Origin of the sequence: Streptomyces sp. ME19-01-6, from assembly GCF_033793745.1 — a bacterium.
Taxonomy (GTDB): Bacteria; Actinomycetota; Actinomycetes; order Streptomycetales; family Streptomycetaceae; genus Streptomyces.
Window position 1 is genome coordinate 57,672 of sequence record NZ_JARAXF010000018.1, and the last position, 57,671, is coordinate 115,342.

Below are 57,671 nucleotides of genomic sequence, written 5' to 3' on the forward strand. Positions count from 1 at the left end.
GGCAACCAGATGACTTCCGTCCCGGCTGGCATCGAGGAAGTTTTTCAGATCGCTGACCTGCGGGGCTTCCTGAGTCAGGAACCTTCCCCGCTTCAGCTGAGAATCCATCGCAATCATCTGACGATTCAAGGAGACGAGAATGCCAATCGCCCGGCGAATAGCGGCGGCTGCCGCGTCCGCTGCCGTCATCCTCGGCGGCGCCGTGCTCACGGCCCCGACCGCGTCGGCGGCATCCCTGCCGAAAGCGTGCAACCTGATCGGCACGCAGACCAAGGAAGTTACGGATGCCGTGCACCTGCGCAGCGGCCCCGGGACGAGCTACTCCTCCCTTGGCCTCCTGCAGGATGGCAACGACTTCACCGAGTACTGCACCAAGGACTACAAGTGGAGCTACGGCAAGGTCACCAGCGGGGCCAACAAGGGGAAGAAGGGCTGGGTCAAGTACTCCCTCCTCAGCCCCGTCGAGAAGCGCTGACCCGCGCCGCGATTCTTTGACGCTTTCTGAAGCCGTGGCAGAGCCAAACCGAATCCCAATGCCGCTTCCCGTTGAGTGACCTTGGCGGGGTAGGGGCCGGGGACTGCCCCGGCCCCTACCCATAGGTGCGGCTGATCGCATTGGCCGATTGCGGTACACGCGCGTCGCTCGGGGCGGCCGGGCTCCGCTCGCCTACGGCGAGGGGGCCCGGCCGTCCGCCGACCTCTCAAGCACCGGCCCTGGGTGGCGTCATGCGCCCACTGTGGCCTGCGGATTCCCCTGCACACCAGGACGTTGCCGCGTACGCTGAGTTAGCGTACGCACACGGATGGTGGACGGTACGCGGGGCCATCTGTGAGCGTAGGAGCGGCCAAGAGGCGTCACGCGGGGGCGGGGTGCGACAGGAGGGGGCCAGCGATGGCCGAGCACAGTGTCAGTACGGATGGTGAGGCGGATGCGGCGGGCGGGGTGTCGGCGCCGCCCCCGCCGCCGTGCGGCGGGGAACCGGAGCCTTCGGACAGTCTGCGGACGTTCGGGGCCGTAGTCCAGGCGTTGCGCGAACACGCGGGGCTGAGCAGGGAGGAGTTCGCGGCCCTGGTTCAGTTCTCGAAACATACGGTCGCGTCGATCGAGCTGGGTCGGCGCATGCCGGACGCGTCCTTCGTGGAACGGGCGGAGGAGGCGACGGGCAACACGGGGGCGCTGCGGAGGGCGGCCCGGCACCTGTCCCGGCAGCCGGGGCTGGCGGCGTGGTTCCGACAGTGGGCGCGGCTGGAGGGGGTGGCGATTGCGCTGTACACGTATGAGTGCCGGTTGATTCCGGGGTTGTTGCAGACGGAGGCGTATGCGCGGACGCTCTTCGTTGACCAGTTGCCGCCGCTGGACAGCCATCAGATCGAGGCTCAGTGGGCGGCACGGGCCGACCGGCAACAGCTGCTATACGAGCGGCCCAACACGACGTACAGCTTCATCCTTGAGGAGCACCTGTTCCTGCGCCGCACAGGAGGGGCGGAGGTCACACGGCAGCTCATCGACCATGTACTGGAGATCGCCGAGAGGCGGAACATCGAGTTGCAGGTCATGCCGTTGGTGAGGGAACGGCATGCCGGGTTGGACGGACCGATGCAGCTGTTGGAGACGCCAGAAAACCAGTGGTTCGCTTACAACGAAGGGCAGCGCGGCGGCCTGTTCATCACCGACCCAAAAGAGGTCAGCGTACTTCAGAGGCGGTATGCCAGGATGCGCTCACAGGCTCTCCCCTTCGAAGACTCGGTGAGCCTGTTGCAGCGGATGCGAGGAGACGTATGAGCACATCCGAACTGGCCTGGTTCAAGAGCAGCTACAGCAGCGGCGGAGATGGTGACTGCGTGGAGGCGGCCACCTGCCCTGACACGGTCCACGTGCGCGACTCGAAGGACAAGGAGGGTCCGCAGCTCGCCTTCTCCCGCACCGCGTGGGCCAGCTTTGTCGCCTACGCGACCGAGCGCTGACCTTCACGGCCTGCCCCGTATCGATCAGCTCGGTACGAGGCAGGCCGCTCACTTCGCGTTCTTGAGCCGGGCTTCGAAGTACGCGTGCGCGGTGCGCATCTCCTTCTCCCGGTTGGCCTTGTAGAACGGCTCCGCATAACCCTCAGGTGGCTCGGACCGCTCGCCCGCGTTGAAGGCGAGGAACTGCTCATAGTGCTCTTTGGCCTGGCCGTGGCCGTAGGTGTGATGGCTCGCGGCGAGCTTCCGGCCCTTGCCATCGAAGTACATGGCCGAGTCCCGCTGAGCGAGAATGTGGTAGCGCGATCGGTACGTGGCAATGAGCTGATCAGCGGTGATCCCGAGCCACACGGCGACGAGCGCATCAATCTCGACCAGGGCAGCACGCCGCTCGTACTCGGTCCGGAGCGGAGTGCTGTACTCCCAGGTCGGCTTGAGGTGCCCGGCAAGCGGCGTCAACTCGGGCCAGTCCACCGCCCAGCCCTCGTAGCCAGGCCAGGTCATGTCGTATAGCTCGGCCCAGAGAGGCGCGTACGCCTCGGTGAGGCAATTGAGGCGGAGGGTGAGGAGGAGGAGCGGACCAGCGAGAGGGTGGGCGGGATCGGCAAACGGCATTTTGTTGGCCTCGGAGACCCTGAGGTCCGAGCGGCCGGTGATACGCAGCAGATAATCCAGAGGAAGAGCAGCCCAGAAACCCGCGTTGAGGGCAGTGGCACGATTGTCCTTCAGCGCCATGCTGTTCACGGCATCGACGTGAGCCGGTCCCGGTGGAACGATGGCCGCGAACAGACTTCGCTCCGTATCAAAGGGGATCATCCGCCGCCACGCCAGCCGGTAGAACTCCGTGTACGGCCGGAAGAGCCACAGCCTCCGTCGCAGCAACTCCCGCTGCTCATCGGTCGGCAGATTTAGCTCATCCTCGCTCAGCACATCACCGCGATTCGCCCACTCCTCGGCGGATGGCTCCCAGTTGGCATCCAGGCGGGCGTTGTCCAGCCAACGGTCCTGGACGCCACGGTAGCGCTGCTCCGTGCACGACTCGGGCCGAATGTAGCTGGTACGCGGAACGGCAGCGACCGGAAGGGTTTCGAGATTCCAGTCCGCGTAGTCGTTCCGGTTCCGTAGCGGCACGTTGGGCTGCTTCTCGAACGGCGTCGCAATGCCGAAGTGCGGACCTTGCAGAACGACATCAGCCAGGGCTTCTGGAGCGGTGGCGTGCCACTGAATGAAGCCCTGTTCCTTACCAATTTTCTCATGGTATCCGGGGCTGATACGCGGCTTGTGCGTCGTCAACCGCTTCTTCGTGCCAGCCAGAGCCGCGATCGCACCCTGCTCGGCCGTCGTCACCGGATACAACAGTGCCGCTTGGCGGACCGAATGTCCCTCGTCACCAGACAGTCGGTGCCACTGCGTCAAGAGTTCTTCGGTGACCTGTACCAGCCGCGCACTGTGCGGGCGTTTCTCCCAGACGCCATCCTGTTTTATGCCTGGCAGTTCACCCTCACCGTCGTGCGTCAGCGATCCACTGAGCGTATCCGGCGCGAACAGCCAGCTCACGTGCGGAAAGTCGATGGGCCCCGGACGACCGTACACGTTGATCGAGAACTGTCGCGTCTCCTTGATTTCAGGGAATATGTGCAGCTGATTCCAGAAGTGAGCGTGGAATCGGAGCCGTTCGTACGACGCTTCCCGCAGCCTGCCCTCTCGCGCACCGCCAAAGTGTGAGTCCGGGTGGATCAATCCAGCGATACCCGGACCACCCAGGTTGCCCCATGCGCGACACATAAATGCCCGGTATAGGTCCGGCTGAGTACCCGTAAGCAAGGGATACATAACCGGCGAACCAAGCACTTCAGCCAGGCCAATATTGGCGGACAGCTCACGGAGGAAGTAGCCAAGCGCTCCAGATCGCTCCAGCACCTCAGCCTTGCGTTCCCTCCACAAGGCCACTCCGGGCTTGTCCGCAAGCATGAACCACGGCTCCAACTCAGCCAGGACCGTGTCCTCTTCCCACCGAGGCCGCACCCACGGTGGATTCCCCACCTGAAGGTCGAACCCGCCACTCTCCCCCCGGAAGACATGCGCGAAGTGCAGCTCCCAGTGGAAGAACCCGTGGCCGTCCTCCGGCCGTATGTCCCGCTCGGTCGTGCCCGCGATGTCCTCGACGGTATGAAGCCACGGGAACCGGGTCGGAAGGTTGAACGCGCTGTCCATGCCCAGGATGCCGTCGAGATCCCTCTCGTACGCCTCCAAAACCGGCAGCGCTTCATCCACCGGCAGGTCGTCCAATCCATCCAGGAACGAACCGTCCGGCACATCCTCCGTGCCGAGCGTCGCTTCCAAGAAGTCCAGCCAGTCACCGAAAGTCTTCAGCGGAATGATCGGTCGCCACTTGTCGTCGGCGATCTCATGCTTGCGGCCACCACCACCGCCCGCCAGGGCCGCCTTGGTCCGCAGACCTGCCCCGCTGTCGGCGTCGACAGCCAACTCGCCCTGTTCGCCGTCCGGATCGTCGAAGAGCCCGGCCGCCTGCCAAGCAAGGTCACCCGGGGCGGGCCCACTCGGCCCAGGGGCAGCCGTAGCGGGAACGGAAGCAGCAGGCGACGCGCCCGAAAGCCGCCCGGCGATGTCCGTCCCACGGATCACCCCGCGACCCGCCTCGTACATCCACCCGGAGCCGTCCAGCTCTTCCGCCTTGTCCAGCGGCCAGAACCACAGCGCGCACCACGTGTCCATGACGGTCTTCAACCGCCAGTACGGGGTACCGGCCACCGTCAGGTCGTCGAGGATCTTCTGCTTGTCCGCCGCCTCCTCCGACGGTGTCAGCCAGTCCGCACCCCAGACCTCGATCCGGCGGGACACCTTCCGCTCCGACAGCTCAAGGCGCTTGGCGACCAGGGACCACAGGAACTCCACCCGACGGGCAACCCTTTGGAGCCGCCACAGCTCGGTCTTCGCCGCCGCCTTGGCCCACCGCTCGTACCGCTTCTGCCGCTTGTCTTTCGGCTCGCCGTCCTTCTCCTCAAACGGCTTCGGCCCCTTGGGCGCCTTCTGGATGCCCTTGCGCCACTGCCCCAGTGCCTTCGCCTGCTCCTCCGCGAGCTTCTTGGCCTCCCTCTCCCCCGCCACCGCGCCCCACCCCACCGCAGGCAGCAGGAACTGGTGCACCGCGCCCTCCGGCAGGTCACCGTCCCGGAACGGAAGTTCGGTCGGCGGCAGAGCGTTGTTCCTCGCCAGCCACCCCCCATGCGGCAGGGCATCCGCCCCGTACACCTTGCGCCCCGCGCCGATCAACGAATTGCCGCGCCGCAGGTGCAGGCCGAACCAGGGAGCGCGCATCCCCGGGTGCATGGAGTTGAGCCACAGCGACACCTCGGCCAGCTCCACGGCGGTGGCGTTGAGGTCCACCCCGTACGCGTTGTGGAGCGCGACGTACGCCTTGACCTTCTGGAGTTCGATCTGGCGCTGCTCGGGGTCGACGCGGCGGCCCAGCTCCGTCTCCCGCCGCCGCAGATACTCGGCTGCCACCTGGTCGATGGCCTCGTTGAGGAACGCGCCCGAGCCGAGAGCCGGCTCGCAGATCTTCCACTCCAGAAGATCTTTCGCCAGAGTTGTCTCGCCGTTCTGGTCCAGGCGGTGCTTGAGGGCCAGTTCGACGGTGACCTCGGTGAGGGACTTCGGGGTGTAGTACGAGGCGGAGGTCTGGCGGTCACGGCCCGCCAGGCGGTAGACGAACGAGCCCTTGGGGTGGACCACGCGTTCCGGCCGGCCGGTCTCCTCGTGGGGGCGCTCGACGAACACCTCGTTCGGGTAGTCCTGCACACGGGAGGCCGGGATCATCCAGCTGCCGCCGGAGGCGTCGCCGCCCTTGGCGACCTCGTACAGGTCCTCCTCGGCGATGAAGCCGGTGTACGACATCAAGCCCTCGTACACCGCGCCGAGCTGGTTGATGCCGAGCTGGGCGTACGAGATGAAGCCGCCGCGCTCGCGGCCCTTGCCCTTGGTGAGCATCAGGCGGCGCAGCACCTTGTGCAGCGTCTCGTTGCGCAGCCGGGTGTCCAGGAGCTCCCGGCGCACTGTTCCGTCGTCCTCAGCGCTCTCGGAGCCCTCCGCACCCTCGTACGCCGGGTTCTCGATCTGGTCGGCCGAGATCAGGCGGACCGCGTCCTTCTTGAACAGATGGGAACGCAGGGGCTCGAAGCGCAGGCCGACATCGGCGCTGCGGGCGGCGGCGCGGCGCGACCGCTCGGCCTCGCGGATCCGCTCGGTGTGCTCGGCCTGGGTGATGGCGCCGGAGGCGAGGAGGTCGGCGGCCTCGCGCTCGGCTTCGGTGGCCGCGCGGTCGGCGGCCTCGGCGATGAGGTCCTCGGGCTCGCTGCCGTACTCGCGGTGGCCCTCCTCGACCTTGCGGAAGAGCAGGTCGAGGGATTCGTACAGGTGGAAGCCGCGCCGGGACCGCTCGCCGACCAGGTCGCGCACGACGAGGTCGCCGAGGCGCTGGAGGCCGTAGCCGCGCGCGTATTCGGGGTAGTCGGCGGGCAGGATGCCGAGCGCGGGCTGGGCCTCGGCGTACAGCAGGAACAGGATGCGGTAGAGGTACCGCAGCGCTTCGCGGCTGAGTTCCTTGGCGAGGCGGGCCGGGTCGTCGAGCTGTTGCGGGGTGACGCCGTTCTCGGGCTCGCGGAGCCGGGCCAGGACCTCGTTGGCGATCCACTCGACGCTCAGCCGCAGGCCCTCGCGCAGCTCGGTGGAGACGCCGACGGCGTGCTTGCCGGACTTCTCGACGAAGCCGGCGAGCGGTGCTGTGCCGCCCTCTTCCGGGGCGCGCAGCGAGTCCGCGCCGAACAGCGCGGCCAGCGTGTCCAGTTCGCCGCCGTTGCGGTCGTCGCGGCGGTGGAGGGCGGCGTCGAGGTCGGCGGCGAGATAGCGGCCCTCGTGCCAGGCGAGGCGGTCCGCGAGGACGATGACGCCACCGACGACGAGCATGACGTAGCGGGGCGGCTCCTCGCACTCGAAGAGGAAGTCGGCGAGGGCCTTGGCGTCGGTGATCCGGCCGGATGCCTCCAGGGCCACGGGGTGCAGCAGGCCGCCGGCGCCCTCGGGGTCGAGGGCCGCGTCGGGCTGGGCGGTCCAGCCGCAGGAGACGGCGATCAGGCCGGGCTCGGCGTGCGCGGCCTGGACGGTGTGGTCGTGTCCTGCGCGGTGGACGGTGACGGGCTGCTCGTGGGCGGCGTCGTAGCCGAGGGCGCGCAGGGTGGCGAGGTGGAGGTCGGTGAGCCGCTTGCCCCAGTCGGCGGGGACGGGCGCGTCCGGTTCGGCGAGGGCCTCCGCGTCCTGGGCGAAGTCGGCGCGGCTCGCGAAGTAGGGGCCGTGCAGGGCGCGCAGGCCCTCGCGGGGGGTGCGGGGGCGCGCCGGGACGTCGGCCGGGTCGGCGCCGGTGCGCTTGGCCTCGGCGACGGCGGTGGCGTGGGCGCGCCGCGCCTCCTCCTCGGCCTCGGCCCAGCGGGCGAGGAGGCCGTCCTTGGCCTTGAGGTCCTTCGGCAGGACTTCGGCGAGGTAGTGCGCCGAGAGGTAGTCGCCGTGGTTGACCAGCGAGTCGTACGTCACGTCAGTTCTCCGCCGGGTCATCGAAGTCGTTGCCGGAGGCGTCGTCCGGAGCGGGTTGGTCGAGGACGGCCAGCACCCGCAGCAGAGGAAGGCCGGAGGTGGTCAGCTGGTCCAGGAGGTGGGCCTGTTCGTCCGCGGTCTCCTCGATCTGCCGCTCGCGCCGGGCGCTCGCGCCGGGGAGGGAGTCCTGGCGCCAGTCCTTGAGACGGTCGCGGTACTCGGCGAGCGGCCCGCTGATCTCGTCCGCCCACTGGTCCTTGTACTTCTCCAGGTGGGCACGGGCCTTGGCCACCGCTGCCGGAACCAGCGACTGGAGGTGGGTGAGGTCACGCGGGCCCGCGATGCGGGCGAGGTCCGGGCCGACCTTCGCCGCGCGCAGCGCGTCCGTCATCGATTCGACGGGGGCGCCGGGCTCGGTGCTGACGGCCATCCACCGGACCACGGTGGGGCGGCCCAGCGCATTGGAGTAGATGCCCTGGATGAGGAAGGTGGGGCGGGTGACGTGCGGCGAGGTGATGATGGGGGCTTCCTGCCGCCCGAACTGGACGAGGACCTTGTCGGTGAGCCATTCCACCACGGGGTGGATGTCGGAGAGGAAGGAGACGCCGGGCCACAGGGTGTCCGAGCTCTCGCGGGCCTGGTCGAGCTGGGCTTGGGCGAGGTCGCGGTCGAAGGTCATGATCATGCGCTCGGCCACGCCCTGTTCCTTGAGGTAGGAGGGCGGCAGGGCCTTGAGCCGGCGCAGCAGGTCGGGGGCCTTGGCCGGGGAGAGGGAGAAGTAGGCGCGCTTGTTGGCGTCCTCGCCCCGCGACAGGCCGATACGGTCCGCGGCCTGCTCCTCGTACACCTCGGCCAGCGCGGTGTCCACGAAGGCCACGGTGTCCCCGTCGAAGAGCGAGGGAATCTCGGCCCGCTGCGGCGGCTCCTCGTCAGTGATGGTGTCGACCTGGCCGAAGAGGTCGGCGAGGTCGTCGTCGGCCGCGGCGGGCGCGGCCTCGAGGAAGCCCTCCACGGTGCCGCCCTCGACCAGCTCGCGGATGAGGCGCCGCTCCTCCTCGTCGGCCCGGTAGTAGCCGGTCTCCGCCTCCGCCGTGCCGTTGAGCTTGTGGGCCTCCTCCTCACGGGCGAGGAGCTTCTCGGCGACGGTGCGGTCGTCCTTCGTACCCGGCTGGGCGGAGGTGAGGATCAGGGCCCGGAACTGCGGCTCGTGTGCCTGCCCGTACCGGTCGATACGGCCGTTTCGCTGCTCGATGCGGATCAGGGACCAGGGGATGTCGTAGTGGATGAGGTGGTGGCACTGGCGGTGCAGGTTGACGCCCTCGGAGGCGACGTCGCCGGTGAACAGGAGGCGGACCGGGTTGTCGGCGAGGGCGAAGTCCTTCACGCACGCGCGCTGTTCCTCGTCGCTGAGGCCGCCGTGCATGATCCGCACGGCCTTGACGTTCCCGTCCTTGTCGGCCGGGAAGCCGAGGCGGGCGGGGACCACCTTGGCCAGCCAGGTGAGGGTGCGGACTCGTTCGGAGAAGATGACGACACGGGTGGCGCTGTGCGGGCCTGCGTTGATCTCCTTCGACCGCAGCTGCTCCACGAGCTTGTCCAGCTTGGCGGAGTCCCCGGGCTCGCTGCCGTCGCCCATGGAGTCGGTGAGCGCGCGCAGCCGGGCCAGGGCCGCCTGCTCCGTGTCGATCGCGGGGTCCGGTCGCTTGCCTTCGTTCTCGGCGTCGCGTGCCTTCTTGTCGAGTGCGGCGATGCGGCGGGAGACCGTCTCGGCGAGGGCCAGGTGGGACGACAGGAACGTCTTGAGGAGGTTGTAAGGGAACAGCCGGTCCGTGCTCACCGAGGTCCGGTCCTGGTGGGCGGTGCCGAACTCGGTGCTGCTCGGCGGCGCTGGCAGCCAGTGCTCGGTCAGCTCCGCGAAGACGCGCTCCTCGGCCTCGGTGGCCGGGCAGTGCAGGGACAGCGTGGGCCCCCGGTCCGCCCACTCGGTTCCGATGCCGTTGCGGACCTCGGGGCTGATCTTGGTGCGGCGTATGAAGAGGTGCCCGAGGTCGTCGGCCGGGTCGTAGTGATCGCGGTCGGCGATGGCCGCCGGGTCGAGAAGCGAGATGAGGTCGGCGAAGGACCGCTTGTCGCCATTGTGCGGAGTGGCGCTGGCGAGCAGCAGGGCGTCGGTGCGCGGAGCGAGGGTCTCGGCGAGGGCGCGGCGCTGGCTGCCGTGGTTGATCAGGTTGTGGGACTCGTCGATGACGACCGCGTCCCACTGAATGCGTTCCAGGTGGTGCCGGTACTGGCCGATGTTCTTGAGCGTGTCGACGGAAATGATGACGCGCTTGTAGTGGGTGAAGGGGTTGCGCCCGGCGGGGATCTCCCGCTGGATGCGCTGGATGCCCAGGGAGTCGAGTCGCACCAGCGGGATCGCGAAACGGGTCCACAGCTCGTGCTGGAATTGTTCGAGGATGCTCTGCGGGGTGACGACCAGGATGCGCTCGCCCCGGCCGCGGCGGATCAGCTCGGCGAGGGTGAGGCCGATCTCCAGCGTCTTGCCGAGGCCGACGACGTCGGCGATCAGGATGCGCGGGCGGAGGTTGCGCATCGACAGCGCGAGTTCCGCGGGGCGCTGCTGGTAGGCGAGCGGGTCGAGGAGGAAGCGGTCGGCCAGGGCGAGACCGCGCTCGGACTGCGGGAGGGGGGTCTTGCGCAGGACCGCTTCGAGAAAGAGCCGGCCGCGGCGGAAGTACGAGGAGGTGTCGGGCACCAGGCGCGTCTTCTCCGGCTCCAGCAGTTCGACCTTGTCGATCCCGGTGAAGAAGACGGCCTCTTCGTCACGGACGAACTCCGAGACGCCGGTGGCCTCGATCCTGTCGCCGTCGTAGTCGGTCCGGGTCGAGGTCCGCACCAGCCATTCCTCGTCCCGTACGAGGATCTGTGCGCCTGGCGGGTACCGGGTCTCCCCCTGCTGTGCCACCCGTCGTTCCCCTCCGTCGGTCATGCCAAAGTGCGTCGCGTCCAGTGCGCGGCAAGTGTTTCACGGGGTGTGGGCGGGTTGTGTCGGAATGGCCAGGTCACACTCGCGGGCGGCCGGGACGGACCGCGCCGCTCAGAAGCGGGCCTCGCGTGCGTACGCCGCCCGCAACCGCTCCGCGATCCGCAGCGGCGCGGGGAGACGGACGCCCGACCCCGCTGAGTGCGCCTCCTGGGGCGTCGGCCGGTCCGGGCCTGTGGCAGGCGCCTCGGGCACGGATTCGTCCTGGTCGTCATCGGGCTCGGCATCCGGCCGCCGGCCCTGTGGCGCGTCGTCGTCCTCGTGCGCGGCCACGTCTACAACGGTCGGCGTGTAGCCGGTCCATCCCTCGGGATGTGCGGTCGTCGCGTGTGTGACCAAAGCGGGCGCCTCGGGCACCGTGACGACCGGAATGCGGTCCGTGAGCCGGCTCTTGCCCTGGCGGGCGGTCAGCCCTCGGTCGGCCATGACCTGGACAAGCTGTGCCCTGACCTGCGCGAGCGTCGGGCGGGCGGCGGGGTCCAGGGCGAGCATCGCGGAAATCAGCGGCTGAAGTTCGGGCGGCAGACCGCTGAGGTCGGGCGGGGTGTCCGGGTCCTCGATCTTGAGCGCGACCGCCTGCCAGCTGGGGCCCGAGTACGGGTAGTGGCCCGTGGCGGCGTAGAGCAGGACGGCGCCCAGCGCGTAGACATCGGCGGGCCGGTCGAGCTCGTGCTCACCCCTGGCCTGCTCCGGCGGCATGCACAGCACGGAGCCGACCACCACACCGGTCGCGGTCAGGGTGGAGCGCCGCTCGGCGAGCACGGCCAGACCGAAGTCGATCACCTTGGGACCGGAGGGGGCGAGCAGGATGTTCTGCGGTTTGAGGTCACGGTGCAGCAGCCCCGCCTCGTGCACCGTGCCGAGCCCTTCGGCGAGCAGGGCGCCAAGACTGGCGCTCTCCACGAGCGACAGCGGCCCCTGCCCGGTGACGAACGTCAACAGGTCCGGCCCGGCCACGAACTCGACCGCCAGCCAAGGCCGTTCCGCGTGGGCGTCCGCCGCGACGAAGGAGGCGATGAACGACCCGTAGACCGTCTTGAGGCTGTCCACTTCGAGCAGAAACCGCGCCCGGCTGTCCTCGTCGAGCACCGACGGTCTGATCACCTTGACGGCGACCTGCTGCCCCGCCGGCGACTCGCCGAGATAGACCTGGCCCATGCCGCCGGCACCGAGGCGGCACACCAGGGTGAATCCGCCGATGGTCTGCGGGTCGTCATCCCTCAGTGGCTCCACGGGTGCGGGCCTCCCCCTGCGTGGTCTCGGATACCGATCCCGGCATGTGCCGTGGCTCCGGGTACGGACCAGCAGTTTATTCGAGGGGACGGGGCGTGACCGCCGCCACGCCCCGCCCGTTCAGCGCAGCCGGTCCTTGGCCTTGTAGTACGCCCCGCCGAACGGCAGGAACCAGGCGGTGCCGTTGTAGAACGGGACGGGGACCTTGGGGAAGCCGAGGCCGCGCAGGGGGTTGGCGTCCGGCTTGCCGTCCATCATCTCGGCGATCGCGCGGCCCATGTAGGTGGCCATCTGAACGCCGTGGCCGCAGTAGCCCATGGAGTAGTACAGGCCGTCGACCTCGCCCGCGTGCGGCAGGCGGTCCCAGGAGAAACCGACCATGCCGCCCCAGACGTAGTCGATCCGCACGTTGGCCAGCTGCGGGAAGATCTCGGCCATCTCCCGCTTCAGGACGTCTCCGCTCTTGAGGTCGGAGGCGGGGTTGGAGGGCGCGAAGCGGGCCCGGCCGCCGAAGGCGAGGCGGTGGTCGGGGGTGAGGCGGATGTAGTGGCCGATGTTCTTGGAGTCGACCACCAGGCGGGCGCCCGGGATGAGTTCCCGGGCGCGTTCCTCCCCCAGCGGCTCGGTCACCGTGATGAAGCTGCCGACGTTGATCAGCCGCTTGCGGAACCAGGGCAGCGCCTTGTCGGTGTAGGCGTCGGTGGCGGCCATGACCTGCTTGGCGCGGATGGTGCCGTGCAGGGTCTCGACCAGGAAGCCGCCGTCGGGGAGGCGGGTGAGGCCGGTGGCCGCGTTGCGTTCGTGGATCTCGGCGCCGGCGCGTTCGGTGGCCTCGGCGAGGCCGTGGACGTACTTGCCGACGTGCAGGGCGGCGCTGAGCGGGTCGAGCAGGGCGCCGTGGTAGTAGTCCGAACCCAGTTCAGCGCGCAGTTCGCGCTTGGTCAGCAGCGTGGTGTGGTGGTCGAAGTTCTCGGCCAGGTCGCGCTGGGTGGCCCTCATCCCCTCGAAGTGCTGGGGCTTGTAGGCGACCCCCAGGCGGCCGGAGCGGTTGAAGTCGCAGTCGATCTGCTCCTTCTGCGTCAGCTCCTCGACGACGTCGACCGCCTCGCGGAAGGAGTCGTACAGCTCGCGGGCGCGCTCCTGACCGAAGCGCTTGCGGGCCTCGGCGACGCCGATGGTGATGCCCTGGGTGCACATGCTGCCGTTGCGGCCGGAGGCGCCCGAGCCGACCTTGTCCTTCTCGACGAGGACGACCCTGGCTCCCCTGCGGGCGGCGTGGTAGGCGGTGGACAGGCCGGTGAGGCCGCCGCCGATGACCACCACGTCCGCCTCGTCGGGGAGGTCCTTGCCGGAACGGTCGGGCAGGGCGGGAGCGGTGTCGAGCCAGTAGGGGATCTGCTTCATGGGGTGCGTCCTCTTCTGCGTTCTCTGTCCTGTGTCGCCTTGGCGGGCCGGGTCAGCAGCCGAGCAGCGCCGGCAGGCCCGTCATGTCGGTCAGCTCGTCGTACGGCTGGTAGTCGGCGCTGCCGGGGCGGCCGTAGCGGTTGATCCACACCCGGCGCTTCAGGCCGAGGTCGCGGGTCGGGATCTGGTCGTACTCCCAGCCCTGGGCCGTGTGGATGACCTGCGACGGCTCGACGCCCATGGTCAGATACGCGTGCTCGAAGGTCTGCCGGTCCGGCTTGTAGGCCCCTGCCTGCTGGGCGGTGATGACGTAGTCGAACTCCACGCCGATGTTGGCGACGTTCCGCGCGATCAGGTTGTCGTCGGTGTTGGAGATGATGGCGATCTCGTACCGGGACTTTAGCGCCCGCAGGGCGTCCGGCACCTCCGGGAAGGGGCCGAAGGTGGGGACGGCCTCGACGAGGGCGTCGCCGTCGGAGGTGCGGTACTCCAGGCCGTGCAGGCGCATGGCCATCTCCAGGCTGGAGTGCAGGACCTCGTGGTAGGGGCGGTAGGCCTCCAGAACGGCCTGGAAGCGCATGACGCGGAAGTCGTCGAGGAACTCGTCCACGTCCAGACCGTCCAGGTCCAGCCGGTCGGAGAGGACCTTCAGGGTGGTGGGGCCGAGCTGGAAGTCGACCAGGGTGCCGTAGGCGTCGAAGGTGACGATCTCTCGCATGGTGTGCTGCCTCGCTTCAGGGGATTTCACAGGGCTTCAGACGACGCGTTCGCCAGGCGAGACGATCGCGTCGAGTGCGGCCAGATCGGCCGGGTCGGGAATCCAGTCGGCCGCCGCCGCGTTGGCGGTGACCTGTGCGGCGGACATGGCGCCGCAGATGACGGAGCCGACGGCGGGCAGGGCGGCGAGTCCGCCGACGGCGACCTGGAGGAGGGTCAGGCCGCGTTCAGCGCCGTACGCCGTGAGTGCCTCGACACGGTCGAGGGCCTCGTCGGTGAGCCAGCCCTGCCGCCAGGACAGGCGGCTGCCGGGCGGGGGCTGTTCGCCGCTCCGGTACTTGCCGCTGAGCAGGCCGTTGGCCAGCGGGTAGTACGGGAGCAGGCCGACGCCGGCCCGCAGGCAGGCGGGGGTCAGGTCGGTCTCCACACTGCGGTCGAGCAGGTGGTAGCGGGCCTGGGTGGACACGAAGGCGTCGGTGAGCTGCTCGGCGGGGAGGTTGGAGCAGCCGAGGTACCCGATCTTGCCCTCGTCCACCAGCTCGTGGAGGGCGGCGACGGTCTCCTCCAGCGGGGTGACGCCGTCCGGCTCGTGGTACTGGAACAGGTCGATCCGGTCGGTGCCGAGCCGGTGGAGCGACGCCTCGACGGCGTACCGGACGTAGCGGCGGGAGCCGCGCGGGCCGTACAGGTCGGCCTCTCCTCCTTCCCCAGGGGGAGACATCTCCATGCCGAACTTGGTGGCAAGGACCACATCGTCGCGGCGGCCCTTGAGGGCGGCGCCGAGCAGCCGTTCGCCGTCGCCGCGCGAGCCGCCGCGCTCGCCGAACCCGCCGTACATGTCGGCGGTGTCGAACAGGGTGATCCCGGCGTCGAGCGCGGCGTGGACGACGGCCTTCGTGCCGTCCTCGTCGAGTCGGGAGCCGAAGTTGTTGCCGCCGAGGCCGACCACCGAGACGGTCGGCCCCCGTTCGCCGAGGGTGCGGTACCTCATGTCCGGTCCCCGAATCCGATGCAGACGTTCTTGGTCTGCGTGTAGCTCGCCAGCGCCTCCAGGCCCTTCTCCCGGCCCCAGCCGCTGTGCTTGTAGCCGCCGAAGGGGAGTTCGACGCCGGTGCCGACGCCGGTGGCGTTGACGTAGACCTGGCCGGCCCGGATGCCCTCGGCCATGCGCATCGCCTTGTCGATGTCTCGGGTCCAGACGTAGGAGGAAAGGCCGTACGGGCTGTCGTTGGCGAGTTCCAGGGCCTCGGCCGCGTCGCCGAACTCGATGACCGTGACGACGGGCCCGAAGATCTCCTCGCGGGCGCACCGGGACTGGTTCGTCAGGCCGGTGAGGACGGTCGGCTCGATGTAGTAGCCGTCGGCCAGTTCGGGGGCGGACGGCGCGCCGCCCCCTGCCCGGACCGTCGCCCCCTCCTGCCGCGCCAGGTCCAGATAGCCCAGCACCCGGTCGCGCTGCCGGGCGGCGACCAGCGGGCCGATGTCGGGGTCCGTCAGGCCGGGGCCGACGCGCAGGGTGGCGATCTTCTCGACCAGCCGGTCCAGGAAGTCCTCGGCGCCGCGCTGGAGCAGCAGCCGGGTCCCGGCCGAGCACATCTGTCCGGCATTGCTGAACGACCAGCCGAGCATGGCGGTCAGCGCCAGCTCGAAGTCGGCGTCGGCGAAGACGACGAACGGCGACTTGCCGCCCAGCTCCGTCACCGACGGCACCACGTTGGCGGCGGCCGCCTGCGCGACCTTGACGCCGGTGGGCACCGAGCCGGTGAAGGTGACCTGGTCGATGTCCGGGTGGCCGGCGAGGGCCGCGCCGGTCTCGGCGTCGCCGGGTACGACGTTCAGCACGCCCGGCGGGAGGCCGCACTCCAGGGCGATCCGGGCGATCGCCAGCGGGGTGAGCGGCGCCTCTGGCGAGGGCTTGAGCACCACCGTGCATCCTGCGGCCAGTGCCGGGGCGGAGCCTCTGGCGGTGTTCTGGAGCGGGTAGTTGAACGGGATGATCTGGCCGGAGACGCCGATCGGCTCGCGGACGGTGTAGTCGATCAGACCGGGGCCGAGGGGGATCGTGGAGCCGCCGAGCTTGTCGGCGACGCCCGCGTAGAACTCGAAGTAGCGGGCGGCGCCCTCGACGTCGGCCTTCGCCTGGCGCAGCGGCTTGCCGACGTCCTGGCTCTCCAGCCGGGCCAGGTGTTCGCCCTCGGAGCGGATGGCGCCGGCGATGCGGTGAAGCAGCCGGCCCCGGTCGGCGGCGCGCATACGGGCCCACTCGGGCGCGGTGAAGGCAGCCCTGGCAGCGGCCACCGCCTGGTCCACGTCTGCCGGGCCGGCCAGCGCCACCTGGGCGATGGCCGTGCCGTCCGCCGGGTCGAGGACGCTGAAGGTGCGCCCGTCGGCGGCGGGGACCTGCTTGCCGTCGACGATGAGCAACCGCGTGTCGCCGCTCATGGCCGGATCTCCCCCTGGACCTCGCCGAAGATGACGACCTCGTCGCCCGGGCGTACGGTGCGAATCCGGCGCACCCAGAGCACGATGCCGTCCTGGGGGGCGCGGACCTCCTCCAGCGTGTTGCCGTAGTGGTCGGTGATGTGGGCGATCAGGTCGCCTTCCTTGCAGTTCTCCCCCGGCTCGGCGTGTCCGACGAAGAAGCCTCCGGCGGCGGAGCGGGCGAAGGTGCCGGAGACGGCCGTGTACGTGTCGCGCAGTTCCGCCGCGCCGTCGAGCATGCCGAGTTGTCGCATGATGTTGCGGACCGAGTTCATGTGCAGCTCGACGTTGGACTCGCGGTACGTGCCGCCGCCCGCCTCGATGGTGATGGCTGGCTTGCCGGCCGCGAGGGTGGGGTGGCGGACGGTGCCGCCCCACTTGCCGCCCTTCCAGATCAGCCGGTGTCCGGCGGCCAGGCCGATGCCGGTGGCCAGTTCCTCGTAGCCGCCCTGGACGATGGTCAGCGGAGCGATCTCGCCGAAGGTGCCGCCGGTGTGCAGATCGACGAGCGCGTCGATGGCGGGGACGACCTGCTCGACGAAGGTGGCGGCCAGGCGCAGCGAGTACGAGCCGTCCGCGTCGCCCGGGAAGATGCGGTTGAGGTTGAGGTAGTCCAGGCCGCTGCTGCGGGCCGCCGCCTCGAAGGCCGGGGTGTTCATGCAGGGGATGCCGACGAGGGTGCCGCGCAGGGTGGCGGGGTCGGTCTCGGCGAGGACGCGGCGGATGGCCTCCTGGCCGTCGTACTCGTCGCCGTGGATGCCCGCGTCCACGCACAGCACCGGGCCGGGCTCGGCGCCGTTCACGACGATCAGCGGAATGCCGAGGTCCACGCCGTAGGTGCTGGCGCCGACCGGGATGAGGCCCTGGGCGCGCTCGCCGGGGGCGACGGTCAGCGGACCGATGGAGTACATCAGGGGGTTCCTTTCGAAAGAACGGGTCACAGGCCGAAAGAACGGGTCACAGGCGGGCGGACGCCTCGTCGAGGGTGCCCGCGATGATCTCGGCGATACGGTCGAGGAGGTGGCGGTCGCTGATCAGCGGGGGCGCGATCTGGACCAGCGGGGCGGCGCGGTTGTAGACGCGGGCGAGGAGTCCGGCCTCGCGCAGCCGGCGCGGGATCAGGTCCGCGATCAGGTCGGCCCGGGCGGTGTCGCTGAAGCCGCCGCCGTCGAGGTCGCCGACGAGTTCGCAGGCGTAGAAGAAACCGGCACCGCGGACGTCGCCGACGATCGGCAGGTCCGTCAGAGAGGCCATGCGCCCGGCGAGGTGGTCCTGAAGGCCGCGGACGTTGTCCAGGATCCGGTCGCGCTCCATGATCTCCAGGCTGCGCAGGGCGATGGCCGCGCTGAGCGGGTGTCCGGCGAAGGTGTAGCCGTGGTTGAGGACCGCGCCGGGCTGGTTGATGACCTCGGTGATCGCGTTGCTGACCATCGTGGCGCCCATGGGGGCGTAGCCGGCGGTGATGCCCTTGGCGATGGTGACCATGTCGGGGCGGGCGCCGTAGCGTTCGCCGCCGAACCACTCCCCCAGCCGTCCGAACGCGGTGATCACTTCGTCGGCGACGAGGAGGAAGCCGTACCGGTCGGCCAGGGCCCGCAGCCCCGCCCAGTAGCCCGCGGGGGGCGTGATGCAGCCGCCCCGGTTCTGCACCGGCTCGGCGATCAGCATCGCGATGGTCTGCGGACCCTCGGCCAGGATCGCGGCCTCCAGCTCGGCGAGCAACCGGGTCGTGTACACGTCGTCGTCCGCGTTCTCGGCGGCCTCGGGTCCGAGGTCGAAGCGGTTGGTGTTGGACACGAACCGGGTCTCGATCGCGCCGGGGCCGTACGGCTCGCGCAGCCCGGGGTCGTCGGTGAGGGAGAGGGCGCCGATGGTCAGGCCGTGGTACGCGCCGCGCCGGGCGATCGCCTTCACCCGCCCGGATTCGCCGCGCAGGGCGTGGTAGCGGCGGGCGATCTTCCAGGCGGTCTCGACGGCTTCGGCGCCGCCGCCGGAGAAGAAGGTGTGCTCGATGTCGAGGGGGGCGATCCGGGACAGCCGTTCGGCGAGTTCGATGGCCGTGGGGTGCGCGGAGGCGGACCACAGCGGGCTGAAGCACAGCTCGCGCAGCTGCTTGTCGGCCGCCTCGGCGAACTCGGGGGCGTAGGAGTAGCCGAGCTGGCAGCAGTACAGGCCGGAGAGCCCGTCGATGTAGCGCCTGCCGTCCGCGTCGTCGACGTAGGGGCCCTCACCGCGCCGGACGACGAAGAGGTTCTCGCCGGCCGGGCCGAGCGAGCCGTTGGGGGTCATGTTGAGCAGGAGGTGTCTGGCCGCGGTGGCGGACAGTTCCCCGGCGGGGGTGCGGGTGCTGGTGGTCATGAGGTCTCACTTCCGGCGGAAAGGCCCACCGCGGGATCTGTCGGCAGCAGGCCGTCCTGTTTGCCGGAGCCGCTGAGCTTGCGCACCACTCCGACCAGGGCGAGGGCCAGGACCGCGACCGCGATGAGGATCGCGCTGACGGCGGTCACCGACGGGTCGACGTCGTACTGAAGGACGTTGAACACCTGCACGGGCAGGGTCACGGTGTCCACGGAGGACAGGAACTGCGAGATGAAGAACTCGTCGAAGCTGGTGATGAAGGAGAAGATCGCGGCGGCGACCATGCCGGGCATGGCCAACGGGAGGGTGATCCGCCGCCAGACGGTCAGCCGGCCGGCGCCCATGCTGGCCGCCGCGTCCTCCAGGCGTTCGTCGATGCCTTTGAGCGTGGCCATGAGGATCATCACGGCGATCGGCGACGCGAGCACGGTGTGACCGAGGGCGATGGCGATCGGGCTGCCGAGCATCGAGGCCGGTTCGAAGAGCAGGAACAGGCCGAGGGCGATGACGACCTGGGGGATCACCAGCGGGGCGAGGACCAGGCCGTAGACCGCCGAGCGCAGCGGCAGGTCGCTGCGGACGAGGGCGGTGGCCGCCGTCATGCCCAGGATGAGCGAGAAGACGGTGGTCAGGGAGGCGACCAGGGCGCTCAGGGAGAGCGCGGCCGGCCACTTGCTGCCCTCGGCGAACAGTTGCTTGTACCAGCCGAGCGTCCACGACTCCGGCGGGAAGGAACCGAAGGCGTCCTTGCCGAACGAGGTGATGACGATGACGATGATCGGCAGCGCCAGGAAGACCAGGATCAGCGTGGACAGGACGGCCAGGGTGATGCGTCCGGCCAGGGTGGAACGCAGCTCGATCATGATGCCGTACCCCGATTCCGGAGGGCCTCGCCCGCGGACTTCGCCAGCTTGAGCAGCAGCAGTCCGGCGAAGGTGAGCAGCAGCAGGATGATGCCGAGCGCCGAGGCACCGTTCCACTGGTTCTGCTTCATGACCTGCTCGTCGATGAGCGAGGCGACCATGGTCTGTTTCTCGCCGCCCATGAGGGCGGGGGTGAGGTAGTAGCCGAGGCAGAGGATGAAGCACAGGATGCCGGCGTTGACCAGGCCGGGGGCCACCAGGGGCAGGTAGACCCGGCGGAAGATGGTGATGCGTCCCGCGCCCATGCCGGCGGCGGCGGCGAGTAGCCGCCGGTCGATGCCGCGCATCACCGCGTACAGCAGCAGCACGGTGTACGGCAGCATCACGGCGGTGGTGCCGATGACGACCCCGGTCTCGTTGTAGAGCAGCTGGAAGGGTGCGCCGGGGAAGTGAAGGTCCGTCAGGATGTTGTTCACCACGCCGTGGTCACCGAGCAGGATGATCCAGCCGTAGGTGCGCACCAGGGCGCTGATGAAGTGCGGGACGACCACGACCAGCATCACCAGGCCCGCCCACAGGGGCTTGAGCCGGGAGATCGCGGAGGCCAGCGCGAAGCCGATGACCAGGGCGAGCAGGGAGGTCTCGGCGGAGATCCGCAGGGTGGTGAGCAGGATCTCCAGGTTGGCGCCGCGGAACGCGTCGGCGTACCAGTGCAGGGTGAAGCCGCCGTCCTCGCCCTTCAGGCTCAGCATCAGGGTGCTGAAGATCGGATAGACGAAGAGGATCAGCAGGTAGACGACGACGGGTGTGGCGTTGAGCAGTCCGAAGCGGGTACGGCGGTCGGACAGCACGCGGCCCATTCGTTTCTTGCGGGGCAGCGGAGCGGCGGAGCCCGATGCCGGAGCGAGCACGGCCATCCTCTTCACCCCCCGTCTTCCACGTCGAGGAAAACGTCGGGGGAAACGTCGGGGAAAACACTGACGTTCGCGGGGTCCGTGGTGAGGCCGACGCGCTCGCCGGAGGCGGGGGCACGGCCGGCGGGCAGTTCGAGCCGTACGAGCTCGCTGTCCGCGCCGCCGACGGGGCGGACGGTGACCCGTACGAGGGTGCCCACGTAGGTGACCGTGTCGACGGTCCCGGTACAGAACCCGTCGCCTGGAGGACACAGGGCGAGCCGGCCGGGCTGGATCGCGGCGTGCACCCGTGCGCTGTCCGGGAGGGCCTGCGGGCGGGCCTTGAGCAGACCGCCGGTGTCGAGCCGGACGAGCGTGTGGTCCGCCGTCCGGTCCTCCAGGTGGCCCGGGAGGAAGTTGGCGGCGCCGAGGAAGTCGGCGACGAACGGGGTGCGCGGGCGCTCGAAGAGCTCCTGTGGGGTGTCGAACTGGTCGATCCGCCCGTCCCGCATCACCGCGATCCGGTCGGAGAGGACCAGCGCCTCTTCCTGGTCATGCGTGACGTAGATGACGGTCAGGCCGAGTTCCTGCTGGATGCGCTTGATCTCGGTCTGGAGCTGGTCGCGCAGCTTCTTGTCGAGCGCGCCGAGCGGCTCGTCCATGAGGATGACCGGCGGCTGGTAGACCAGGGCCCGGCACAGCGCGACGCGCTGCTGCTGGCCGCCGGACAGCTCGCGCGGGCGGCGCCGGGCCATGGCGGACAGCCCGGCCATCTCCAGGGTCTCGCCGACCCTGCGGCGCAGTTCCGCCTTCGGCACGCCGCGCAGTTGCAGCGGGAAGGCGACGTTCTCCCAGACCGTCATGTGCGGGAAGAGCAGGTACTGCTGGAAGACGAATCCCAGGCCGCGCTTCTGCGGGGCGAGGCGGGTCACGTCCCGGCCGCCGACGACGATGCTGCCCGAGTCGGGTTCGCAGAACCCGGCGATCATCATCAGGGTGGTGGTCTTGCCGGAGCCGGAGGACCCCAGGAAGGTGACGAACTCGCCGGCCGCGATCTCCATGGAGACCTCGTCGACGGCCGTGACACCACCGTAGGTCTTGCGAAGTCGCGACACGGACAAGGGCTTTCCGCTGCCGGTCAACGCCGCTGGGGCGGTGAGCGACGGCTCGGGGATCACATGGACCTCAGGCATGCGTCCACTCCTGCCAGCGCTTGGACACCGCGTCCTGGTTCTTGATCCACCATTCGACGTCCAGGTCGAAGCCGGACTTCAGGTGCGCGGGCGAGCTGCCCAGGTTCGCGGCGGTGGCGGAGGAGAGCTTCTTGTAGGCGGCGGGCACCGACGGGGCCATCGGGTAGATCTCGGCGTAGGCGGCCTGTACTTCGGGCCGCAGCGCGAAGTCGATCAGCTGGTAGGCGCCGGAGAGGTTGCCCGCGCCCTTGGGGATGCCGAGGCCGTTGCTCTGCCGGCGGGCGCCGTTCCACTGGTAGGCGAGCGGCGCGCCGCCCTTGATCAGGGCGTCCAGGCGGCCGTGCCAGACGCTGGAGGCGTCGACCTCCTTGCGGCCGAGGAGTACGCCGGGCAGGGCGCCGGTGTCCCAGAACTTGCGGACGTGCCCCTTGATCTCGCCGAGGGCCTTGAAGGCGCGGTCCACGTCGAGGGGGTAGAGCTTGTCCAGCGGCACGCCGTCGGCGAGGAGCGCGAACTCCAGCTCCGGCAGGTCGGCGTCCAGGGCCTGCAGCGCCCGGTTGCCGGGGAACGCCTTGGTGTCCCAGAAGTCGGCCCAGGAGGAAGGTTTCTTCCCGCCAAACGCATCCGTGCGGTACGCCATCACGCTGGCCCAGTAGTTCTTGCCGACCGCGTGGGAGGTGACCAGGTTCTTGGCGATGCCGGCGTTCTTGAAGTTCTTCAGCCGGTCGTAGTCCAGCTCCTCGGTGGCGCCCGCCTTCTTGAAGAGCACGAAGTCGGCCATCGAGTCGTCGATGACGTCGAACTGGGGGCGGCCCTGCTTGATCTGGGCGAGCATCTGGGCGTACTCGATGTTCACCACCTTGACCTGGATACCGGTCTCCTTGGTGAACGGGTCGTAGATCGCCTGCTGGTTGGCGTCGCCGTAGGTGCCGCCGCTGTTGCGGACGACGAGCGTCTTGGAGCTCTTGCCGCCGCTGCCGCCGGACCGGCTGGTACCGGTGCCACAGGCGGTGAGCGAGGTGGCTGCGATGCCTGCGGCGATGCCGCCGACTCCGCGCAGGAACACTCTGCGATCGATCCGGGAGTTCGTCACCGGGGGCCTCCTGGTGTGCAGTACGAGGGGAGGGAGAAGTGTGGAATGGGGCTGGTGCGGGTCTCGTTCTTGTGGTGCGTGCGGGGGCTCGGGGTGGGGCTCAGGGGCCGGGATTCGTCGGCGCGGGGGCGGCGATGGCGGCCAGTTCGGCGCCGGGGGCGACGGTCAGGGCGTGCATGCCGTAGAAGATCCGCCCGGTGGCCGGGGCGAGGACCTGGTGTTCCCGGCTGTCCGCCGGGTCGATGACGCGGCCGAGGAGCTGGCCCTTGGACACGTCGTCACCGGCGGTGAACTCGGGGTACCAGAGGCCAGTTGTCTCGGCGGTGACGCCCGCGGCCCAGACCCATTCGCGGACGGTCGTCGGGTCCTGGGACTTCGTTTCCAGGACGCCGAGCCGGCCCAGGACCCCGCACAGGCGGTCGACGAGTCGGCCGGCGGTCTCCTCGTCGCGTTCGCCGCGCTGGCCGGTCTCCACGAGGATCGCCGGGAGGCCCTGGCGGGCGGCGGCCGCGTGACTGTTGCCGCCGTCCGCGTTCATTCCGAAGATGACGTCCTCGATACCGAACGCGCCCGCCATCTCCGCGGTCTTCGCGTCCAGTTCGGGGTTGCCGGTGAGGCGGTAGCCGACGAAGTCGTCGAGGACCTCGTCGATGCCGCCGGAGTGCAGGTCGAGGTAGGCGTCGGCGCCGTCCAGCAGGTGCGCGAAGAGCCAGGCCGCGAGCCGTTCGGTGGGACTGCCGCCGGGGTCACCGGGAAAGACGCGGTTGATGTTGACGCCGTCGACCGGGGAGACACCGAGGCGGCCCTGGTACACGGCCGGCGGGTTGGCGACCGGGCAGACGATGACCTGGCCGTACACCTCGTCGGCCGCCAGCAGCGCGGCGAGCCGGGTGGCCGCGTCGACGCCGGTGAACTCGCCGCCGTGGACGCCCGCGGTGATGACGACACGGGGGCCGGCGTGAGCGCCGTTGACCAGGGTCAGCGGGATGTCCACGGTGAGGGTGCCGAGGTCGGCGGAGACGGTGCCGCGGGTCTTGGTGCCGGGCTCGGCACACAGCCCGCCGACACAGAGGGCCTTGGTCATGGTCGTCACGCCTCCGCTCGGTCGAGGGTGGAGATGAAGTCGATGGGCCGGGGCGAGGCGCCGTCCAGCGCGAGGTCCGCGGCGATGTCGCCGAAGGCGGGCGAGAGCTTGAAGCCGTGACCGGAGAACCCGGCGAGCAGGACGACGTCGTCGGCGCCGGGCAGCGGGCCGACCAGCGGGCGGCTGCTCTCGGTGTAGCCCTCCATGTAGACGGAGAGGCGGACCGGGTCGGGGTTCAGGTCCGGCATGTAACGCCCGATGAGGTCGGTGAAGACCTCCAGCTCCTCGGGCCGCACCGTCCGGTCCAGCTGGTTGGGGTCGCCGGCGGGGCGGTGCAGGGCGCGGGACAGGCCGAGCTTGACCGACACCCCGTCCGGGGAGGGCAGGCCGTAGCAGTGCGTGGGCGCCGTACGGATGAACGCCGGGCGCTCCCCGCCGAACCAGGCGTCGGCGGTGGGCACGTACCAGGCGTTGATCAGGCGGCGGATGTCCACCTCCCACGGCAGGTCGGACAGCAGGTCGTTGACCCAGGGGCCGACGGTGACGACGGCCGCGTCGAAGCGCTCGCTGCCGGCGTCGGTGCGCAGCTCGACGCCGCTGCCGACGGGGACGATCTCGCGGACCGGGGTGTAGCGGTGGATGCGGGCGCCCAGCTGCTCGGCGCGGCGGGCGGCGGTCTGGATCGTCAGCTCGGGGCGGATGAAGCCGGCGCGGCGGTCGAGCACGGCCACGTCGCCGTCCTCGATGCGAAACTGCGGGAATCGCTTGGCCAGGGACTCGGCGTCGAGCACCTCGTGGTCCAGGCCGTGCTCCGCGATGGACTGGAGGACGGTGGCCATCTGGTGGTGCTCGGTGGGCCCCATCAGCAGGCATCCGGTCAGGCGGCGCAGCTCACGGCCGGTCTCCTCCTGGAGCTGCTCCCACAGGGCGTCGGCGTGCTTGAGCAGCGGCACATACCGGGAGTCCTCGAAGTGGGCGCTGCGGAAGATGCGGGTCTCGCCGCCGGCGGCACTGCGGTCGTGGCCGGGGGCGAAGCGGTCGTAGCCGACGACCTCGGCGCCGCGGGCCGCCAGCCGCCAGGCGGCCTGGCTGCCCATCGTTCCGACGCCGACGACGGCGACGCGCTTTCTGGCAGACACGGGGGTTCCTTTCGTCTCCGGGAGCGTGGATGCTGGGCGCCCGGTATGCGGAATTCGAGCTTCCGGGGGCGGCGGCTCCGAGGGATGACTCGGGCCGTCCGACGGGCGGGAGGTTCGGATGACCCCGGGCCCGTGCCACATAGTGGAACGCTGTGCTAGAATCTGGCACGAGAATGGCAGTGGCGGGAGAGGGAGTCAAGGGGTGTACACATGGAATTCGCAGAGTTAACGGGGGAAATCAGATGGAAATGAAGAGCGTCACCAGATCGCTGCGCATCCTGGAGGCGGTCGCCCAGCATCAGCCGGTGACCGTGGGGGAACTGACGAAGATCTTCGGCCTGCCCAAGTCGACCGTGCAGCGCACCCTGGTCACGCTGGCCGAAGCCGGCTGGCTGCGGGCCAACCGCAAGGACACCACCCGCTGGGAGATCGGCGCCCGGGTGCTGGCCGTGCGGCCCGCCGCCCTGCAGGGATCCAGCCTGTTCGTCGCCGCCCGCGAACCCATGGTGCGGCTGAGGGACAAGGTGAACGAGACCATCCATCTGTCGGTGCCGGACGCCGTGCAGTGCATGGTCGTGGTGGACCGCGTGGACTGCCACCACGCCGTACGGACCTTCCACGCCATCGGCGACACCTCGCCGTTGCACGCCACCGCCACCGGGCGCGCCGTCCTCGCCCATCTCCCGAAGCGCGACGTCGAGGAGTTCCTCGCGCGGGGGCTCGATCGCTACAGCGAGACGACCCCCGTCGACCCCGATGAGCTGCGCGCCGAGCTGCACCGGATCCGCACCGACGGCTACGCGGTCAACCGCAACCAGTACCGGCCGGGGGTCTGCGCCATCGCCGCGCCCGTCCTCGACGAGGAGGGCACTCCGCTGGCCACCGTGGCGCTCTCCATGCCCGACTCCCGATACGACACGGACCAGCTGCCCGCGTGGGGCCGCCTCGTCACCGACACGGCCGCGGAGATAGCGGGGCGCCGCCTGGGCGCCTGAGCGGGAGGCGGGGGGCCGAGCCCCGCCTCAAAGCGCCGACCCCGCCGCAAAGCGTCGGCCCCCACGCAGCAGCGTGAGGGCCGATCCTCGGCGTACGTCAGGGCACGGCGCAGGTCAGGGCAGGACTGCCGCCGTCACCGCACCGGCACCGCGAGGTACTGGTACTCCAGGAACTCGTCGATCCCCACCCGGCCGCCCTCGCGGCCGAGCCCGGACTGCTTGACGCCGCCGAACGGCGCGGCCGGGTTGGAGACGAGTCCGGTGTTGAGGCCGACCATGCCCACTTCCAGGCGCTCGCTGACGCGCAGGGCGCGGTCGAGGCCCTCGGTGAAGACATAGCCCACCAGGCCCCAGGGCGTGTCGTTGGCCCGGCGTACGACCTCGTCCTCGTCGTCGAAGGTGAGGATCGCCGCCACCGGTCCGAAGATCTCCGTGTCCATCAGGCGACTGCCGGGGTCGACGTCGGTGAGCACGGTCGGCGGGTAGAAGCAGCCCGGCCCTTCGGGCCTGCGGCCGCCGACGAGCACCCGGGCACCGCGCTCCACCGCGTCGGCGACCAGCTCCTCGACCTTGGCCCGGCCGCCGGCGTCGATCAGCGGACCGACGTCGACCCCGTCCCGGGTGCCGGGGCCCACGACGAGCGCGCCCATGCGCGTCGCCAGCCGCCGCCCGAACTCCTCCGCCACCGACCGGTGGACGAAGAAACGGTTCGCGGCAGTGCACGCCTCCCCCATGTTGCGCATCTTGGCGAGCATCGCGCCGTCCACGGCCACGTCCAGGTCGGCGTCCTCGAAGACGATGAACGGGGCGTTGCCGCCCAGCTCCATCGAGGTCCGGACGACCATGTCCGCGGACTGGGCCAGCAGCAGCCGCCCGACCTGCGTGGACCCGGTGAAGGAGAGCTTGCGGATCCGCCCGCCGCGCAGGAGCGGTTCGCACACCTCCCCCGCGCGGGAGGTGGTGACGACGTTCAGCACGCCGTCCGGCAGCCCGGCCTCCTTGAGGATCCCGGCCAGCGCCAGGCTGGACAGCGGGGTCTGCGGAGCGGGCTTGAGCACCATCGTGCAGCCCGCGGCGACCGCCGGGCCGATCTTGCGGGTGCCCATGGCCAGCGGGAAGTTCCACGGGGTGATCAGCAGACAGGGGCCGACCGGGCGGCGGGAGAGCAGCATGCGGTTGCGGCCATCGGGCAGGACGCCGCCACCGCCGTCGATGCGTACGGCCTCCTCGGAGAACCAGCGGAAGAACTCGGCCGCGTAGGCGACCTCTCCCCTGGCCTCGGCCAGCGGCTTGCCCATCTCGGACGTCATCAGGCGGGCCAGCTCGTCGGTGCGCTCAAGGATGATCTCGTACGCGCGGCGCAGGATCTCGCTGCGCACCCGCGGCGCCGTACGGGCCCACTTCTCCTGCGCCCGCACGGCCGCGTCCTCCGCGAGCCGGGCGTCCTTGGGGCCCGCGTCGGCGACATGACAGAGGATCTCGCCGGTCGCCGGGTCGTCCACGGGCATGGTGGCGCCGTCCGCGGCATCCACCCAGGCCCCGCCGATGAACAACTGCGTGGGGGTGTCGGTCATGAGGTCTCTCCTGGTTGATCGGCGGCGGGGTCGAGCAGTTCCGCGAGGTGCACGGCGCGGACGCCCCGGTCACCGGCGAGGTGGTCGATCTGGGTGGCGCAGCTGAAACCGTCGGCCACGACGATAGTCCGGGTGTCCTCGCCGATACCGTCGAGGCGGGGTTTCAGCGCCAGGTCGGCGACGGCCATCGAGGTGTCGTAGTGCTGCTCCTCGAAGCCGAAGTTCCCGGCGAGCCCGCAGCAGCCCTCGGCCTCGTCGACCTCGCGCACGCCGAGTCTGCCCAGCAGGTCGCGCGGGCGGCGGCCGGCGAAGGTGGCGTACTCATGGCAGTGGGTCTGCAGGACGACGCTCTCCGGCAGTTCCGGCGGCGTCCAGCCCGGCGCGGCGAGGTCGGTCAGGGCGCCGGTGAGGGTGTGGACGCGGGCCGCGACGCGGTGGGCCGCGGGGGTGTCGAGGAGTTCGGGCACATCACGCTTGAGGGCGGCGGCGCAGCTGGGCTCGGCCACGACGATGGGCAGGTCACCGCCCTCGTCCAGGCGGGCGACCGTACGGGCCATCACGCGGCGCGCGACGGACAGCTGGCCGGTACTGACCCAGGTCAGTCCGCAGCACAGGTCGGCCTCCGCGCCGCAGGGGATTCCGGCGTCGGCGAGCACGCGGCTCGCGGCTCCGGCCACCTCGGGACGGAAGGCGCGGGTGAAGCTGTCGACGAAGAGCAGGGCCTTCACCTTCGACGGTTCGCCCGTCTTCGCCATGCCCCGCAGGACCTTGCGCCGGGCTCTCCGGGAGGCGAAGGCCGGGATCCCGCGCTTCGTGGTCACGCCTCCGATGCGGGCGAGCAGCTTGCCCACCGGTCCGCGCAGCAGCGCGTTGAGGGGGCGGGCCGCGTATCCGGCGAGGGCGGAGGTCAGGGGCAGCCAGCCCAGCGAGTAGTGGGAGCGGGGCCTGAGCCTGCGCTTGTAGTGCTGGTGCAGGAACTCCGCCTTGTAGGTGGCCATGTCGACGCCGACCGGGCAGTCGCTGGAGCACGCCTTGCAGGACAGGCACAGATCGAGGGCGTCTTTGACCTCGGTCGAGCGCCAGCCGTCCTGGACGGTCCCGCCCCGCACCATCTCCTGGAGCAGGCGGGCCCGGCCCCGCGTGGAGTCGTTCTCCTCCCCCGTGGCCCGGTAGCTGGGACACATCACGCCGCCCGCGTCGCTGCGGCACCGGCCGATGCCGACGCAGCGGCGCACGGCACCCGCGAAGCCGTCCTCGTCGTGCGGGAAGGAGAAGAGGGTGTCGACGGGCAGCACGTCGGGCGTGTGCAGCGCGAGATCGGCGTCGAGTCGGGCCGGGGCCACGATGACGCCCGGGTTCAGCAGCCCCTCGGGGTCGAAGACCTCCTTGAAGCCGGCGAACGCCCGGATCATCCGGTGGCTGTACATGACCTCCAGCAGCTCACCGCGCGCCCGCCCGTCACCGTGCTCACCCGACAGGGTTCCGCCGTGCCCGACGACCAGGGCGGCCGCCTCCGCGAGGAACCGGCGGGTGGCGGCCCGCCCGGCGTCCGTGGCGAGGTCGAAGTCGATGCGCACGTGGACGCAGCCCGCGCCGAAGTGCCCGTAGAGCACGCCGGTGAGGCCGTGGCCGGCCAGCAGCTTGCGGAAGTCCCGCAGGTAGGCGGCCAGGTTCTCGGGCGCCACTGCCGCGTCCTCCCAGCCGGGCCAGGACTCCCCGCCGTCGACGAGACGGGCGGCGAGGCCGGCCCCGTCCTCGCGGACGCGCCACAGCGAGCGGCGCTCGGCCGCGCTCTCCACGACCCGCCCGCCGGTCATCCGCCCCCGGGCCCCCAGCACATCGAGCAGTTCGGCCGCGCGGGCGTTCACCGTGGCCTCGTCGTCGCCGTCGAGTTCGACGTAGAGCCAGGCGCGGCCCTCGGGCAGTCCGGTGACGGAGTCCGGGCCACGCCGGGCGCGCATGGTGGCGACGATCGCCTCGTCCATGCCCTCCACGGCGGTCGGATCCCAGCGCAGGATCTCCGGCACGTCCTCGGCGGCGTCGACGACGTCGTCGTAGCCGAGAGTCAGCAGCGCCGTGGCCTTCGCGGTGGCCACGAGGCGGACCGTCGCCCCGGTGACCACCGCGCAGCTGCCCTCGGTGCCGACCAGAGCGCGGGCCATGTCGAAGCCGTGCTCGGGCAGCAGGCGGTGCAGCTGGTAGCCGGAGACCTGGCGGGGGATGCGGCCGAGTTCGGTGCGGATCGGGGCCAGGTTGGCGTCGATCAGGCGTCGTACGTCGGCTTCGAGCCGGGCGACGCGCCGCACGGCGTCCGCGTCGTCCGGGTCGGCGGCGCGCAGCCCGGTGCGGTCGGCGACGGCCCGCACACCGTCGGCCGTCACGATCTCCAGTGCCTCGATGTGGCCACTGGTGCGACCGTGCCGCACCGACCGGTTGCCGCACGCGTCGTTGCCGATCATCCCGCCGAGGGTGCAGCGGCTGTGCGAGGACGGGTCGGGGCCGAAGGTCAGCCCGTGCGGGGCGGTCGCGGTCCGCAGCGCGTCGAGGACCACTCCGGCCTCGACGCGTGCGCATCCCGCCTGTGTGTCGATGTCCAGGATCCGGTTCATGTACCGGGAGAAGTCCAGGACGACACCCGGCCCGATCGCATTGCCCGCCATGCTGGTGCCGCCGCCGCGCGCGATGATCGCAGCGCCCGCCTCCCGGCAGGCCCGCACCACCGCGACCACATCGTCGGCGGTGCGGGGGAAGACCACGGCGAGCGGCGGCACACGGTAGTTGGAGGCGTCGTAGGCATAGAGGCCGGTGGCGCCCGGACCGGTCTCCACCCGCAGTCCTGGAGCGGTCTCGGCGAACCGCGCGACCAGCGGCTCCAGTGCCGCGGTGGTGTCCGTCGTCACCGTGCGGCTCCTGATGTGCCGACTTCGACGGCGTTCTCCCACGCCCGCAGGCCCGCGTCCACCCCCGCCTCGTCGATCACGAGCGCCGGGATCATCCGCACCACCTGGTTCCACGCCCCGCACAGCAGCAGGAGCAGGCCCTCGTCCACTGCGGCCCGCTGTACCCGGCCTGCGGTCTCGGGGTCGGGTTCGCCGTCCTCGGTGACGAACTCGCTGGCCAGCATCAGCCCGAGACCCCGTACGTCCCCGATGCCCGGGGTCCGTTCGGCCACCGACTCCAGTCCGAGACGCAGCCGCGCGCCCATCGCCTCGGCGTTCTCCACGAGCTTCTCCTCGCGTACGACGTCGAGGGTGGCGCAGGCCGCGGCGCACGCCACCGCGTTGGCGCCGTACGTACCGCCCTGCGAGCCCGCCCACGCCTTGCTCATCAGCTCCTCGGAGGCGGCGATGCCGGACAGCGGGAAGCCGCTGGCCAGGCCCTTGGCGGTGATCAGGATGTCCGGCACGACGCCGAAGTGCTCATGGCCCCAGAACCGGCCGGTGCGGCCCACTCCCGTCTGCACCTCGTCGAGGATCAGCAGGAAGCCGTGGCGGTCCGCCCGCTCCCGCAGCCCCTCCAGGAAGGCGCGGGTCGCGGGCACGTACCCGCCCTCCCCGAGCACCGGCTCGACGATGACCGCGGCCGTGTCGGCGGGCGACGAGATCGTCTGGAGCGTGTAGTCGAGCTCCTGGAGGGCGAAGCGGGTGGCGGTCTCCTCGTCCCAGCCGTACCGGTAGGCGGTCGGGAACGGGGTGACGACCACCCCGCTCATCAGCGGCGAGAAGCCGGACCGGAAGCGGGTGCCGGAAGTGGTCATGGAGGCGGCGGCCACGGTCCGGCCGTGGAAACCGCCGTGGCAGACCAGGACGTTCGGCCGTCCGGTGGCCTGCCGGGCCAGCCGCAGCGCGGCCTCCACGGCCTCGCTGCCGGAGTTGGTGAAGAACAGGCTGTCCAGGCCGGCCGGCAGCACCTCGCCCAGCTTGTCGACCAGCCGCCGCAGCGGGGGGTGCATGACCGTCGTGTACTGGCCGTGGACGAGCGTGCCCACCTGCTCCTGGGCGGCCGCCACCACGCTGGGATGGCAGTGACCGGTGCTGGTGACCCCGATCCCGGCGGTGAAGTCCAGATAGCGGCGGCCGTCCTCACCATAGAGGTGGACGCCCTCGCCCCGGACCGCTACCACGGGCGTGGCCTGGCGAAGGTGCGGCGACAGTGCGGTCATGTTCGTCTCCGGCCTGGGTCGTGATCTGCTTCGGTAATCACGAGCATCCCCACTGTCCCGGGCGGCGACAACGCGTGATCTGTCCAGCGCGGACGCGTCGTTCGGACAAAGTGTCAACCGCGCGGGCGGCCAGAGCGCCGCCGGACCGCCGTCCGACCGCTCTTGCGCAGGTCAACGCGGCTTGTCACAGTGACCTGACATACAGGGAGGCACCGTGAGCGAGAACCACCGCCCGGCGCGGCCGGCGGACCCGGACGGCCGGGACGCGACCGTGACCGGCCGCCCGCTCACCGTGGCCGACGTGCTGGCCTTCCCCGTCCTGGTGGCCGGGCGGCCGCAGGTCGTCACCGGCGCCGCCCACCTCGACCGGCCGGTCCGCTGGCTCCACATCACCGAGCTGACGGACCCCGCCTCCTTCCTCAAGGGCGGCGAACTCGTCCTGACCACCGGCATGCCCCTGCCCGAGGACCCGGCGAGCGTGCGCCGGTACGTGGACGAACTCGCCGACATCGGCGCCGCCGCGCTGGTCATCGAGCTCGTCCGGCGCTACCACCGCCCGCCCGACGCGCTCGTCCACGCCTGCCGGACCCGCGGCCTCCCCCTCGTCACCCTGGCGAAGGACGTCAACTTCCTGGAGGTCACCCAGGTCGTCCACGCCCGCATCCTCGGCAACCAGGCGGACGCGATGCGCCGGACCCAGCGCATCCACGAGGCGTTCACCGCCCTGACGCTGCGCGGCGCGGGCCCCGAGGACGTGGTACGCGCCGCGGCGGAGATGAGCGGCCACACGGTCGTCCTGGAGAACCTGGTGCACCAGGCGCTGATCTGCGAGCCCTCCGGCGGCACGGTGGAAGAGGCGCTCACCGGCTGGGAACCGCGCTCCCGGGCGACCCCGACCGGCGACCACCCCGAGGTGCGCGGCCCCGAGGGCTGGCTCGTGGCCCCCGTGGAGTACCAGGGGGAACGCTGGGGCCGGGTGGCCATGCTGCCCGCCCTCTCCGGCACCTCCGATGCCTCCGATGCCTCAACTGCCTCCGGGATGTCCACGGCCTTCGGGCCCGAGGACGTCACCGTGCTGGAGAGAACGGCGATGGCCCTCACCATCGCCCGCCTCATCCACCGCCTGCCCTGGGAACGCACCGCGCACCGCAACGCCCTGCGGTACCTCGCCGAACAGCGCCACCGCTCCCCCGAGGACGCCCGCGCCCGCTTCGCCGCGCTGGGCCTGCCCACCGAGGGCGGCCGCTTTCTCGCCGTACGTGTGGACCTCCATCCGCAAAACGACGGCGACGACGACGGCGCGGAGCCGGAGGGCCGGCTGTCCGAGGAACTCCGGACAGGGGCGGTCCCCGCGCTCGTCGGCGCCCTGGCCCCGGGCCGCCTCGGCCTCCTGCTGGCCCTGCGCCCCTCCCAGCCCTGGCGACCCACGGTCGAGAGGCTGAGCCGTCTCGCGCTGGACCTGGACCCGGAGGCGGTGGTGAGCGTCGGCTCCGAGGTCACCGACCTCTCCGACGCCGCCCGCTCCTTCCGCGAGGCGGCCCGCGTCGCCGAAGCGGCACTGCCCGGCCAGCCCCTCCCCGCGGGCCGGTCCTTCCACGAGCTCTCCGACATCGGCCTGCGCCGCCTGCTGTACGCGCTCCGCGAGGACCCCCGGATCCAGAGCTACGCCGAACGGCAGCTCGGCCGCCTCATCGACCACGACACCCGGCACCAGACCGACCTCCTGACGACGCTGCGCCACTACCTGGACGCGGCGGGCAACAAGACCACCGCCGCCCGCCGCGGCGGCCTGTCGCGGGAGACCGTCTACCAGCGTCTGCGCGCCATCGAGCGGCTGCTCGACTGCGACCTCGAATCCGGCGAACACCGCATCGAACTGCAGGTGGCCCTCACGGCGCTCGACGTCCTACGGGCCGGCTGACGGACGTCCGCACGGGATGAGCGATGCCACACAGCTCGGACCGCGCGGTCAGGCGGCGGATCCGATGATCCGGACGGCGGTCCGTCCTCCCTGAGTAGGTCCGTGGCGCGGTGGGCGGTCTCTTCCACGCGGCACTAGCTGTCGGATGCCGGGGGCTGATTCGGCAACGCAGCAGATGGCCGCGCCAGGGCGGCGAGCGGGGCAAACCTTGGCTGATGCGGCACTAGATCTCACGGAACCTGGCGGTAGACCTCGCGGCGATTGCCGACGGCCAGGACCCACACGATCAACTGACCGCCCTCGACGGTGTAGACGACACGGTAGTCGCCGGCCCTGAGCCGCCATCGGACACTGTGGCCCTGTAGGGCCTTGATATCGAAGGCCGCCGTGTCGCCCGAGTCCATTGCCATCTGCAGTTCGGCGAGGCGGTGCAGGATGCGCAGGGCGTCCGGGCGCTGGATCTTGAGCATGTCCCGCTGTGCGTGCGGCGTAAAGCGTGTGACGTGAGCCATGAGGGTCAGCCCTGATCGGCACGGAGCAGGGCGGCCATCTCTTCGAGTGATACAGACCCTTCTGTTCCTTCGGATTCGGCTTCGTCGGCCAGCCGATTGAGCCATGCTTCTTCGGCGTCTTCGGCGATCCGGCGCAGTCGCTGGTACTCCTGGATGTCGATCACGACGGCTTCCTGCTTGCCGCGCCGGGTGATGATCGTCGGGGTTTCCTCCCGCCGGGCACGGTCGATGACGTCGGCGAGGTGACTGCGAACCTCGGCCATGGATTCGACGACGGGATCACTCATGTCGCAAATGTATCAGATGTACATCTCGGGCCCCGCTCGAGTGCCTGAAATGAACGACCAGAACCGGCTCGCATCACCGACGCGGCCACGCTCGCCACCGTTGCCGTGGCCCCGGCCGGCCAAGAGCCCGCCTGACCGCGTCAACCCCCTCCACTACCGAGTCCGGTCGCGCGAGAAGTTGAGCGGAGGGCTACGCGGGGGCTGCTCACCCGTGGAGGTCGTACTGCACCCAGACCGTCTTGCCCAGGCCGTCGGGGCACGGGTGCTCAGTCCCAGCGGGTGACCAGGCGCGACACGAGGAGCAGCCCCCGGCCGGTCTCCGCGAGGCAGGGGGCGTCCGAGGCAGGCGGGGCGGAGGGCCGCCGCGGCACGCCATCGGCGAGGCAGACGTGCGGCACGTCTCCGCTTCGCTGCCGGTGAGGGCGTTCGTTCGAGCTGGGCCGGGACCTTTGGGGGCCGTCAGGGCTTCAGCCGGGCGGACTACGCTCGGCCGAAGCCCCCGCACGCCGGAGTTTTCGGCTCGAAGACTTTGGCTGGACGACCTTGTTCTGCTCCGGACCGCTCAGCGGCTCAGGCAGCCGCCAGCTTCCGGATGCGCGGATGGTTCTCCAGAGCCCACCGCACGGTCTTCGGCGGGCGTCCGAGCAGGGTTTCCAGCTCGTCGGTGATGCCGCCGTATCCTCCGCGGCCGATGATCCGGGTCAGGGTCTTCAGGTGCTCCGCGATGTGCGGGTACGCGGACATGTTGGTGTCCACGTAGGTCTTGTTCCAGATTTCGATGTCTTCGGGAACATACGTGACCGAGCGTCCCAACACGGCCGCGAAGTCCTCTGCAATCCCGTGCATGTCCTTCAGCTCCGGGCCGGTGAGCGCGTAGGACTTGGAGATGTGCGGCGCCGGGTCGGCCAGGATCTTCGCGCACAGTTCCGCGACGTCGTAACCGGCGATGGGTGCGAGCCGGTGGTCGCCGAAGGGCAGGCGCAGTTCACCGTCGGCCAGTGAGCCCAGGGCCAGCCAGGTCATGATGGGGTTCTCGACGAAGAAGGCCGCCTGCACGTTGACGGTCGGGACGCCGGACCACTCCAGCACCTGCTCCGCGACCCAGTGGGCCCGTTGCTGCGGCGACCAGTTGGCGACGAGTCCGCCGAGCCGCGCGCGCCGCTCTTCCTCGGGCGCGGTCATCTTGTCGAAGGTCATGAACGACTGCTCGTACTCGGAGATGTTGACGAACACCTCGATGTCACCCTGAGCCCGCGCCGCCGCGGCCATCAGGCTGACGGCGTCGGTGTAGTACGGCGACAGGCTCATGCTGAAGTAGATGCGCCGGACGCCCTTCAGCGCGGCGGTCACGTCGGCGATGGTGAGCAGGTCACCGACGAAGACCTCGGCACCGGCCTGGCGGAGCGATTGGGCACGTTCGTCGTCCTGCCGTACGAACGCGCGTACGGGGTGCCCTTGTTCGAGCAGCATGTCGACCATCGTCCGGCTCACACCACCGATTTCGCCGGCGGCACCGGTGATCAGGATGGGATTGCGCTCTGGCATGAAGGTGTCCTCTGTCTGGTTGGGGTGGGGCAGTTGTTCGGAAGGGTGGGTCGGTGGGCGGCGACCGTCGTGCCGGGTGACCGTCTCCGCGTGAACCTGCGCGTCAGACCGCCAGGCGGTTGATCTTGCGGATCTGCTTGTCGAAGGCCCGGGCGGGAACGAGACGGCGCAGTGTGCTCACGCGTCCGGCCGTGGGGCCGGCGGTGTAGCGCAGCTTGGGCCTGGCATCGGTCGCCGCCGCGACGATCGCCTTGGCGACGACGGCGGGTGCGTCGCCGCCCCTGATCGCCTCCGCCAGCACGCGGTCGACGGTCTGCCGCTGCTTCGCGTAGGCGTGCAGGGGCGTGTCCGGCTTCGCGCTGTTGGCCTCGAATCCGGTCCTGGTGTAGGCGGGTTCGACGAGAAGCGACCGGACGCCGTACTCCCGGACCTCGTGGTCCAGGGACTCGGAGTAGCCCTCGATCGCGTGCTTGGAGGCGGCGTAGACGGCCATGTACGGCTGGGGCATGAATCCGAGTACGGACGAGATGTTGATGATGCGTCCGCGTTTCTGGGCGCGCATGTACGGCAGGACCTCCGTCACCATGCGCATGACCCCGAAGACGTTGGTGTCGAAGACGGCCTGGGCCTGCTCGACGGAGGTTTCCTCCGCGGCACCCGTCGAGCCGACACCGGCGTTGTTGACCAGGACGTCGATCCGCCCGAACCGCTCGCTCACCTTCTGTACCGCTGCGGCGACCGAGGCGTCGCTGGCCACGTCGAGGTCGAGAAACGTCACACCGTCGAGTGGGGTGACGCGTGAGGCGTCCCGGCTTGTGCCGACCACGTCGAAACCCGCTGCGACCAGTGCAAGCGCGGTCGCCTTCCCGATGCCGGATGACGCACCCGTAACGAGTGCCACCGGCCGATCTGTCGTCATCATGACTCCCACGCATTGAAAAACCGATCGGTTTCCACCACTGTAAACCGATCAGTTTCCTCATGCAAGCCCAGGCAAGGAGAAGGACGGCATGGGCAGGGTCAGTGCGCAGGAGAGGCGCGAGCGTGCCATCCGCACGGCGATCGCAGAGTTCGCGATCGCCGGCCGCCACGGCACCACCACCGCGGCGAACGCCAGACGGGCCGGCGTCACGCGGCCCTGTCCCTTCCGGCTCCTCCCGGACAAGAAGGCGATCTTCGTCACCGCTCTGACGCGGAGCGTGGAAGACATACGCCTGGCTTTCGAGGGGGCGGCCGACGGGGCGGAAGACGGAGAACGGGCTCTTCAGGCCATGACGAACGCTTACGCGCAGCTGATTTCGACGAGCCCCGAAACGCTCCTGACGCAGATGCAGGGATATGCCGTCGCGGCGGCCGCAGAAGCGCAGGGCGATGACCTGATCGGTGAGCTCGCCCGGGACGGCTGGATGAGGGTCCGGGAGACCGTGCACCTGTCACTGGATGCCGATGCCGACCGGACCGCAGACTTCTTCGCCCGCGGCATGCTCGGCACCACTGGGGCAGCCGTAGAACTCGGGCGCGCCCGACTGCGCTTCCACCTGCTCGAAGACCTGCAGGATCCGCTCCCTCGGGGAACGGTCGTCGTCCGCCGCAGGCAGGAGTGCCGCCACATAGGCGGAAGCGCGCAACTCCCTGGGGCTTTGTTTCACTTCGGTGGTCATACCGCGAGGTTGACCCGAAGAGAAGCAAATGAAACCGATCGGTTTCCAGGATGGCGTCCGCGCGGAGACTCGGCGACGGCCTGAGGGAGGGCCGTCGCCGAGCCGTGGTGGTGTGCGTGCCCGTCGTCCCCGGCAGGGCGACACACACAGGGGCCACTCCGAGTGATGGCCCCGTCCTGGGGGATGTGGAGGGTGGCCTGCGCTATGCCGGGGCCGCCGTCTTCTCGGGCGTCGTCTCCACCGGGACGCGGTGCAGCCCCTTGCGGTCGTACCACCCCAGTACGCCGAAGCCGAACAGTGCTGCGACCACGAGGCCGGCGGCCATCATGACCCAGCCCCGGGTCAGGCCCGCGTCGCCCTGGGCGTCGTAGTAGAGGATCGAGCGGATGCCACCGGTGATCTGCCGCAGCGGCTCGAACTCCGCGAGGAAGCGGTAGAAGCCGGGCAGCGCCTCGATGGGAGTGGTGGCCCCGGACGTCGGCACCGCCATCCCGATGAAGACCAGCGTGACCACCAGCATGCCGGGTGTGCCGAAGACCGCGAGAAGGGTGAGCGCGCCGATCCCCGAGACCGCGATGGCGCCCACCGAGTACAGCCACAGCAGCGGCAGGTGAGGGGCGTCCATGCCCATGATGCCGACCGCGCCCACCATGACCAGGGTGCCCATCAGCAGGGAGAGCCCGACCATGAGGGTGCTGCTGATGGCGAGGGTCTGTACCCGGGTCGCCCGGATCAGCGGGCGGTGCAGGCGTAGTGGGCCCATGTCGTTGTGGGTGTAGCCGAGGGCGTGGTCGACCTGGCCGCTGATGACGTTGGCGGAGAGCATGCCGCAGACCACCAGGACGAGCGCGTAGTAGAACGCCGTCAGGCCCAGGCCGCTGCGCGAGTCGAGCGGATGGCCGTCCTCGACGGTGACGGCGGCCGGGTCGGCGAGCAGGACGCGTGCCGCGGTGGGCAGCTTCGCCTGCGCGGTTCCGATCTGGGCGGTCAGCTCCTTGCCCACTTGCAGCGAGGCGTTCTCGGCTGCCTGGGTCGTCGCCGTCCGGGCCAGGCCGGAGCCCAGACTGCCGGCCGACTGGTTGGTGAGCACCGTCAGCCTCGGGCGGGCCGGAGTCCCGGTGGTCGTGGTACCGGTCAGCGCGGTGATGGAGGAGGTGAAGTCGGCGGGGACGACGAGCGCGCCGTACAGCTTGCCCTTACCGAGCCCCTCCTTCATCTCCTTCTCGCCCATCACCTGCCAGTCGATACTGTCCCCGCTCGCGGTGGACTTGTTGATCGACTCGGTGATCCGAGCCCCCAGGTTGACCCGCTTGCCGCCGACGGCGGCTCCCTTGTCGGAGTTGACCAGGCCGACAGGCAGCTTGGTCATGTGATCGACCGGATCGATGTTGGCGCCGACGTAGAACACGGTGAACAGAAGCGCGAGGACGCCCGTGATGACACCGTTGGCCATCCACAGAGGTTTGGCGCGCAGAACACGGAAGGGGTGAATGCCACTCATGCCGTACGTTGCTCTCGCTCGGCGGACGCGGAACGCTTCGCCGGGGGCTGCCAGCCGCCGGTGACTTCCTTGACGGGCTTGTGGGGGAATCGGCGCCGGGCGTACTCCTGCGCGTGTGAGCCCGGCAGGACGTAGAGCGTTTCCTTCTTGTCCTGGAGCGGTCGCAGCACGGTGTCCATGAACGACTTGCGGTCGTCCAGGTACGGGCCCAGGACGTCCTCGCCGCCGGGGCAGACGGCAACGCAGTAGCCGGATTTGTAGCCGGGGGGCGAGCTCAGGCTCTGCCACATGGAGGCGTTCTCGGAATCGGTGACCCGGGAGCGGTAATCTGCGGCGTCCTCGCTGTCGGCCACGGTCTGCGCCCAGTCGGTGAACCCGCTCATGAACTCGCGGTAGTTGTGCGTGGTGCAGGCCAGCGCGTCGAAGGCGCCGTCCTTGGCGATGGCGCCGACCGGGCAGGCCGCGACGCACAACTTGCAGTCGATACAGGGGTTGTAGTCCAGCGCCTGCCCGTACTCGCTCACCTCCGCGTCCACCAGCACGGTGACCAGCAGGATGAAGCTGCCGAACTTCGGGTGGATGACGTTGCGGTGCAGGCCTATCACGCCGAGCCCGGCGGCCACCGCGACCGTCTTGTGCGCCACCACCCAGATCCGCTCACGGGGGAAACGGTCCATCTCCTGGGGGAAACCGACCGACGGATTGAGCGCGCGGTAGCCGGCGTCCTGGAGCGCCTGGGTGACGCGGCGCGCGGCATGGTTGGCCTGTTCGTCGGTCTGATGGAACTCCTGGTTGGCCACGCTGCGCGCCGGGGAGCGGCAGTTGTCGCGGTTCATCCGGACCGCCATCGCGATCAGGGTGCGGGTGCCGGGCAGCGCGGACTGCGCGTACTCGCGCTCGCCGGCCAGGTCAGGGTGGTCCAGGCTGACCGCGGCGGCGTCGTCCGCGCCGGCCGCCAGGCACAGCTCGCGCAGCCAGGCCGCGTCGATCACCGGCGCCGGGCTTGCGAGCTCGCCTGCTCGGCGGCGGGCGAGGACGGCCTGCACCGACGGGTGCGCGGCCAGCTTCGCCGGAAGCCTGGGATCCGCCGACTGTCCATCGACGCCGCGCGCGGTGGTCCTCATCCGGCACTCCTCGTAAGTCTCGTTCTTGAGACTCGCCGCCACGGCGAGAAACCGATCAGTTTCATCATCGTAAACCGATCGTTTTCCTCACGCAAGGCCAAGCGGCGAGCCTCCCCTTCGGCATGTCGACCAAGTTCCTCAGGGAGGTTGGCGATCGGTCGCCCGGCGATCAGAGCCCAGTCCCGCGGCGCCGAGGTCAACGAGACCCAACGGGTCGCCGGAGGCCGGCAGCGACTCGCCGAGCGCATCGCTCACCGAGGTTGCTCGCCAACGTGATGCGTCAGCGCATGTCCGCCGCATCGAGCAGAGTGGTCACCGTGGGGGCGATGAGCCCTGTCGGCGTGTCGGCTTTGATTCCCGCGCGGGCGCTGGCGCCGTCGAAGACAAGGATCAGCTGCCGGGCCATCAGATCCGGGTCGCTCGCGCCTCCCTTTTCGGCCTCGGCACGGAAGAAACCTGTCAGGTTCTCCTTGACCCGGTGGGCCACCTGGCTCGCAGGGTGGCCCTGGTCTTTGAGCTCGATCTGAACAACCAGGTACCGACAGCCCTGGAAGTCGGGCGCACCCGCCTGTGACGCCAGCTGGTCGAAGACGTGCAGAATCCGCTGGCGGGGTGAACGGTTGTCGTCCGCCGCGGGCAGGAGCGTCGCCACGTAGGCGGAGGCACGTTCCTCCAGGCTCGCCGCCAGCAGTTCGTCCTTGCTCTCGAAAAGCTGGTACATGGAACGCTTCGACACCCCCGCCGCCTTGCACAGCGCGTCGACGCCGATGCCGACACCGTCTCGGTAGGTGAGCGTGGCCGCTGCCTCCAGCAGCCGCTCTCGGGGGCTTGACTTCGCCTCGGTGGTCATATTGCGAGGTTAACTCGATTCCGGCCAAATGAAAACCGATCGGTTTACGGTTCTTGCCGGGGCGATCTTCGACGCCGCCCACGGCCGAGCGGGCATATGAGTACGGTTCCCGCCACGCCGGGGTGACGGTCTTCTCGGGCTTCGCCTCCGCGGGGACGTGGTGCAGCCCCTGGCGGTCGCACCAGCCCGTCACCACGAAATCGCAGACCCGCGTCACCTTGGGCGCCGCAGAGGATGGCGCGGACACCGCCGGTGATCTGCCACAGCGGCTCGAACTCCGCGAGGAAGCGGTAGAAGCCGGGCAGCGCCTTGATGGGGGTGGCGGCCGGCCGTCGGCACCGCATGCCGGGCGTGCCGAACACGGCAAGGAGGGTGAGCGCACCGATCCTGGGACCGCGATGGCGCACGCCGAGGGCAGTCACAGCAGCGGCAGGCGACCGCGCCGCCAAGGGCCGGCGTGCCCATCAGCCTCGGAAGTTCAGCCCACATGGTGGGTGCCCGCTACTCGCGATGATCAGTTCACTGAAGACGGATCGCGCGGGTAAGTGGACACCATTTCGGAGAAGCCCTGTCCTCCTTAGCTGATTTGCGCCGCGAGAACACCAATCATCGCAGGTAACAGGGCATTTCTCACTGCCCACTCGATGTGATCCACCGCGTATCCGCGGTGGATTCAGGCTCAGTGGGCGATCACGGGCTCGCCCTCCGACGGCGCCAGAGCCGCGTTCGGTATCAGGAACGCTGCGAGCACCGCACCGACCACGAAGAACCCGGCGCCCCACGCCAGAGTGGCCGTGTAGCCCTCGACCCCGGCCTGCGCCACGGTCAGCGCGCCGGGCTTGTGCGAGGACACGTAGTCGGTCGCGGCCGATGACGCAACGGTGGTCAGCAGCGCCGTGCTGATCGAGCCACCCACCTGCTGGCCGGTGTTGATCAGCGCCGAGGCGACGCCCGTGTCCTCGTGGTGGACGCCTGCGGTCGCACCCTGGAACGCGGTGGTCATCACGCCACCGAGGCCGAGTCCCAGCAGGATCATGCCGGGCATGATGTCGGCGACGTAGCCGCTGTCCAGCGCGAGCTGGGTCAGCAAGGCCATACCGGCTGCGGCGACCAGGAAGCTGGCGCTGACCAGAATCTTCGGACCGACCCTGGGCAGCAGCAGCGAAGGCGCCGTGGTCGCGGCAGCGACGATTCCCCCGACCATCGGCAGGAACGCCAGACCGGTCTTGATCGGCGAGTAGCCGATGCTGGCCTCCAGGTAATAGGTCAGGAACAGGAAGATCGAGAACATCCCCATGCCCACGACGAATACCGCCAGGAACGAACCACCGCGCGTCCGGTCCAGTACGAGTCGCAGCGGCAGCAGCGGATGCGCGACCCTGGACTCCAGCCATACGAAGACCGCGAGCAGCACCACACCGACGATCATGGAGCCGAGGGTGACCGGGTTGGTCCAACTGGTGGATTCGACGTGCGCGAACCCGTAGACGATGGCGAACAGCGCTGCGCTCGCCACGATGGTGCCCGGAATGTCGAGTTGCGGTCGCTTGGCGACCGCAGGCTTGGCCAGTAGCAGTACCGCACCGACCAGCGCGACGGCCGCGAAGACGACGTTCACGTACATCACCCAGCGCCACGACGCCCATTCGGTGAGCATGCCGCCGAGCAGCAGCCCGACCGCGCCGCCCGCACCGGACAACGCACTGAAGATGCCGAATGCCTTCGCCCTCTCGGCCGGTTCGGTGAACGTCACGCTGACCAGCGAGAGTGCCGCGGGCGCAAGCAGCGCGGCGGAGAGACCTTGGGCCACACGTGCCGCGACGAGGATTTCGAAGTTGCCGGCTGCGCCGCCGACGACGGATGCGCCCGCGAAACCGATCAGGCCGAGCAGGAATGTGGTACGTCGGCCGAACAGGTCACCGAGCCGGCCACCGAGCAACAGCAGGCTGCCGAATGCCAGGGCGTAACCCGTGATGACCCACTGCCGGCTGCCGTCGCTGAAACCGAGGTCATGTTGCGCTGCGGGCAGCGCGATGTTCACGACGGTCGCATCGAGCGTGACCATGAGCTGTGCCACGCCCAGCACGACAAGCACCCACCAGCGCACGGCATGTGAGCCGCGGCGGCCCGAGTCTGTTTTCCCGGAGGCGGGCGCCCCACGGTCAAAGGTGGTAGTCATCTTTTCCCTTTGTCGCTGGTCATAGGCCGGACACCGGCCGGAAACCGATCGGTTTCCATCACTGTAAACAGATCGGTTTCCACGGCGCAAGTGAACGGGTGGCCTCCGGCCTGCGAGCGACCCGACGCCGCGACTGGCTCCTTCCGTGAGCTTGCACCTTGAAACCGATCGGTTTACAGTGATGGAAACCGATCGGTTTCCCGTTTTTGTGGAGGCAGTCATGACCGCTTTGAAGGGCGCAAACGTCTTCGTCACCGGCGGCAGCAGGGGCATCGGCAAGGCGCTGGTGGAAGAGCTGTACGTGCGTGGCGCCGGCAAGGTCTACGCCACGGCCCGCGACCCGCGCAGCGTGACGCACCCCGACGCGGTCCCGGTGGCGCTGGAGGTCACCGACCCGGCCTCCGTGGCGGCGGCCGCCGCACAGGCGGAAGACGTCACCGTACTGATCAACAACGCCGGTGCCGCGGTCGGCGCCTCATTCCTCGACTCCCCGGTCGACGACGTACGCCGGGAGTTCGAGACCAACTTCTACGGCCCGCTGCTGGTCGCCCGGGCCTTCGTGCCCGTGATCGAGCGCAACGGCGGCGGCCACATCCTCAACGTGCACTCCGTGCTCTCCTGGCTGGCCCTCGGCGGCTCCTACAGCGCCTCCAAGGCCGCCCTGTGGTCGCAGACCAACTCCCTGCGCCTGGAACTCCAGCCCCGCGGGATCGCCGTCACCGGACTGCACGTCGGATACGTCGACACGGACCTGGCGGCGGACGTCGACGCACCCAAGTCCGACCCTCATGAGGTTGCCGCACTCGCCCTCGACGGGGTCGAGACGGGCGCGTACGAGGTGCTCGCCGACGACATCACGCGCCAGGTCAAGGCGGGCCTGGCCGGCGACCTGGCCGGGCTGTACGCCCAGCTGGCCAAGTAGGACAGGAAAGGGAGACGGCGAGATGCCCAGCCAGGAGTCCCGTCCCACGATTCACATTCCGGGGACCACCACACACAGCATCGCCCCTCGCGCAGGACGTGACGGCCGCGAGGGAACGCTGCGCTACCTCAAGGCGGGCAGCGGTGCCCCGCTGGTCCTGCTGCACACCGTGCGCACCCAGGCCGAGCACTTCCGTCTCCTCATCCCGTTGATCGCGGAGCAGTACACCGTCTACGCCCTCGATCTGCCGGGAATGGGCTACTCCGAGATCATGCCCGGGGCGTCGTACGACGAGCCGGCCATGCGCGCGGGCGTCGAGCGGCTCCTCACCGAACTCGACCTGCATGACGTGACGTTGGTCGGGGAGTCCATGGGGGCGGTGCTCGCCCTGACCGCCGCGGCCGACCTCCCGGAGCGGGTACGACGCGTCGTCGCGGTGAACACCTACGACTTCCGCGGCGGAATCGCCCGCTCCAGCCTCCTCGCCCGCGTCGTGGTCAGCGGTGTCCTCACGCCCGGAGTGGGCCCGGTGATCGCCGGTGTGGAGCCCAAGCCCGCCCTCCGCAAGATTCTTCAGGGCGGCCTGGGTGACAAGAGCGCACTGCCCGAGGACTACGTGGACGAGCTCCTCCAGGTAGGCAGCCGTCCCGGCTACCCGGCCGTCGCCCGGGGCGTGTACCAGAACCTGCCCAGCCTCATCGCGGCCCGCTCGCGCTACCCCGAGGTCAAGGCCCCCGTACACCTCGTCTATGGGGAGAAGGACTGGTCCCGGCCCTCGGACCGGGAGGCCAACAAGCAGCTGCTGCCTGCCGCCGACTTCACGCAGGTGCCGAAGGCCGGCCACTTCATCGCCCTGGAACGGCCCGACGTCCTGGCCGACCTGTTGAACGCGGTGGCGTGACCGCCCCGGACCACTGTGGCCACACCTGGGGAGCGGTACATGATGGAGATCCGGATCGAGTTCGACGTTCCGTCGCAGATGCGTGACGGCACGGTACTGTGCGCCGACGTCTACCGGCCCGGCGGGAGCGGACCGTGGCCGGTCCCGCTGAGCCGGCTGCCGTAGGCAAGCAGACGCCCTTGCCGGCCGGCATCCTCGATCCCCTGGCGGCGGCCCGGCGCGGCTTCAGGTCGTCCTCCAGGACACCCGCGGCCGGTTCGCCGGGGGCAGTTACTTCGGCAGCACCCAGTGGATGGCGGCGCCGGCCAAGCCGCCGGAGCTGAAGGCGATCGCGCCGATGATCACGTGGTCGGATCCGGACGACGGACTGTGGACGCGCGGCGGCGCGATCGAGGTCGGCATCACCGCCCCCTGATGCGCCGTCACCGCCGCGCTCGTGAGCGGCATCACCGGAGTCGTACGGGATCTCGACGGCCTGGCGAGCGGCGGTTACGGGGAGCTGCCCGCCGGGCGGTTTCCCGCGTTCGCCCGGCACGGCCTCCCGGAGCTGGGCCATGAGCGCTCCCGGCAGGAGCCCGGCTGGGCGCGCTCCTGCCGCGTAGCGGGCCGGCACGACGAGGTCGACCTGCCCGCTGCCGGGCCGCGCACGACCAGGTGACCGCCGCCTGCCTTTCGGACATCGCCGCCGGCCTGCTGTGCGGATACCGCCCTGGACCGCCATCCCCATGATCGCCGGACCGCCGGCCGGGGCACTGTCCGACCGCATCGGCGGCGGTGCGGTCGTCGCGGCGGACATGGTCCGGGCTCTGGTCGCCGGCCGTCTGGCCGCAGGTGTCGTACACCGCTCTGCTGCCGACGCCACCCACCCCACGTCTTCGCCCCGTGGGAGAGGGTGTATGGGTACTTCGCCGCCTGCAAGAAGGCACTCCGATCGGCTGCCCGACTGACGGGACGCCTCCTCCCGGCCAATCAGCGTCTCCTCCAGGACCTGCAGCTCGTCGGTCAGGTAGTTCCCTTGCCGCCTCGCCGGGTGCAGGCGAATCAGGGGAGGTCAGCCCGCATCTGGGTAATTGACAGGGTACGAAAGTACCTCGTGACGAACATCCGCGAGGGTGTCGCGCACCGATCGGAGAGGCGCTGCTGCCGCGGCGACGGTACGACGGTATTCGGACCGCCCCGACGGAGCGCGGGAGGGATGGTGGCGGCCGTGTCCGCCCTCACGCGACGGCAAGAAGGCGGCGCGCGTACGACGAGAGCGCCCCGGCAGGACCATGACGTCGGGTCGGCAGGCGCCGCTTCGATGCGGCGCCTGCCGAGCAGGAGTCAGGGGTGGGCGTAGCCCTGGAAGATCTCGGTGTTCACGCCTACTGCGCGCCACTGCTGATCTGGCGTGGGGTGCGGGCTGGCGACGGCTACGGTTTCCGACCGGAACCAGTTACTTCAAATGCACTAATGGGGGGAGCGTGAGCGATACAGAGCACACCGTGAAGCCGGTCCGTTTACAACTTTCCCGTCCTGAAGTCCGCGCTGCTCTTGAGGACCGCGGAGTCCATGCTCCAGTTCTCCGGCTGGACCCTTTCCCAGAGACTTCCCTTGCCGAGTTCCCTGCCCAACTGGTCCTCCCGACGGAACCACTGCTCGGCGCTTCTGATCCTGTCGGGGTGAATTTCGTCGAGCAGGGCGTAGTCCCTGGTGATGATCCCGTGCTTCCACACATTCCAGAAGCCGGTGAAATTGTCACGGAAGCTCATGGTGCTTTTGTCGTCGGGGTCGGCGTTGTATCCGGCAGGGTGATCTGCAATCCCCGTCAGGTCCGGACTGTTCCAATATGCTTCCAGATCGGTGTCGATGTACCGCGCCGGGTGCCCGGTGACCTTCTCGAATGCCGCGGCCATGTCGGCATAGGTCATGTGCTCGATGGCGACTTCGAGGTCCATGCCGTTGGCTCGTTCCGGGTGGTCGAAGAGCCAGCGGACATAGAAGCCGCAATCTTCCAGAGCCACATGCGGGACGGCCCCCTCGCCGAGTGGGACTCGCCACGTGACGACACCGTCCTCGACGGTGGGCGTCATGGGCGTGAGCGGTGAGATCACCATCTCGATATAGGGACCCGAGGTGAAGACCGCTGCCCCCATCCGGTCCCTGTTCTTTTCGTTCTGGAACAGCACCCATTCGGCCATACGGCCCTTGCCGTCATAGTGGCCGGTGCGGAACCTGGAGTCGTAGCCTGATTTCTTGAGGGCGTAGTCGAGGTTTCCGTAGACGAAGAACTTGACACCTTCTTCGATCGCTATCTCATAAGTGCGAATGGCCCAGTAGGTCTCCGTTTTCTCGCCGGTATTGAACCCGTCGATGTTGATGAACGCCCCGTCGCAGCCGCGAAATCCTTCGCGCAGTACGTCCTCATCGGCGAACGTCCCTTCGAGGATGGAGACGTTGCCGAGCGCGACGAGCGCCTGAGCTCGGGGGGAGCTGGCGTCCCGAGTGAGGACCTTGACGGAGTACTTCTTGTCGGCGACAAGAGCGCGGACAACGGGCATCCCCTGGGCTCCCGTTCCGCCGATGACGAAGATGGAGGAGGTGGCATGAGTAGGCATGGTTTGGACTCCAAGATGGAAACCGATCGGTTTCCAACACCGTACACCGATCGGTTTCCGGGGGGCAAGCACCCAGACGTCCTCACCGGGGGCAGCCGTCGCCGAGGAGCTCGCGGGCGCCGGCCCCCGCGTCCGCTTCGCCCCTGCGATGTCACCGACCCCGACACCGCACAGACCGCGGTGGACGCGGCGAGCGAACCGAGCCCACTGCGCGTCGCGGTCAGCTGCGCGGGCGTCACGACACCCGGCCGCATGCTTCCCACACACGCCCAAGGGCGGGGGTGGCCGCCCTCACCCTCCCCGCCGCCCTGGTACGGCACATCGCCGAGAGCCCCACGCTCAAGGGCGAGGTCATCCGCCTCGACGGCGCCATCCGCATGGATTTGCGCAGCTCAACAGCCCAGGCCCAGCAAGCGCGGCAGGTCACGGACCTTTCCGGTCAGGACGAGCGTCGAGGTATCGCCCGTAACGCCCACACCGCACATCATGCGCACGAACAAAACCGCAGGTCAGGAGCGCTTCGCGGCCGGTTCGAGGATCGCCACGCACTCGACGTGGTGCGTCACCGGGAACAGGTCGAACGCGCGCAGGCGCCGCAGCACATAGCCCGCCTCGCGGAAGTACATGAGGTCGCGGGCCAGGGCCGCCGGGTCGCAGGCCACGTAGGCGATGCGGCGCGGGCCGAGGGAGGCCAGGCGGGTCACGGTCTCCTTGCCCGCGCCGGCCCGGGGCGGGTCCAGGACGATCAGGTCGGCCTCGGTGATGCCGGTGCGGGGCAGGACCTGCTCGACCTTGCCGTGCTCGATCCGGACGCGGGGCAAGTCCTGGAGGTTGTGGCGGGCGTCCTCGACCGCGCGCTTGCCGGATTCGATGCCCAGCACCGCGCCGCGCTCGCCGACCCGCTCGGCGAGCGCGCCCGCGAAGAGGCCGACCCCGCAGTACAGGTCGAGCGCCATCTCGCCCTTGCGCGGCATCAGGCCCTGCATGACGGCTTCGACGAGCAGATCCGCGGCCTGGGGGTGGACCTGCCAGAAGCCGCCCTCGCCGACCCTCCAGGTGCGGCCGGCGGCGCGCTCGCGGACGAAGGGGCGGCCGTGCACCCGGTGCACCGCGCGGGTGCCCTCCCGGGCGCCACCTCCATGGGGTTCTCCGAGCCGGAGCACGGAGACCGGCCGGTCCAGCTCCACCAGCGGGAGCCGGCCGCCGGGGCGCGGGGTGAGGACGACCTGGCGGTCGGAGGAGCCCGTGGCGGCGATCGCCTCCACGGTCGCGATCTGCGGCCATTCGCGCTTCTCGACGCCGAGTTCGCTGACGCCGGGAGCGGCGATCAGGCAGTGGTCGACGGGCTCGACCTCGTGCGAGCGGTGGCGGCGCAGCCCCGGCCGCCCCTGCTCGTCCACCGCGTACTGCACGCGGGTGCGCCAGGCCGGGACCTCGCCCCGGGCGACCTTGTCGCCGGGGGCGGGTTCGACGGTGCCGTCCCAGCGGGCCTCTTCGGGGGTCAGCCCGGCGAGCCGGCTCAGCTGCTCGGTGATGACCTCCGCCTTCAGCCGGCGCTGGGCGCCCGGGGCCACGTGCTGCCAGTCGCAGCCGCCGCACCGGCCGGGGCCGGAGAACGGGCACGGGGCCTCGACTCGGTCCTTGGATGCCTCCAGCACCCGCACCGCGTCGGCCCGCAGGAAGCGCGAGTCCGGCTCGCCCTCGGTCACCCGGGCCACGACGCGCTCACCGGGCAGGGCGTGCCGGACGAACAGCACGCGGCCCTCCGAGGTGCGGGCGACGCAGTGGCCGCCGTGGGCGACCGGCCCGACCTCGACCTCGTACTCCTCGCCGACCAGCGACGCCTTGGGTTCACGGTGCATGGCGGGTCGGCTCCAGAGGTTGTGGCGGGGAACAGCGGGACTGCTGGACTGCGCGGACCGCGGTGGGCGCCGGCCCACCGGTCAGCCCACCAGTCTAGGCCCTCGGCTGCTTGTCACCGACCGGCTGCCGCACCGCCGCCTTGTCGCCCGCCGCCTTGTCGCCCTTGGGCTGCCCCACCGGGCCCCGCCGCACCGCGCCCGGCGCATGCCACTCGGCCCGCTTGCGGGCGCGCTTGCGGGCCAGCTCCGAGGAGTCCAGCTGCCAGGGCACCGAGGTCACCATGACGCCCGGGGTGAACAGCAGCCGGCCCTTGAGCCGCAGCGCGCTCTGGTTGTGCAGAAGGTGCTCGTACCAGCGGCCGACCACGTACTCCGGGATATAGACGGAGATCACGTCGCGCGGGCTCTCCCGGCGCAGGCCCTTGACGTAGTCGATGGCCGGCCGGGTGATCTCGCGGTAGGGCGAGTCGAGGATCTTCAGGGGGACGTCTATGCCGCGCTCGGTCCACTCCTCCCGCAGCGCCTTGGTCTCGGCCGGGTCCACGCTGATGCTCAGCGCCTCCAGCTTGTGGGAACGCATCAGCTTGGCGTAGGCGAGGGCGCGCAGCGTCGGCTTGTGGATCTTGGAGACGAGGACGATGGAGTGCACCCGGGAGGGGCGCACGGTCGTCTCGTCCTCGTCGTCCTCGTAGGCCGACAGCTCGCCGGAGACGCCGTCGTAGTGGCGGCGGATCGCGGTCATGAGGACGTAGAAGACGACCATGCCGAGCAGGGCGACCCAGGCGCCGTGGGTGAACTTGGTCAGCAGCACCACGGCCAGCACCAGACCGGTGAAGAAGGCGCCGAAGGCGTTGATCGCGCGCGAGCGGAGCATCCGGCGGCGCACCGCCGGGTCCTGCTCGGTCCGCAGATGGCGGTTCCAGTGCCGCACCATGCCGGTCTGGCTGAGCGTGAAGGAGACGAAGACGCCGACGATGTAGAGCTGGATCAGCCGGGTCGAGTCCGCGCCGTAGATGTAGACGAGGATCGCGGCGGCCCCGGCGAGCAGCACGATGCCGTTGGAGAAGGCGAGCCGGTCGCCGCGGGTGTGCAGCTGGCGCGGGAGGTAGCGGTCCTGGGCGAGGATCGAGCCGAGCAGCGGGAAGCCGTTGTACGCGGTGTTGGCGGCCAGGAACAGGACCAGCGCGGTGGCCGCGGCCAGCACGACGAACAGCAGCGAGCCGTCGCCGAAGACGGCCGCCGCGACCTGGGTGATCACCGGGTCCTGGGTGTAGTGCTCGCCGAGCGCCACGCCCTTGTTCAGCAGGTCCTTGGCCGGGTCCTCGGCCATCTTCACATCGGTGGCCATCGCGAGAGCGATGATCCCGCAGAACATGGTGACGGCGAGGCCGCCCATCAGCGCCAGTGTGGTGGCGGCGTTGCGGCTCTTGGGCTTGCGGAAGGCGGGCACGCCGTTGCTGATCGCCTCGACGCCGGTGAGCGCGGCACAGCCGTCGGAGAAGGCCCGCAGCAGCAGGAAGACCAGCGCGAACCCGGCGAGCCCGGTGTGCTCGGCCTTGATCTCGTAGCCGGCGGTGGGCGCCTTCATCGAGTCCCCGAGGGCCAGCCCGCGGTAAGCGCCCCAGGCGATCATGATGAAGACGCCGGCGACGAACACATACGTGGGGATCGCGAACAGCTTGCCGGACTCGCGCACACCGCGCAGGTTCATCAGGGTCAGCAGCAGGATGATGCCGATCGCGCACAGGGTCTTGTGCTCGACGACGAAGGGCACCGCGGAGCCCAGGTTCTCCACGCCCGAGGAGATCGACACCGCCACGGTCAGGACGTAGTCGACGAGCAGGGCGCTGGCGACCGTCAGCCCCGCCCGGGGGCCCAGGTTCGTGTTGGCCACCTCGTAGTCACCGCCGCCGCTGGGATAGGCGTGCACGTTCTGGCGGTACGAGGCGACCACCGTGAACATCAGCACGATGATCGCGACAGTGATCCAAGGGCTGTAGTGATAGCCCGACGCACCCGCCACCGAGAGAACGATCATCACCTGCCCTGGCGCGTACGCGACGGAGGACAGCGGGTCGGAGGCGAAGACGGGGAGCGCGATGCGCTTGGGGAGGAGCGTTTCTCCCAGCTTGTCGCTGCGCAGCGCCCGCCCGATGAGGATCCGTTTAGGAACGTCGGTCAGTTTGGACACGGAGAGGATCGTAAGCGGTCGCCGGTGCCGCCGCCCACCCCGCCCGGGGGTGGGCCGCGGCGGCCCTCCGGCTCAGCCGCTCACTGCCCGCGCCACCAGGCCGCGAGGGTGCCCCCTCGGCGTCGCTGGGTCGCGTGCCCGGGCTGGCTCGGCGTGGCGGACGCGGCCGGTGTGGCCTGCGGGGCCGAGGTGGCCTGCGGGGCCCCGTGGGGCTGCGTGAGGGCCGTCGCCGGGGCGGGCGCGGAGACGGCCGCGGGGGCGTCGTGGGCCGCGGGCTGTGCCGTGACGGGGCTGACAGGGAACCGGACGGGCAGCGTCGCCAGCGCGCGGTGGAAGGGTCCGGGGCGCCAGGACAACTGGTCGACCGGCACGGCCAGTTCCACGTCCGGGAGCCGGTCGAGGAGCTTCTCGATGGCCACGGAGGCGATCACCCGGGCCGGGCTCTCGGCCGGGCAGCGGTGGGCGCCGATGCCCCAGGCGAGGTGGGCGCGGTTGCCGAGCCGGCCGTCGGAGATCAGCTCGGGGTCGGTGTTGGCGGCGGCGTAGCTGGTGAGGACCGGCTCGCCCTGGCGGATCCGTACGCCCGCCAGATCCAGGTCGCGGCGGGCGAACAGGGTCCCGTAGTTGGCCATCGGAGGGTCGGTCCACAGGACCTCGTCGATGGCGTCCTGGACGGGCATGCTGCCCCCGGCGAGCTCACCGGCGAACCGGTCGTCCGACAGCAGCAGGCGCAGCGCGTTGGCGATCAGGTTCAGCTGGGGCTCGGTGCCGGCCGCCAGGATCAGGATGAGCTGCTGCATCAGCTCTTCGTCCGCCAGCCGGGAGGGGTGGGCGATCATCCAGGAGGTGATGTCGGCTCCTGGCCGCTCGCGCTTGCCCGCGATCAGGTTCGCGATGTACGAGAGCAGTTCCTCGTTCGCCTGCGCCGCCTCCTCACCGCTGTCGAAGAGCTTCGCCATCGTCCCGATCAGGCGCAGCCCGTGCTCGGCGGGGTAGCCGAAGAGCTGGTTGAACACGAGCAGCGGGACGGCCGCGGCGTAGTCGCCGAGCAGGTCCGCCTCGCCCTTGTCGGCGAACCCGTTGATCAGCGTGTCGGCGCTGCGCTCGACGTACTCGCTCAGCGCGTACGGATCCAGCCGGGTGAGGCTGTCCGTGATGACCCCGCGCAGCCGGGCATGGGCCTCGCCGTCGTTGAACAGGGCGTTGGGCCGGTACATCATCATCGGGCCCACCGGGCTGTCCGGCGGGATCCGTCCCTCGTTCAGCGCACGCCAGCCGCGGGGGTCCTTGGCGAACCGCTCGGTGTCACGCAGCACCTCAAGCGCGAGGGAGTAGCTGGTGATCAGATACGCCTCGACTCCGGGGGACAGCTCGACCGGGGCGATGGGCCCGTACTGCCGCAGCCGCTCGTAGAAGAAGTGCGGATCGGCGGCGAACTCGGGTCCGTACAGGGGCAGGCCCTGGGCGGCGGGGCGGGCAGGGGCGCCGAGGCCGACGCTGCCCGCGTGCGCGGGGCAGCCCGGCGGCGGTACGGCTCCGCCTCCGGCCTCGACGTCGGGGCGGTAGGTCACGCATGCTCCTGGGAGGTTCGGGCCTGGCGGTTCTGCAGGTACTGCACGAGGGCGATCAGGGCGTGGGTCGAGGAGATCCGGTCCCGGGCGTCGCAGGTGACGAGCGGCGTCTCCGGCAGCAGATCGAGCGCTTCCCGGACCTCCGACTCGGCGAAGCGCGGCGCTCCCTCGAAGTGGTTGACGGCGACCGCGTACGGCAGGGCGTGCTCCTCGAGGATGGCCATCACCGGGAAGGACTGCTCGAGCCGCCGGGTGTCGGCGAGGACCAGAGCGCCCAGGGCCCCGCACGTCATGTCCTGCCACAGCCGGGTGAAGCGCTGCTGTCCGGGGGCGCCGAACAGGTACAGGACCAGCGTGTCGCTCAGGGTGAGGCGGCCGAAGTCCATGGCCACGGTGGTGGTCGTCTTGTCCTCGATCCCGGCGAGGTCGTCGACGAGCGCGCCGGCCTGGGTCATCGTCTCCTCGGTGCGCAGCGGCTTGATCTCCGACAGCGAGCCGACGTAGGTGGTCTTGCCGACCGCGAAGTGCCCGACGACCAGCAGCTTCACCGCCGTTCGTACCGTCTGCGGCAGATAGACCGCCTGGTCAGAGGCGAGCGCGGAGTCCATCGAGCACCTCCTGCAGAAGCTGGATATCGGGCAGCTCGGCCGTGGGGATGGGCGACCGCGTGGTGATGTGGCCGCTGTCCACGAGGTCGCCGAGCAGGACCTTGGTGACGCTGACCGGCAGCTGCAGATACCCGGCGACCTCGGCGACCGACAGGGCGCCGCCGAGGCACAGCTCCATGACCCGGCGCTTCTCGGGGCTGAGACCGGTGAGCGGCCGGTCCGTGTGCGCCATGACCAGCGTCACCAGGTCGAAGGTGTTGCGGGTCGGATAGGCACGGCCGTCGGTCACGACATACGGCCGTACCAGTCCTCGTTCGCGCCTGGCCGGGGTCATGCCGGGCTGCCGATGCCCTGTCGGGAGGTGCCCTGGCGGGGCGGGCTGGTCAGCTCCTTGCCGAGCCGGTCGACCAACTTCTGCATCCGGTAGCTGACCGCCTCCATGTCGACGGACTCGGTGGCGGAGACCGCGAGGTAGGCGCCGGGGCCGGCGGCGATCAGGAAGACATAGCCGCCGACGAACTCGACGAGCGTCTGCTGCCAGGGCGTCTCGTCCGGGTCGCAGAACTCGGCGGTGGAGCGGCTGATCGACTGGAGACCGGAGAGCGCCGCGGCCTGGCGCTCCGCCTCGTCCCGCGCGATGCCCTCGGAGTGCGCCCGCAGCATCCCGTCCGCCGAGAGAAGGATCGCGTGCCGTGCCTCCGGCATCTTCACGACCTCGTCGAGCATCCAGCCGAGCTCGTTGTTTATGTGGTCGTTCATGCCTGGCGATTCCCTTCTTCGGTTTGGGGGGCGGCGTCCTGGTTACCGGCGCGGCCCGAGCGGGTTCCACGTGCGAACGCACCCATGCGGGAGGCCGTCTCCTCGGCCGAACGGACACGGTGCGCGCCGGTGTCGGACTCCGGGGCGGCAGCCGTGGGCCAGTCGTCCGCCGGCCGCTGAGCGGTGGGCTGCCGGCGGCGGCGCTTGGGCAGTCCACCGGCCGTGGAGCCGTACGTACGTGACGCTTCGTCGAGCGCCGTCGGCAGCCCTCCGCTCAGCGCGGAGGGCGCCTGGTCCGCCGGGGCGGGCGCGGCCTGCTGGGGCGCGGGCTGCTGAGGGACGGCCTGCTGGTGTACGGCCTGCTGGTGTACGGCCTGCTGGGGCACCTGCCCCGCGGCGGGCTCGGTGCGGCGGGCGGCGCGGGTCTTGCGGGTCGGCAGGGAGGGGAGGGTGCGCAGGCCCGACTGCTGGGGCTCTGGCTGCGCGGCCGCCCGACCACCCGGCTCCTCGGCATCGACGTGCGTGAGCAGCGCCGTGGGCAGGAAGAGCACGGCGCGCACACCGCCGTACGGGGACCTGGTGTCCACGGAGACGCTGAAGCCGTAGCGCGCGGCGAGCAGGCCGATGACGGCGAAGCCGAACTGCGGCGGGTCGCCGAGCCGGGCGACGTCCACGGCGCGCTCTCCGGACAGCAGCGCGGCGGCGCGCTGCACCTCCAGGCCGTCCATGCCGACGCCGGCGTCGTCGATCACGATGACCGCGCCGTTGTGCACCGGCTGCAGGCTGACCTCGACGTTGGTATTGGGCTGCGAGTGGCGGGCGGCGTTGTCCAGGAGCTCCGCGACGGCGAGCACCACCGGCTCCACCGCCCGGCTCACCACGGCGACGTCGACCAGGGCGTGCACCTGGACCCGGCGGTAGTCACGGATCCGGGACTTGGCGCCCCGTACGACATCGGTCAGCGGGGAGGACACCCGCTGGCGGCCGGGCCAGGATCCGCAGAGCACGGCGATGGCCTGGGCGCGGCGGCCGAACTGCGAGTTGGCGTGGTCGATCTCCAGGAGGTCCCGGAGCACATCCGGGTTGTCGTGCCGGTCCTGCATCTGGGAGATCGACAGCTGCTGTTCGTTGGCCAGCCCCTGAAGGGCGCGCATCGACGCCTTGAGCGCCGCCTTCGCCGAGGCGTCGGCCCTCGCCTGTGCCTTGTCCACAGCGCGGGTGAACAGTTCCACGACTCCGTGCAGACTCTGCGCGAAGGCGGTACCGGCCAGCCTTTCGTCCCTCAGCCCGGGCAGCGGCGAGGGGTGGCTGAGCGCGTCCGCGATGACCGGAAGGCGGACCTCGACGAGGTGCTGGAGCTCTTCGTCGCGCGACTTCAGGCTGTCCTCGAGCGTGGCGTTACGCCTGCGCACGCCGGCGGTGATCGTTCGCTGGCGCATCAGCAGGACGAAGACGACAAGCACGACAACGCCCAGGCACCAGCTCACCGCCTCCCATATGTGATCTGTCATCAGAAACCTCGTGCCAGGAGAACGCGGGCGCGGAAGGAACGATTCAGTGCCCTGATGTCCCGTCCGGAAACGGAATACGGCGATCATCTTAGCCACGCCCGCGACCGGGCGCCCGATACCCGCAACAACATTCGAACTGTCAGGGCACTATTGCCAATCCCGGTGAAGATCTCATGAAGATCGGGAAGGCCGCGGGAAGGTGGCGGCCCCTCAGCCCGGGACAAATGCGGCCACGCCGCCATCTTGGCGCGATGCTGCTGAGTCGCGCGTTCCGGCTCTCGGCGACACGCCGAGGGGGGAGCGGAGGAAGCGCGGCGGGGCCGCTCGCGCACCACCGGAACGTTCGCAAGCGGCGGTCACTGTTCCGGGGCGGCGCTGGAGCGCCGACGCCCTCTTGTACGCCGTACAGCTCCAGCCCTCCACCCGGACCTGAGCAGCGGACTCGGGCCAGTCACACAAGTGCGGATACGGTGGTGACAGACGCCGTGGCGGACAGCCTTCCGCTGCCCCGCGGCCTCGACATCGGGGCCCCTCTCCGCTGTCGCCCCGTAGGCCTGGAAGGAAGATGTGAGCAGGGTGTTTGTGCGGTTCAGCACGGCAATCAGGAGTGCGGGGTAGTCGCATGCATATCGTGATCATGGGCTGCGGCCGGGTGGGGGCGGCACTCGCCCAGACCCTGGAACGACAGGGACACACCGTCGCCGTCGTCGACCAGGACCCGACCGCCTTCCGCCGCCTCGGCGCCGGCTTCGGCGGACGCCGGGTGACCGGCGTCGGCTTCGACCAGGACACCCTGCGCGAGGCGGGCATCGAGGAGGCCGGTGCCTTCGCCGCGGTCAGCAGCGGCGACAACTCCAACATCATCGCGGCCCGGGTGGCGCGCGAGATGTTCGGCATCGAGAACGTGGCGGCCCGCATCTACGACCCCCGGCGCGCCGAGGTCTACCAGCGGCTCGGCATCCCGACCGTGGCCACCGTGCGGTGGACCGCGGACCAGATGCTGCGGCGGCTGCTGCCGTCCGGCGCGGAGCCGCTGTGGCGGGACCCGAGCGGCGGGGTGCAGCTCGCCGAGGTGCACACCTCCCCCGCCTGGGTGGGCCACAAGGTCAGCAAGCTGCAGGAGGAGACCGGCGTGCGCGTCGCGTTCCTCACCCGGCTCGGCGAGGCGATGCTGCCGACCTCCGAGACGGTGCTGCAGGAGGGCGACCTGGTCCACGTGATGATGCGCACCGACGAGGTGGAGAAGGTCGAAGCGTCTTTCGACGAGGGACCCGAGGAGGGCGGTCGGTGAGTGACGCGCGCACGGCCGCCGGGCCGCACACGACAGCGAAAGCCGCACCTCTGCGCCGTGCGGGCGACAGAAACATC

Annotated in this window: 45 protein-coding genes and 1 pseudogene; 11 read left to right on the top strand and 35 right to left on the bottom strand. The window is 70.1% G+C overall.

The window, feature by feature from the left end; genetic code table 11:
- Positions 1-139: 139 nt before the first annotated feature.
- From PV419_RS32125 to PV419_RS32135, 3 genes are all read left to right on the top strand, one after another.
- Positions 140-475, top strand: a complete 336-nt coding sequence (locus PV419_RS32125) for an SH3 domain-containing protein (RefSeq protein ID WP_319694953.1) — start codon at positions 140-142, stop codon at positions 473-475.
- A 417-nt stretch (positions 476-892) separates the two neighbouring features.
- The gene (locus PV419_RS32130) at positions 893-1,783 is read left to right on the top strand and encodes a helix-turn-helix transcriptional regulator (RefSeq protein ID WP_319694955.1); all 891 of its coding nucleotides are present in this window, start codon (positions 893-895) and stop codon (positions 1,781-1,783) included.
- Complete coding sequence (locus PV419_RS32135; protein WP_319694956.1) at positions 1,780-1,965, top strand: DUF397 domain-containing protein; 186 nt, start codon at positions 1,780-1,782, stop codon at positions 1,963-1,965. The genes PV419_RS32130 and PV419_RS32135 overlap by 4 nt, the downstream gene beginning before the upstream one ends.
- A 48-nt stretch (positions 1,966-2,013) precedes the next feature.
- Here the strand turns inward: PV419_RS32135 and PV419_RS32140 are convergent, their stop codons facing one another.
- From PV419_RS32140 to solA, 15 genes are all read right to left on the bottom strand, one after another.
- A complete protein-coding gene (locus tag PV419_RS32140) occupies positions 2,014-7,569 on the bottom strand; it encodes a DNA methyltransferase (protein ID WP_319694957.1) in 5,556 nt (1,851 codons plus the stop codon).
- Position 7,570: 1 nt separating this feature from the next.
- On the bottom strand, positions 7,571-10,558 hold the full coding sequence (locus PV419_RS32145) for an SNF2-related protein (protein ID WP_319694959.1): 2,988 nt from the start codon (positions 10,556-10,558) through the stop codon (positions 7,571-7,573).
- Between the two features lie 108 nt (positions 10,559-10,666).
- On the bottom strand, positions 10,667-11,845 hold the full coding sequence (locus PV419_RS32150; RefSeq protein ID WP_319694961.1) for a serine/threonine-protein kinase: 1,179 nt from the start codon (positions 11,843-11,845) through the stop codon (positions 10,667-10,669).
- A 120-nt stretch (positions 11,846-11,965) separates the two neighbouring features.
- A complete protein-coding gene (locus PV419_RS32155; protein ID WP_319694962.1) occupies positions 11,966-13,249 on the bottom strand; it encodes an FAD-binding oxidoreductase in 1,284 nt (427 codons plus the stop codon).
- Between the two features lie 52 nt (positions 13,250-13,301).
- Positions 13,302-13,967, bottom strand: a complete 666-nt coding sequence (locus PV419_RS32160) for a haloacid dehalogenase type II (RefSeq protein WP_319694964.1) — start codon at positions 13,965-13,967, stop codon at positions 13,302-13,304.
- Between the two features lie 36 nt (positions 13,968-14,003).
- Positions 14,004-14,957 carry an aldo/keto reductase gene (locus PV419_RS32165; RefSeq protein WP_319694966.1) on the bottom strand — a complete coding sequence of 318 codons (954 nt, stop codon included), beginning with the start codon at positions 14,955-14,957 and terminating at the stop codon, positions 14,004-14,006.
- Positions 14,954-16,408, bottom strand: a complete 1,455-nt coding sequence (locus PV419_RS32170; RefSeq protein ID WP_319694968.1) for an aldehyde dehydrogenase family protein — start codon at positions 16,406-16,408, stop codon at positions 14,954-14,956. Before PV419_RS32170 ends, PV419_RS32165 begins: the two co-directional genes overlap by 4 nt.
- On the bottom strand, positions 16,405-17,358 hold the full coding sequence (locus tag PV419_RS32175) for a M14 family metallopeptidase (protein WP_319694970.1): 954 nt from the start codon (positions 17,356-17,358) through the stop codon (positions 16,405-16,407). Before PV419_RS32175 ends, PV419_RS32170 begins: the two co-directional genes overlap by 4 nt.
- Before the next feature lie 46 nt (positions 17,359-17,404).
- Complete coding sequence (locus PV419_RS32180) at positions 17,405-18,805, bottom strand: aminotransferase class III-fold pyridoxal phosphate-dependent enzyme (protein WP_319694972.1); 1,401 nt, start codon at positions 18,803-18,805, stop codon at positions 17,405-17,407.
- Positions 18,802-19,668 carry an ABC transporter permease gene (locus PV419_RS32185; protein WP_319694974.1) on the bottom strand — a complete coding sequence of 289 codons (867 nt, stop codon included), beginning with the start codon at positions 19,666-19,668 and terminating at the stop codon, positions 18,802-18,804. The genes PV419_RS32180 and PV419_RS32185 overlap by 4 nt, the downstream gene beginning before the upstream one ends.
- On the bottom strand, positions 19,665-20,585 hold the full coding sequence (locus tag PV419_RS32190) for an ABC transporter permease (protein ID WP_319694975.1): 921 nt from the start codon (positions 20,583-20,585) through the stop codon (positions 19,665-19,667). Before PV419_RS32190 ends, PV419_RS32185 begins: the two co-directional genes overlap by 4 nt.
- A 5-nt stretch (positions 20,586-20,590) precedes the next feature.
- On the bottom strand, positions 20,591-21,754 hold the full coding sequence (locus PV419_RS32195; protein ID WP_319694977.1) for an ABC transporter ATP-binding protein: 1,164 nt from the start codon (positions 21,752-21,754) through the stop codon (positions 20,591-20,593).
- Positions 21,747-22,847: an ABC transporter substrate-binding protein gene (locus tag PV419_RS32200; protein WP_319694979.1), complete on the bottom strand. Its 1,101-nt coding sequence runs from the start codon at positions 22,845-22,847 to the stop codon at positions 21,747-21,749. The genes PV419_RS32195 and PV419_RS32200 overlap by 8 nt, the downstream gene beginning before the upstream one ends.
- Before the next feature lie 100 nt (positions 22,848-22,947).
- Positions 22,948-23,931, bottom strand: a complete 984-nt coding sequence (locus PV419_RS32205; protein ID WP_319694980.1) for a succinylglutamate desuccinylase/aspartoacylase family protein — start codon at positions 23,929-23,931, stop codon at positions 22,948-22,950.
- Between the two features lie 5 nt (positions 23,932-23,936).
- The gene (solA, locus tag PV419_RS32210; protein ID WP_319694981.1) at positions 23,937-25,070 is read right to left on the bottom strand and encodes an N-methyl-L-tryptophan oxidase; all 1,134 of its coding nucleotides are present in this window, start codon (positions 25,068-25,070) and stop codon (positions 23,937-23,939) included.
- A 248-nt stretch (positions 25,071-25,318) separates the two neighbouring features.
- Between solA and PV419_RS32215 the strand changes: the two genes are divergently transcribed.
- Complete coding sequence (locus PV419_RS32215; protein ID WP_319695133.1) at positions 25,319-26,065, top strand: IclR family transcriptional regulator; 747 nt, start codon at positions 25,319-25,321, stop codon at positions 26,063-26,065.
- Between the two features lie 134 nt (positions 26,066-26,199).
- On the opposite strand, the gene PV419_RS32220 is transcribed toward PV419_RS32215, so the two are convergent.
- The 3 genes from PV419_RS32220 to PV419_RS32230 are packed head-to-tail and all read right to left on the bottom strand — an operon-like array spanning position 26,200 to position 31,801.
- Complete coding sequence (locus PV419_RS32220; RefSeq protein WP_319694983.1) at positions 26,200-27,639, bottom strand: NAD-dependent succinate-semialdehyde dehydrogenase; 1,440 nt, start codon at positions 27,637-27,639, stop codon at positions 26,200-26,202.
- The gene (locus tag PV419_RS32225) at positions 27,636-30,539 is read right to left on the bottom strand and encodes an FAD-binding and (Fe-S)-binding domain-containing protein (RefSeq protein ID WP_319694984.1); all 2,904 of its coding nucleotides are present in this window, start codon (positions 30,537-30,539) and stop codon (positions 27,636-27,638) included. The genes PV419_RS32220 and PV419_RS32225 overlap by 4 nt, the downstream gene beginning before the upstream one ends.
- The gene (locus PV419_RS32230) at positions 30,536-31,801 is read right to left on the bottom strand and encodes an aspartate aminotransferase family protein (protein WP_319694985.1); all 1,266 of its coding nucleotides are present in this window, start codon (positions 31,799-31,801) and stop codon (positions 30,536-30,538) included. The genes PV419_RS32225 and PV419_RS32230 overlap by 4 nt, the downstream gene beginning before the upstream one ends.
- Before the next feature lie 214 nt (positions 31,802-32,015).
- Here PV419_RS32230 and PV419_RS32235 point away from each other — a divergent pair, with 214 nt between their 5' ends.
- Entirely contained in the window at positions 32,016-33,722 is a 1,707-nt protein-coding gene (locus tag PV419_RS32235; protein WP_415925418.1) for a PucR family transcriptional regulator, read from the top strand.
- Between the two features lie 230 nt (positions 33,723-33,952).
- Here the strand turns inward: PV419_RS32235 and PV419_RS32240 are convergent, their stop codons facing one another.
- The 9 genes and pseudogenes from PV419_RS32240 to PV419_RS32280 form a co-directional block, all read right to left on the bottom strand.
- Positions 33,953-34,234, bottom strand: coding sequence for a type II toxin-antitoxin system RelE/ParE family toxin (locus tag PV419_RS32240; RefSeq protein WP_319694987.1), 282 nt, complete (start codon positions 34,232-34,234; stop codon positions 33,953-33,955).
- 5 nt (positions 34,235-34,239) lie between these two features.
- Positions 34,240-34,521, bottom strand: a complete 282-nt coding sequence (locus PV419_RS32245) for a type II toxin-antitoxin system Phd/YefM family antitoxin (RefSeq protein WP_319694989.1) — start codon at positions 34,519-34,521, stop codon at positions 34,240-34,242.
- 570 nt (positions 34,522-35,091) lie between these two features.
- Entirely contained in the window at positions 35,092-36,066 is a 975-nt protein-coding gene (locus PV419_RS32250) for an NAD(P)H-binding protein (RefSeq protein WP_319694991.1), read from the bottom strand.
- A gap of 103 nt (positions 36,067-36,169) precedes the next feature.
- Positions 36,170-36,985 carry an oxidoreductase gene (locus tag PV419_RS32255; protein WP_319694992.1) on the bottom strand — a complete coding sequence of 272 codons (816 nt, stop codon included), beginning with the start codon at positions 36,983-36,985 and terminating at the stop codon, positions 36,170-36,172.
- Positions 36,986-37,562: 577 nt separating this feature from the next.
- A pseudogene (locus PV419_RS32260) lies at positions 37,563-37,727 on the bottom strand (TetR/AcrR family transcriptional regulator); the annotation flags it as partial.
- A 202-nt stretch (positions 37,728-37,929) separates the two neighbouring features.
- Positions 37,930-39,228 (bottom strand): SNG1 family protein, encoded by a 1,299-nt coding sequence (locus PV419_RS32265; RefSeq protein WP_319694994.1) that lies wholly within the window; start codon positions 39,226-39,228, stop codon positions 37,930-37,932.
- Positions 39,225-40,352, bottom strand: a complete 1,128-nt coding sequence (locus PV419_RS32270; RefSeq protein WP_319694996.1) for a 4Fe-4S binding protein — start codon at positions 40,350-40,352, stop codon at positions 39,225-39,227. The genes PV419_RS32265 and PV419_RS32270 overlap by 4 nt, the downstream gene beginning before the upstream one ends.
- A 280-nt stretch (positions 40,353-40,632) precedes the next feature.
- Positions 40,633-41,202, bottom strand: a complete 570-nt coding sequence (locus tag PV419_RS32275; RefSeq protein ID WP_319694998.1) for a TetR/AcrR family transcriptional regulator — start codon at positions 41,200-41,202, stop codon at positions 40,633-40,635.
- 679 nt (positions 41,203-41,881) lie between these two features.
- Complete coding sequence (locus PV419_RS32280; protein ID WP_319695000.1) at positions 41,882-43,381, bottom strand: MFS transporter; 1,500 nt, start codon at positions 43,379-43,381, stop codon at positions 41,882-41,884.
- A 220-nt stretch (positions 43,382-43,601) separates the two neighbouring features.
- Here PV419_RS32280 and PV419_RS32285 point away from each other — a divergent pair, with 220 nt between their 5' ends.
- The 5 genes from PV419_RS32285 (at position 43,602) to PV419_RS32305 (ending at position 45,862) form a co-directional block, all read left to right on the top strand.
- Complete coding sequence (locus PV419_RS32285; RefSeq protein ID WP_319695002.1) at positions 43,602-44,303, top strand: SDR family oxidoreductase; 702 nt, start codon at positions 43,602-43,604, stop codon at positions 44,301-44,303.
- A 22-nt stretch (positions 44,304-44,325) separates the two neighbouring features.
- Positions 44,326-45,204 carry an alpha/beta hydrolase gene (locus tag PV419_RS32290; protein ID WP_319695003.1) on the top strand — a complete coding sequence of 293 codons (879 nt, stop codon included), beginning with the start codon at positions 44,326-44,328 and terminating at the stop codon, positions 45,202-45,204.
- A gap of 39 nt (positions 45,205-45,243) precedes the next feature.
- Entirely contained in the window at positions 45,244-45,369 is a 126-nt protein-coding gene (locus tag PV419_RS32295) for a hypothetical protein (protein WP_319695005.1), read from the top strand.
- Positions 45,370-45,496: 127 nt separating this feature from the next.
- Entirely contained in the window at positions 45,497-45,619 is a 123-nt protein-coding gene (locus PV419_RS32300; RefSeq protein WP_319695007.1) for a hypothetical protein, read from the top strand.
- Positions 45,620-45,640: 21 nt separating this feature from the next.
- A complete protein-coding gene (locus PV419_RS32305; RefSeq protein WP_319695008.1) occupies positions 45,641-45,862 on the top strand; it encodes a hypothetical protein in 222 nt (73 codons plus the stop codon).
- An 841-nt stretch (positions 45,863-46,703) separates the two neighbouring features.
- On the opposite strand, the gene PV419_RS32310 is transcribed toward PV419_RS32305, so the two are convergent.
- The 8 genes from PV419_RS32310 to PV419_RS32345 form a co-directional block, all read right to left on the bottom strand.
- Positions 46,704-47,801 carry an NmrA family NAD(P)-binding protein gene (locus tag PV419_RS32310; protein WP_319695009.1) on the bottom strand — a complete coding sequence of 366 codons (1,098 nt, stop codon included), beginning with the start codon at positions 47,799-47,801 and terminating at the stop codon, positions 46,704-46,706.
- A 509-nt stretch (positions 47,802-48,310) separates the two neighbouring features.
- Positions 48,311-49,663 (bottom strand): class I SAM-dependent RNA methyltransferase, encoded by a 1,353-nt coding sequence (locus tag PV419_RS32315; RefSeq protein ID WP_319695010.1) that lies wholly within the window; start codon positions 49,661-49,663, stop codon positions 48,311-48,313.
- 94 nt (positions 49,664-49,757) lie between these two features.
- On the bottom strand, positions 49,758-51,854 hold the full coding sequence (locus PV419_RS32320) for an APC family permease (RefSeq protein WP_319695012.1): 2,097 nt from the start codon (positions 51,852-51,854) through the stop codon (positions 49,758-49,760).
- An 80-nt stretch (positions 51,855-51,934) separates the two neighbouring features.
- Positions 51,935-53,425, bottom strand: coding sequence for a cytochrome P450 (locus PV419_RS32325; RefSeq protein ID WP_319695014.1), 1,491 nt, complete (start codon positions 53,423-53,425; stop codon positions 51,935-51,937).
- On the bottom strand, positions 53,422-54,033 hold the full coding sequence (locus PV419_RS32330) for an ATP/GTP-binding protein (protein WP_319695016.1): 612 nt from the start codon (positions 54,031-54,033) through the stop codon (positions 53,422-53,424). Before PV419_RS32330 ends, PV419_RS32325 begins: the two co-directional genes overlap by 4 nt.
- On the bottom strand, positions 54,011-54,367 hold the full coding sequence (locus PV419_RS32335) for a DUF742 domain-containing protein (RefSeq protein ID WP_319695018.1): 357 nt from the start codon (positions 54,365-54,367) through the stop codon (positions 54,011-54,013). The genes PV419_RS32330 and PV419_RS32335 overlap by 23 nt, the downstream gene beginning before the upstream one ends.
- Positions 54,364-54,792, bottom strand: coding sequence for a roadblock/LC7 domain-containing protein (locus PV419_RS32340; protein WP_319695020.1), 429 nt, complete (start codon positions 54,790-54,792; stop codon positions 54,364-54,366). The genes PV419_RS32335 and PV419_RS32340 overlap by 4 nt, the downstream gene beginning before the upstream one ends.
- On the bottom strand, positions 54,789-56,303 hold the full coding sequence (locus PV419_RS32345; RefSeq protein WP_319695021.1) for an ATP-binding protein: 1,515 nt from the start codon (positions 56,301-56,303) through the stop codon (positions 54,789-54,791). The genes PV419_RS32340 and PV419_RS32345 overlap by 4 nt, the downstream gene beginning before the upstream one ends.
- 580 nt (positions 56,304-56,883) lie before the next feature.
- Between PV419_RS32345 and PV419_RS32350 the strand changes: the two genes are divergently transcribed.
- Positions 56,884-57,594, top strand: coding sequence for a potassium channel family protein (locus PV419_RS32350; protein ID WP_415925419.1), 711 nt, complete (start codon positions 56,884-56,886; stop codon positions 57,592-57,594).
- Positions 57,595-57,671: the final 77 nt, after the last annotated feature.

What these genes read in the sequence shown, in the direction of transcription:
- PV419_RS32245 (WP_319694989.1), bottom strand. Translation starts at nt 34,521, where the DNA reads ATGAGTGATCCCGTCGTCGAATCCATGGCCGAGGTTCGCAGTCACCTC.
- PV419_RS32335 (WP_319695018.1), bottom strand. Translation starts at nt 54,367, where the DNA reads ATGACCCCGGCCAGGCGCGAACGAGGACTGGTACGGCCGTATGTCGTG.
- PV419_RS32300 (WP_319695007.1), top strand. Translation starts at nt 45,497, where the DNA reads ATGGCGGCGCCGGCCAAGCCGCCGGAGCTGAAGGCGATCGCGCCGATG.
- PV419_RS32145 (WP_319694959.1), bottom strand. Translation starts at nt 10,558, where the DNA reads ATGACCGACGGAGGGGAACGACGGGTGGCACAGCAGGGGGAGACCCGG.
- PV419_RS32280 (WP_319695000.1), bottom strand. Translation starts at nt 43,381, where the DNA reads ATGACTACCACCTTTGACCGTGGGGCGCCCGCCTCCGGGAAAACAGAC.
- PV419_RS32155 (WP_319694962.1), bottom strand. Translation starts at nt 13,249, where the DNA reads ATGAAGCAGATCCCCTACTGGCTCGACACCGCTCCCGCCCTGCCCGAC.
- PV419_RS32330 (WP_319695016.1), bottom strand. Translation starts at nt 54,033, where the DNA reads ATGGACTCCGCGCTCGCCTCTGACCAGGCGGTCTATCTGCCGCAGACG.
- PV419_RS32230 (WP_319694985.1), bottom strand. Translation starts at nt 31,801, where the DNA reads ATGACCGCACTGTCGCCGCACCTTCGCCAGGCCACGCCCGTGGTAGCG.
- PV419_RS32290 (WP_319695003.1), top strand. Translation starts at nt 44,326, where the DNA reads ATGCCCAGCCAGGAGTCCCGTCCCACGATTCACATTCCGGGGACCACC.
- PV419_RS32190 (WP_319694975.1), bottom strand. Translation starts at nt 20,585, where the DNA reads ATGGCCGTGCTCGCTCCGGCATCGGGCTCCGCCGCTCCGCTGCCCCGC.
- PV419_RS32310 (WP_319695009.1), bottom strand. Translation starts at nt 47,801, where the DNA reads ATGCCTACTCATGCCACCTCCTCCATCTTCGTCATCGGCGGAACGGGA.
- PV419_RS32255 (WP_319694992.1), bottom strand. Translation starts at nt 36,985, where the DNA reads ATGACGACAGATCGGCCGGTGGCACTCGTTACGGGTGCGTCATCCGGC.
- PV419_RS32285 (WP_319695002.1), top strand. Translation starts at nt 43,602, where the DNA reads ATGACCGCTTTGAAGGGCGCAAACGTCTTCGTCACCGGCGGCAGCAGG.
- PV419_RS32180 (WP_319694972.1), bottom strand. Translation starts at nt 18,805, where the DNA reads ATGACCACCAGCACCCGCACCCCCGCCGGGGAACTGTCCGCCACCGCG.
- PV419_RS32265 (WP_319694994.1), bottom strand. Translation starts at nt 39,228, where the DNA reads ATGAGTGGCATTCACCCCTTCCGTGTTCTGCGCGCCAAACCTCTGTGG.
- PV419_RS32270 (WP_319694996.1), bottom strand. Translation starts at nt 40,352, where the DNA reads ATGAGGACCACCGCGCGCGGCGTCGATGGACAGTCGGCGGATCCCAGG.
- PV419_RS32170 (WP_319694968.1), bottom strand. Translation starts at nt 16,408, where the DNA reads ATGAGCGGCGACACGCGGTTGCTCATCGTCGACGGCAAGCAGGTCCCC.
- PV419_RS32135 (WP_319694956.1), top strand. Translation starts at nt 1,780, where the DNA reads ATGAGCACATCCGAACTGGCCTGGTTCAAGAGCAGCTACAGCAGCGGC.
- PV419_RS32195 (WP_319694977.1), bottom strand. Translation starts at nt 21,754, where the DNA reads ATGCCTGAGGTCCATGTGATCCCCGAGCCGTCGCTCACCGCCCCAGCG.
- PV419_RS32250 (WP_319694991.1), bottom strand. Translation starts at nt 36,066, where the DNA reads ATGCCAGAGCGCAATCCCATCCTGATCACCGGTGCCGCCGGCGAAATC.
- PV419_RS32205 (WP_319694980.1), bottom strand. Translation starts at nt 23,931, where the DNA reads ATGACCAAGGCCCTCTGTGTCGGCGGGCTGTGTGCCGAGCCCGGCACC.
- PV419_RS32125 (WP_319694953.1), top strand. Translation starts at nt 140, where the DNA reads ATGCCAATCGCCCGGCGAATAGCGGCGGCTGCCGCGTCCGCTGCCGTC.
- PV419_RS32165 (WP_319694966.1), bottom strand. Translation starts at nt 14,957, where the DNA reads ATGAGGTACCGCACCCTCGGCGAACGGGGGCCGACCGTCTCGGTGGTC.
- PV419_RS32315 (WP_319695010.1), bottom strand. Translation starts at nt 49,663, where the DNA reads ATGCACCGTGAACCCAAGGCGTCGCTGGTCGGCGAGGAGTACGAGGTC.
- PV419_RS32295 (WP_319695005.1), top strand. Translation starts at nt 45,244, where the DNA reads ATGATGGAGATCCGGATCGAGTTCGACGTTCCGTCGCAGATGCGTGAC.
- PV419_RS32220 (WP_319694983.1), bottom strand. Translation starts at nt 27,639, where the DNA reads ATGACCGACACCCCCACGCAGTTGTTCATCGGCGGGGCCTGGGTGGAT.
- PV419_RS32185 (WP_319694974.1), bottom strand. Translation starts at nt 19,668, where the DNA reads ATGATCGAGCTGCGTTCCACCCTGGCCGGACGCATCACCCTGGCCGTC.
- PV419_RS32240 (WP_319694987.1), bottom strand. Translation starts at nt 34,234, where the DNA reads ATGGCTCACGTCACACGCTTTACGCCGCACGCACAGCGGGACATGCTC.
- PV419_RS32160 (WP_319694964.1), bottom strand. Translation starts at nt 13,967, where the DNA reads ATGCGAGAGATCGTCACCTTCGACGCCTACGGCACCCTGGTCGACTTC.
- PV419_RS32340 (WP_319695020.1), bottom strand. Translation starts at nt 54,792, where the DNA reads ATGAACGACCACATAAACAACGAGCTCGGCTGGATGCTCGACGAGGTC.
- PV419_RS32345 (WP_319695021.1), bottom strand. Translation starts at nt 56,303, where the DNA reads ATGACAGATCACATATGGGAGGCGGTGAGCTGGTGCCTGGGCGTTGTC.
- PV419_RS32175 (WP_319694970.1), bottom strand. Translation starts at nt 17,358, where the DNA reads ATGTACTCCATCGGTCCGCTGACCGTCGCCCCCGGCGAGCGCGCCCAG.
- PV419_RS32215 (WP_319695133.1), top strand. Translation starts at nt 25,319, where the DNA reads ATGAAGAGCGTCACCAGATCGCTGCGCATCCTGGAGGCGGTCGCCCAG.
- PV419_RS32275 (WP_319694998.1), bottom strand. Translation starts at nt 41,202, where the DNA reads ATGACCACCGAGGCGAAGTCAAGCCCCCGAGAGCGGCTGCTGGAGGCA.
- PV419_RS32130 (WP_319694955.1), top strand. Translation starts at nt 893, where the DNA reads ATGGCCGAGCACAGTGTCAGTACGGATGGTGAGGCGGATGCGGCGGGC.